General features: G+C 59.8%; 51 protein-coding genes and 1 riboswitch (2 of these 52 cut by a window edge). Of the genes, 28 read left to right on the plus strand and 23 right to left on the minus strand.

The genetic code is table 11. The features are described from left to right. The 4 genes from XMD517_RS13805 to XMD517_RS13820 form a co-directional block, all read left to right on the plus strand. Positions 1-214, plus strand: partial view of an aldehyde dehydrogenase family protein gene (locus XMD517_RS13805; protein WP_217360562.1) — the end only. Its footprint begins 1,217 nt before the window's first position; the window shows 214 of its 1,431 coding nt (coding positions 1,218-1,431); its start codon lies off the left edge, out of view; the stop codon is at positions 212-214. Positions 215-219: 5 nt separating this feature from the next. Beyond that, complete coding sequence (locus XMD517_RS13810; protein ID WP_173485160.1) at positions 220-1,095, plus strand: 3-hydroxybutyryl-CoA dehydrogenase; 876 nt, start codon at positions 220-222, stop codon at positions 1,093-1,095. Positions 1,096-1,270: 175 nt separating this feature from the next. Continuing rightward, entirely contained in the window at positions 1,271-2,344 is a 1,074-nt protein-coding gene (locus tag XMD517_RS13815) for an efflux RND transporter periplasmic adaptor subunit (RefSeq protein WP_173485161.1), read from the plus strand. Beyond that, positions 2,337-5,540, plus strand: a complete 3,204-nt coding sequence (locus XMD517_RS13820; protein WP_173487943.1) for an efflux RND transporter permease subunit — start codon at positions 2,337-2,339, stop codon at positions 5,538-5,540. Before XMD517_RS13815 ends, XMD517_RS13820 begins: the two co-directional genes overlap by 8 nt. Positions 5,541-5,582: 42 nt before the next feature. Here XMD517_RS13820 and XMD517_RS13825 read toward each other — a convergent pair whose 3' ends face one another. Beyond that, complete coding sequence (locus XMD517_RS13825; RefSeq protein ID WP_173485163.1) at positions 5,583-6,092, minus strand: DUF2478 domain-containing protein; 510 nt, start codon at positions 6,090-6,092, stop codon at positions 5,583-5,585. A 379-nt stretch (positions 6,093-6,471) separates the two neighbouring features. Between XMD517_RS13825 and XMD517_RS13830 the strand changes: the two genes are divergently transcribed. After that, positions 6,472-7,335, plus strand: coding sequence for a DUF1989 domain-containing protein (locus tag XMD517_RS13830; RefSeq protein ID WP_173485164.1), 864 nt, complete (start codon positions 6,472-6,474; stop codon positions 7,333-7,335). 135 nt (positions 7,336-7,470) lie between these two features. On the opposite strand, the gene deoD is transcribed toward XMD517_RS13830, so the two are convergent. Beyond that, entirely contained in the window at positions 7,471-8,175 is a 705-nt protein-coding gene (gene deoD / locus XMD517_RS13835; RefSeq protein ID WP_173485165.1) for a purine-nucleoside phosphorylase, read from the minus strand. A 221-nt stretch (positions 8,176-8,396) separates the two neighbouring features. Between deoD and XMD517_RS13840 the strand changes: the two genes are divergently transcribed. Further along, entirely contained in the window at positions 8,397-8,939 is a 543-nt protein-coding gene (locus tag XMD517_RS13840; protein ID WP_173485166.1) for a DUF4329 domain-containing protein, read from the plus strand. 58 nt (positions 8,940-8,997) lie between these two features. On the opposite strand, the gene XMD517_RS13845 is transcribed toward XMD517_RS13840, so the two are convergent. Together XMD517_RS13845 and XMD517_RS13850 are read right to left on the minus strand one after the other, a co-directional pair. Then, complete coding sequence (locus tag XMD517_RS13845) at positions 8,998-9,426, minus strand: hypothetical protein (RefSeq protein WP_173485167.1); 429 nt, start codon at positions 9,424-9,426, stop codon at positions 8,998-9,000. Positions 9,427-9,645: 219 nt separating this feature from the next. Then, a complete protein-coding gene (locus XMD517_RS13850) occupies positions 9,646-11,634 on the minus strand; it encodes a protein meaA (protein ID WP_173485168.1) in 1,989 nt (662 codons plus the stop codon). Positions 11,635-11,842: 208 nt separating this feature from the next. Between XMD517_RS13850 and XMD517_RS13855 the strand changes: the two genes are divergently transcribed. From XMD517_RS13855 to XMD517_RS13885, 7 genes are all read left to right on the plus strand, one after another. Continuing rightward, positions 11,843-13,270 carry a 1-acyl-sn-glycerol-3-phosphate acyltransferase gene (locus tag XMD517_RS13855; RefSeq protein ID WP_173485169.1) on the plus strand — a complete coding sequence of 476 codons (1,428 nt, stop codon included), beginning with the start codon at positions 11,843-11,845 and terminating at the stop codon, positions 13,268-13,270. A 175-nt stretch (positions 13,271-13,445) separates the two neighbouring features. Beyond that, positions 13,446-14,732: a crotonyl-CoA carboxylase/reductase gene (gene ccrA / locus XMD517_RS13860; RefSeq protein ID WP_173485170.1), complete on the plus strand. Its 1,287-nt coding sequence runs from the start codon at positions 13,446-13,448 to the stop codon at positions 14,730-14,732. 393 nt (positions 14,733-15,125) lie between these two features. Then, positions 15,126-15,341 carry a hypothetical protein gene (locus XMD517_RS13865; protein ID WP_173485171.1) on the plus strand — a complete coding sequence of 72 codons (216 nt, stop codon included), beginning with the start codon at positions 15,126-15,128 and terminating at the stop codon, positions 15,339-15,341. After that, positions 15,286-15,999, plus strand: a complete 714-nt coding sequence (locus XMD517_RS13870; RefSeq protein WP_173485172.1) for a LuxR family transcriptional regulator — start codon at positions 15,286-15,288, stop codon at positions 15,997-15,999. The genes XMD517_RS13865 and XMD517_RS13870 overlap by 56 nt, the downstream gene beginning before the upstream one ends. A gap of 88 nt (positions 16,000-16,087) precedes the next feature. Next, a complete protein-coding gene (locus XMD517_RS13875) occupies positions 16,088-16,738 on the plus strand; it encodes an acyl-homoserine-lactone synthase (RefSeq protein WP_173487944.1) in 651 nt (216 codons plus the stop codon). A 113-nt stretch (positions 16,739-16,851) separates the two neighbouring features. Further along, on the plus strand, positions 16,852-18,390 hold the full coding sequence (locus XMD517_RS13880; RefSeq protein WP_173485174.1) for an ATP-dependent RecD-like DNA helicase: 1,539 nt from the start codon (positions 16,852-16,854) through the stop codon (positions 18,388-18,390). Continuing rightward, positions 18,383-19,111, plus strand: a complete 729-nt coding sequence (locus tag XMD517_RS13885) for an SDR family oxidoreductase (RefSeq protein ID WP_173485175.1) — start codon at positions 18,383-18,385, stop codon at positions 19,109-19,111. Before XMD517_RS13880 ends, XMD517_RS13885 begins: the two co-directional genes overlap by 8 nt. 122 nt (positions 19,112-19,233) lie before the next feature. Here the strand turns inward: XMD517_RS13885 and XMD517_RS13890 are convergent, their stop codons facing one another. From XMD517_RS13890 to XMD517_RS13945, 12 genes are all read right to left on the minus strand, one after another. After that, positions 19,234-20,004: a TIGR02186 family protein gene (locus XMD517_RS13890; RefSeq protein WP_173485176.1), complete on the minus strand. Its 771-nt coding sequence runs from the start codon at positions 20,002-20,004 to the stop codon at positions 19,234-19,236. Next, positions 20,001-20,918, minus strand: a complete 918-nt coding sequence (locus XMD517_RS13895) for a sulfite exporter TauE/SafE family protein (RefSeq protein ID WP_173485177.1) — start codon at positions 20,916-20,918, stop codon at positions 20,001-20,003. Before XMD517_RS13895 ends, XMD517_RS13890 begins: the two co-directional genes overlap by 4 nt. Positions 20,919-20,958: 40 nt before the next feature. Then, a complete protein-coding gene (locus tag XMD517_RS13900) occupies positions 20,959-21,783 on the minus strand; it encodes a purine-nucleoside phosphorylase (protein WP_173485178.1) in 825 nt (274 codons plus the stop codon). Then, positions 21,767-22,732 (minus strand): ABC transporter permease, encoded by a 966-nt coding sequence (locus XMD517_RS13905; RefSeq protein ID WP_173485179.1) that lies wholly within the window; start codon positions 22,730-22,732, stop codon positions 21,767-21,769. The genes XMD517_RS13900 and XMD517_RS13905 overlap by 17 nt, the downstream gene beginning before the upstream one ends. A 3-nt stretch (positions 22,733-22,735) precedes the next feature. Further along, complete coding sequence (locus tag XMD517_RS13910) at positions 22,736-23,833, minus strand: ABC transporter permease (protein WP_173485180.1); 1,098 nt, start codon at positions 23,831-23,833, stop codon at positions 22,736-22,738. Continuing rightward, complete coding sequence (locus tag XMD517_RS13915) at positions 23,833-25,419, minus strand: ABC transporter ATP-binding protein (protein WP_173487945.1); 1,587 nt, start codon at positions 25,417-25,419, stop codon at positions 23,833-23,835. Before XMD517_RS13915 ends, XMD517_RS13910 begins: the two co-directional genes overlap by 1 nt. Positions 25,420-25,421: 2 nt before the next feature. After that, positions 25,422-26,429, minus strand: coding sequence for a BMP family protein (locus XMD517_RS13920; RefSeq protein WP_173485182.1), 1,008 nt, complete (start codon positions 26,427-26,429; stop codon positions 25,422-25,424). A 191-nt stretch (positions 26,430-26,620) separates the two neighbouring features. Next, positions 26,621-27,055, minus strand: coding sequence for a GNAT family N-acetyltransferase (locus XMD517_RS13925; protein WP_173485183.1), 435 nt, complete (start codon positions 27,053-27,055; stop codon positions 26,621-26,623). 3 nt (positions 27,056-27,058) lie between these two features. Next, a complete protein-coding gene (gene tsaB, locus XMD517_RS13930; protein ID WP_173485184.1) occupies positions 27,059-27,712 on the minus strand; it encodes a tRNA (adenosine(37)-N6)-threonylcarbamoyltransferase complex dimerization subunit type 1 TsaB in 654 nt (217 codons plus the stop codon). Then, positions 27,702-28,265: a NifU family protein gene (locus tag XMD517_RS13935; protein WP_173485185.1), complete on the minus strand. Its 564-nt coding sequence runs from the start codon at positions 28,263-28,265 to the stop codon at positions 27,702-27,704. Before XMD517_RS13935 ends, tsaB begins: the two co-directional genes overlap by 11 nt. Before the next feature lie 414 nt (positions 28,266-28,679). Continuing rightward, complete coding sequence (locus tag XMD517_RS13940) at positions 28,680-30,461, minus strand: SLC13 family permease (RefSeq protein ID WP_173485186.1); 1,782 nt, start codon at positions 30,459-30,461, stop codon at positions 28,680-28,682. Between the two features lie 73 nt (positions 30,462-30,534). Next, the gene (locus tag XMD517_RS13945) at positions 30,535-31,146 is read right to left on the minus strand and encodes a LysE family translocator (RefSeq protein ID WP_173485187.1); all 612 of its coding nucleotides are present in this window, start codon (positions 31,144-31,146) and stop codon (positions 30,535-30,537) included. A 100-nt stretch (positions 31,147-31,246) separates the two neighbouring features. Between XMD517_RS13945 and XMD517_RS13950 the strand changes: the two genes are divergently transcribed. Both XMD517_RS13950 and XMD517_RS13955 read left to right on the plus strand, forming a co-directional pair. Beyond that, entirely contained in the window at positions 31,247-31,699 is a 453-nt protein-coding gene (locus XMD517_RS13950) for an Lrp/AsnC family transcriptional regulator (RefSeq protein WP_173485188.1), read from the plus strand. A 302-nt stretch (positions 31,700-32,001) separates the two neighbouring features. After that, positions 32,002-32,742 carry a YebC/PmpR family DNA-binding transcriptional regulator gene (locus tag XMD517_RS13955; protein WP_173485189.1) on the plus strand — a complete coding sequence of 247 codons (741 nt, stop codon included), beginning with the start codon at positions 32,002-32,004 and terminating at the stop codon, positions 32,740-32,742. A gap of 251 nt (positions 32,743-32,993) precedes the next feature. Here XMD517_RS13955 and XMD517_RS13960 read toward each other — a convergent pair whose 3' ends face one another. From XMD517_RS13960 to XMD517_RS13970, 3 genes are all read right to left on the minus strand, one after another. After that, positions 32,994-34,151 carry a DUF4375 domain-containing protein gene (locus tag XMD517_RS13960; protein ID WP_173485190.1) on the minus strand — a complete coding sequence of 386 codons (1,158 nt, stop codon included), beginning with the start codon at positions 34,149-34,151 and terminating at the stop codon, positions 32,994-32,996. Between the two features lie 237 nt (positions 34,152-34,388). Further along, positions 34,389-35,183, minus strand: coding sequence for a 5,6-dimethylbenzimidazole synthase (gene bluB / locus XMD517_RS13965; RefSeq protein WP_217360436.1), 795 nt, complete (start codon positions 35,181-35,183; stop codon positions 34,389-34,391). 47 nt (positions 35,184-35,230) lie between these two features. Beyond that, positions 35,231-35,435, minus strand: a riboswitch (cobalamin riboswitch). Positions 35,436-35,533: 98 nt separating this feature from the next. Next, positions 35,534-36,142 carry a cytochrome c gene (locus XMD517_RS13970; RefSeq protein WP_173485192.1) on the minus strand — a complete coding sequence of 203 codons (609 nt, stop codon included), beginning with the start codon at positions 36,140-36,142 and terminating at the stop codon, positions 35,534-35,536. Positions 36,143-36,339: 197 nt separating this feature from the next. Between XMD517_RS13970 and XMD517_RS13975 the strand changes: the two genes are divergently transcribed. Next, complete coding sequence (locus XMD517_RS13975) at positions 36,340-37,269, plus strand: DMT family transporter (protein ID WP_254449619.1); 930 nt, start codon at positions 36,340-36,342, stop codon at positions 37,267-37,269. 300 nt (positions 37,270-37,569) lie between these two features. On the opposite strand, the gene XMD517_RS13980 is transcribed toward XMD517_RS13975, so the two are convergent. After that, positions 37,570-39,051 carry an ABC transporter substrate-binding protein gene (locus XMD517_RS13980; protein WP_173485193.1) on the minus strand — a complete coding sequence of 494 codons (1,482 nt, stop codon included), beginning with the start codon at positions 39,049-39,051 and terminating at the stop codon, positions 37,570-37,572. Between the two features lie 173 nt (positions 39,052-39,224). On the opposite strand from XMD517_RS13980, the gene panB reads away from it, so the two are divergent. Further along, positions 39,225-40,052: a 3-methyl-2-oxobutanoate hydroxymethyltransferase gene (gene panB / locus XMD517_RS13985; RefSeq protein ID WP_173485194.1), complete on the plus strand. Its 828-nt coding sequence runs from the start codon at positions 39,225-39,227 to the stop codon at positions 40,050-40,052. Further along, positions 40,049-40,909: a pantoate--beta-alanine ligase gene (gene panC, locus XMD517_RS13990; protein WP_173485195.1), complete on the plus strand. Its 861-nt coding sequence runs from the start codon at positions 40,049-40,051 to the stop codon at positions 40,907-40,909. Before panB ends, panC begins: the two co-directional genes overlap by 4 nt. A gap of 289 nt (positions 40,910-41,198) precedes the next feature. On the opposite strand, the gene XMD517_RS13995 is transcribed toward panC, so the two are convergent. Continuing rightward, entirely contained in the window at positions 41,199-42,482 is a 1,284-nt protein-coding gene (locus XMD517_RS13995) for an acetylornithine deacetylase/succinyl-diaminopimelate desuccinylase family protein (protein WP_173485196.1), read from the minus strand. 230 nt (positions 42,483-42,712) lie between these two features. On the opposite strand from XMD517_RS13995, the gene XMD517_RS14000 reads away from it, so the two are divergent. The 7 genes from XMD517_RS14000 to XMD517_RS14030 all read left to right on the plus strand — a co-directional run bounded on the left by XMD517_RS14000 (position 42,713) and on the right by XMD517_RS14030 (position 50,540). Next, positions 42,713-43,789, plus strand: a complete 1,077-nt coding sequence (locus XMD517_RS14000) for a hypothetical protein (RefSeq protein ID WP_173485197.1) — start codon at positions 42,713-42,715, stop codon at positions 43,787-43,789. Positions 43,790-43,945: 156 nt separating this feature from the next. Next, positions 43,946-45,115, plus strand: coding sequence for a hypothetical protein (locus XMD517_RS14005; protein ID WP_173485198.1), 1,170 nt, complete (start codon positions 43,946-43,948; stop codon positions 45,113-45,115). Positions 45,116-45,193: 78 nt separating this feature from the next. Beyond that, a complete protein-coding gene (locus XMD517_RS14010) occupies positions 45,194-47,131 on the plus strand; it encodes an ATP-binding protein (RefSeq protein ID WP_173485199.1) in 1,938 nt (645 codons plus the stop codon). Between the two features lie 154 nt (positions 47,132-47,285). Further along, complete coding sequence (locus tag XMD517_RS14015; protein ID WP_173487946.1) at positions 47,286-48,170, plus strand: hypothetical protein; 885 nt, start codon at positions 47,286-47,288, stop codon at positions 48,168-48,170. Next, complete coding sequence (locus tag XMD517_RS14020; RefSeq protein ID WP_173485201.1) at positions 48,167-49,588, plus strand: DUF6638 family protein; 1,422 nt, start codon at positions 48,167-48,169, stop codon at positions 49,586-49,588. The genes XMD517_RS14015 and XMD517_RS14020 overlap by 4 nt, the downstream gene beginning before the upstream one ends. Then, on the plus strand, positions 49,588-49,863 hold the full coding sequence (locus tag XMD517_RS14025) for a hypothetical protein (RefSeq protein ID WP_173485202.1): 276 nt from the start codon (positions 49,588-49,590) through the stop codon (positions 49,861-49,863). Before XMD517_RS14020 ends, XMD517_RS14025 begins: the two co-directional genes overlap by 1 nt. Positions 49,864-49,871: 8 nt before the next feature. After that, a complete protein-coding gene (locus XMD517_RS14030) occupies positions 49,872-50,540 on the plus strand; it encodes a DUF1523 family protein (protein WP_173485203.1) in 669 nt (222 codons plus the stop codon). Positions 50,541-50,650: 110 nt separating this feature from the next. Here XMD517_RS14030 and XMD517_RS14035 read toward each other — a convergent pair whose 3' ends face one another. Both XMD517_RS14035 and deoC read right to left on the minus strand, forming a co-directional pair. Continuing rightward, positions 50,651-52,993 (minus strand): aldehyde dehydrogenase family protein, encoded by a 2,343-nt coding sequence (locus XMD517_RS14035; RefSeq protein ID WP_173485204.1) that lies wholly within the window; start codon positions 52,991-52,993, stop codon positions 50,651-50,653. A 4-nt stretch (positions 52,994-52,997) separates the two neighbouring features. Then, positions 52,998-53,915, minus strand: coding sequence for a deoxyribose-phosphate aldolase (gene deoC, locus XMD517_RS14040; protein ID WP_371734350.1), 918 nt, complete (start codon positions 53,913-53,915; stop codon positions 52,998-53,000). Between the two features lie 547 nt (positions 53,916-54,462). Here deoC and XMD517_RS14045 point away from each other — a divergent pair. From XMD517_RS14045 to XMD517_RS14055, 3 genes are all read left to right on the plus strand, one after another. After that, positions 54,463-56,088: a peptide ABC transporter substrate-binding protein gene (locus XMD517_RS14045; RefSeq protein WP_173485206.1), complete on the plus strand. Its 1,626-nt coding sequence runs from the start codon at positions 54,463-54,465 to the stop codon at positions 56,086-56,088. Between the two features lie 284 nt (positions 56,089-56,372). Continuing rightward, positions 56,373-57,296, plus strand: coding sequence for an oligopeptide ABC transporter permease OppB (gene oppB, locus XMD517_RS14050; RefSeq protein WP_173485207.1), 924 nt, complete (start codon positions 56,373-56,375; stop codon positions 57,294-57,296). A gap of 10 nt (positions 57,297-57,306) precedes the next feature. Then, positions 57,307-57,671: the start of an ABC transporter permease subunit gene (locus tag XMD517_RS14055; RefSeq protein WP_173485208.1), read on the plus strand. 580 nt of this gene lie beyond the right edge of the window; 365 of the gene's 945 nt are visible here — the first part of the coding sequence; its start codon is at positions 57,307-57,309; its stop codon lies off the right edge, out of view.

Raw genomic sequence — 57,671 nt, forward strand, 5'->3', positions numbered from 1 at the left:
CGCAGGGATCTGCACCGCAAGCCTGAAACATGCCCGCAGCTTCAAACACAACGCACAGGCCGGAATGGTCATGGTCAACCTCCCAACCGCAGGCGTCGATTACCACGTCCCCTTCGGCGGTACAAAAGCCTCTAGCTATGGTGCAAGAGAACAGGGTAAATACGCCGCAGAATTCTACTCAACTGTCAAAACCAAATACTGCTGCGCGGGGTAAGGGAAATGAGCATTCAAACGGTAGGCGTTATCGGGGCAGGGCAGATGGGCAACGGGATTGCCCATGTGTTCGCAACGTCGGGATACGAAGTGGTCCTGAACGATATTTCCGCCGAGGCCCTGGCGGCGGCGCTGGCGCGGATTGAAAAGAACACGGCGCGTCAGGTCTCGAAGGGCGCGCTGAGCGAAGAGGAACGCGCAGCGGCGCTGGCGCGAATTCGCACCACCTCGGAGCTGGGAGAGCTGGGGGGCACCGATCTGGTGATTGAGGCCGCCACGGAACGGGAGGATATCAAGGACCAGATCTTTGCGGGCCTCGCGCCGTCGCTGGGGGAAAATACCATCCTCACCACCAACACCTCATCCCTGTCGATTACCCGCCTTGCGGCGAAAACGGATCGCCCGGAACGGTTCATGGGGTTTCATTTCATGAACCCGGTGCCGGTGATGCAGCTGGTGGAGCTGATCCGCGGCATTGCCACCTCGGAGGAGACCTATCAGACCCTTCTGGCCGTGGTCGAGCGTCTGGGCAAGACGGCCGCAAGTGCCGAGGATTATCCCGCGTTCATCGTGAACCGGATCCTGATCCCGATGATCAACGAAGCCTGCTATGCGCTTTACGAGGGCGTGGGATCGGTGGCGTCGATTGATGCGTCGATGAAGCTGGGGGCAAACCATCCGATGGGGCCGCTGGAGCTTGGGGATTTTATCGGTCTTGATACCTGTCTGGCGATCATGAACGTGCTGTATGACGGGTTGGCGGATACCAAATACCGCCCCTGTCCGCTGCTGGTAAAATATGTGGAAGCGGGTTGGGTCGGGCGCAAGGCCGGGCGCGGCTTTTATGATTACCGTGGCGAGGTGCCGGTGCCGACCCGCTGATGGCGTTTCATGGGTGAGATATTGCCCCACCCCGGTCCGGCCGGGGTGGGGTTTTTATTGGCATCTGCCGCCTGCGGGGTTGAATTATATTCATTTGTATGCATATGAGATTCAGCCCTGTGAATGGCCGGCCAGCCCGCCCTACACCCGGACTTGTGGATGGAAAGGAAATCTCATGTCGCGCGTCTTTGCACTCTCCCGCCTTGTGCTGTCTTTGCCCTTGCTTGTCCTGCCGACATTTGTCTGGGCCGAGCTGTCCCATACCGTGACCCCGGTCTCTGTGCCCGATTGGAAAGCGGTGTTTGGCAAGGTTGAACCGCGCGACAATGTCCCCGCCCGTTCACGTTTGGGCGGAACGGTGGTGGATCTTCGGATCACCGAAGGGGATCAGGTCGCCGAAGGGCAGGTGCTTGCCACGATCTGGGATGAGAAACTCGACCTGCGTCTGAGGGCGGTGGATGCGTCGCTGACCTCATTGAACGCACAGCTTGAAAATGCCGAGAGCGAGCTGAAACGTGCGGAAAACCTGATGGAACGGGGCGTTGTCACCACCCAGCGGCTGGATGCCCTGCGCACACAGGTTGATGTGGTGAAGGGGCAGATCGCAGCCACGCAGGCGGAGCGACAGGTGATCGAACAGCAGGCTGCCGAAGGCGCCGTGATCGCGCCGATTGCCGGGCGGGTGCTGCAGGTGCCGGTGACCCGCGGTGCGGTGGTGATGCCCGGCGAAGTGGTGGCGCAGATCGGCGGCGGTGGGGTTTACCTGCGGCTGGCCATCCCGGAACGCCACACGGCCTTTCTGACCGAAGGGGCCGAGATCCAGATTGGCACGGACAATGCAGACAAAACCGGGGCAGACAAAACCGGGGCAGACAGAACCAGCGCAGACAGAACCGGCCGGTTGGTGAAGATCTACCCGCAGATTGAAAACGGTCGGGTGATTGCCGACGTTGAGGTGGCAGAGCTTGACGCCCGTTTTGTAAATGCCCGCGTGCTGGTGCGCCTGCCGGTTGGGCAAAGTGAGAAACTTCTGGTGCCGGTTGAGGCAGCGGTGACCCGGATGGGGCTCGATTTCGTAACGATCCGGCGTGGTGACACCCCGGTGGAGCGGGCTGTGGTCCTCGGCGATCCCTTCATCGTGGAGGGGCAGCAGATGGTTGAAGTTCTGACCGGGCTGAATGTCGGGGATGTGGTCATTGATCCGATCCCCCCGGCCGCAGGTGCGGGTGCGGGAGGGAGCCATGAGTGATCAATCGCACAAGACCGCGCTTGGTATCGCCGGCGGGTTGACCAAGGCGTTTATCGGCTCGGCTCTGACCCCGCTGATGATCCTTGCAGCCCTTGCCGTGGGGCTGGTGGCGCTTGGGGCGCTGCCGCGTGAGGAAGAGCCGCAGATTTCCGTGCCGCTGGTGGATATCCACATTCAGGCGCCGGGCCTGAAGGCCGAAGATGCAATGAAGCTGGTGACCGAGCCGATGGAAACCATGGTCAAGGGCATCAACGGGGTGGACCATGTCTATTCCTCGACCCGCGATGACTATGCCATGGTCACGGCGCGGTTCCTTGTTGGCACCTCGTCTGATGCGGCCGTGTTGCGGGTGCATGACAAGGTGAATGCCAATCTTGACCGGATTCCGGTGGGGATCAATGCGCCGCTGATTGTGGGCCGTGGCATTGATGATGTGGCGATTGTCGCGCTGACGCTGACGCCCGACCCCCATGCTGGCGATGTGACCGCCGGGGACATCACCCGCGTGGCGCGTGAGCTGCAGGTCGAGATGGCCAAGATCCAGAATGTCGGGCTGACCTATTTGGTCGGTGATGCCTCCGAGGTGATCCGCATTGCCCCCGACCCGGAGCGGCTGGCGCTTTACGGCATCACGCTGCAGCAGCTGGCCGGTAAGGTCGAGGCCGCCAACCGCGCCTTCCCAACCGGGCTGGTCCGCGACCGTGGGGAACAGATCGCGCTGGTTGCAGGCCGGACCCTGCGGGCCCCTGTGGAGATTGCGAACCTGCTGCTCACCGCGCGCGATGGGCGCGCCGTTTACGTGCGTGACGTGGCAGATGTGAGCTTTGTGCCCGATGCGTCGCAAAGCATTGTGAACCAGGTCACGCGCGACGAACATGGGCTGCACCGCACCCCCGCTGTCACGCTGGCGATTGCCAAGCGGGCCGGGGCCAATGCGGTGGTGGTGGCCGAAGAGGTGCTGCACAAGGTTGAGGCCCTCAAGGGGCAGCTGATCCCGGACAGCATCCACGTTTCCATCACCCGCGATTACGGCGAAACCGCCAATGAAAAGGCAAATGAGCTGCTGTTCCATCTGGGCCTTGCCACGATCTCAATTGTCGGGCTTGTGCTGTTTGCGATTGGATGGCGGGAAAGCATCGTGGTCGCGGTGGTCATTCCGGTGACCATTTTGCTCACGCTGTTTTCGGCCTGGATCATGGGCTACACGCTCAACCGTGTGTCGCTCTTTGCGCTGATCTTTTCGATCGGGATCCTGGTGGATGACGCGATTGTGGTGATCGAAAACATCGCGCGGCACTGGGCGATGAAAGACAAGGCAGACCGGGTCACCAAGGCGATCCGCGCCGTGGCCGAAGTGGGCAACCCGACCATTGTCGCAACCCTGACCGTGGTGGCGGCCCTGTTGCCGATGCTGTTCGTCTCTGGCCTGATGGGACCTTACATGTCGCCCATCCCGGCCAATGCCTCGGCGGCGATGATTTTCTCGTTTTTTGTGGCGGTGATCATCACGCCCTGGCTGATGATCAAGATCGCAGGCAACGCCCCCGCCCATGACCACTCGGGGGAGGGGTCCCATGGCGGCCGTCTCGGTGCGCTCTACGCGGCTGTGGCCCGCCCGGTCCTGAAGACCAAGGGGCGCAGCCTTGCCTTTCTGCTTGCCGCCATTGTCCTCAGCTTCGGCTCGCTCGGGCTGCTTTATACCAAGGATGTGACGGTCAAACTTTTGCCGTTTGACAATAAATCAGAGCTTTCGGTGGTGATTGACCTGCCCGAAGGGGCGTCGGTCGAGGCCACGGATGCGGTGGCACAGGATGTGGCGCAGCTGGTGATGGATCTGCCCGAAGTGCTGTCGGTCGAAACCCATGCCGGGGCGGCAAGCCCGTTCAACTTCAACGGCCTTGTGCGCCATTACTATCTGCGCGAAGAGCCGCAGATGGGGGAGGTGGCCATCCTGCTGGCCCCGAAACATGACCGCACGCGCAGCAGCCATGAGATCGCGCTGGAGATCCGCGAGCGGATGAAGGCGCTGGATCTGCCGGCCGGGACCGCGCTGAAAACGGTAGAGCCGCCCCCCGGCCCGCCGGTGATCGCCACCCTGCTGGCCGAGGTCTATGGCCCCACGCCCCAGGCGCGTCGTGAGGCGGCCACCAAGATCCGGCAGGCTTTTGAAAGCGTGCCCTACGTGGTGGATGTGGACGATAGTTTCGGTACCCAGCCCCGCAAACTCCGCGCCGAGATTTCCACCGATGCGCTGGAATTCCATGGCGTGCAGGAAGGGGATGTGTTCCAGACGCTGGCGATGCTCAACTCTGCCAATACCGTGGGCTATTCCCATCGCGGAGAGGGGCGCAACCCGCTGCCGATTGTGATCGAGCGGGACAAATCCGACCGGGTGCTGGATGAACGGTTCCTGTCCACCCCGATCCCGGCCAACACCTTGCCCGGCGCGCGGGGTGTGGTCGAACTGGGCGATGTGATCACGGTCAGTGAGGAGCGTGCAAGCTATCCGATCTTTCGCCACAATGGTCGTGCAACCGAAATGGTGCAGGCTGAACTGGCGGGTGATTTCGAAGCTCCTCTATACGGGATGCTCGCCGTGGCGGATGCGCTTGACCAGATGGAATGGGCGCCGGGCACAAAACCTGTCATCCGCATGAACGGCCAGCCCGAAGATGAAAACGTGGTGACGCTTTTGTGGGATGGTGAGTGGGAAGTGACCTGGGTCACCTTCCGCGATATGGGCGCGGCCTTTGCGGTGGCGCTGCTGGGGATCTATATCCTGGTGGTGGCGCAGTTTGGGTCCTTTAAACTGCCCTTGGTGATCCTGACGCCGATCCCCTTGACGTTCCTTGGCATCATGGCGGGGCACTGGCTGTTTTCCGCCCCCTTCTCGGCCACGTCGATGATTGGCTTCATTGCGCTTGCCGGGATCATCGTGCGCAACTCGATCCTGTTGGTGGATTTCATCCGCCACGCCGATCCCGCGCAGGACAAGACCGAGATCCTGATCGAAGCGGGTGCGATCCGTTTCAAACCGATCCTTCTGACGGCCATTGCGGCGATGATTGGCGCGGTGGTGATCCTGGCGGATCCGATCTTTCAGGGGCTGGCGATATCGCTTCTGTTCGGGTTGTTCAGCTCCACCCTGCTGACGGTGCTGGTCATCCCGGCAATCTACAAGGTGTTCCGCACCTGATGGATGGGTGAAACGGGAAGGGGCGCCAGACGGGCGCCCTTTTCATTTTGTCTGACCGGTCGCTTCAAGTGCCCAGTTCAAGAGCGCATCCGGTTCGGGCGGCAGCTCCTCCGCGTCGCCCACATAGTCCAGAAAGGCGTTAACCGTGGTGCCTGCCACGCCGATGATGGCGGGTATGTCGCGTGAAAGTGCCTCCCCCACCGCATGGCGAAACCCGCGCCCTTCCGCTTCCTGTTTGCCAAACTTGTTCACGATCAGCAGATCGGCCCCCTTGGTGATCTGGGCCTCCGTTGCCGCGACGGCCATTTCCAACGCTTCGGGGTTCAGCTTGCAGCCCCGCGCATTGGCCCCCAGATACTGGCTGATCCGGATCTTCGGCCCATCGGGCAGCACCAACACGTCCATGTCACAGTGAAACTCTTCCGCGCGTTCGGTATCAAGCTGCACCGTGCCTGCCAGCCGCAGACCGCGTTCGCCAAGCGCATCGGCCACGCCTGCCAGAAGTTCGTTTGTTTTGCCGCGCCCCGGCGCAATGACATAAGCCAGTTTCATTTCGCGTGTCCTGTCTTGATACCGGTCCCGCATCGCATCCGTTTGGCGGCTTGTCAATTCACGGCTGGGTCAGGGACTTTTTCAGCACTCGCCCGTCCGCCCACCCGCGCGCTGCGTGGGGGCGGGGCTTGATTCAACAGCCGGCTGCCATCGTGGTTGCTTTCAACGAAATGTGCGCCTGCTCGGATCCTGCCACGACGGCACCGCGCAGCAGACGAAGACGTGCAGATCTCATTCGCACCCCCTCTTCGTGACATATGCTCCCTCCTTGCCGGGAAGGGAGGGCCGGGCCAATCAGCGCAAGTCAGGCAAGGTGAAGAAGGGCTTGATTTTTCACAAATGACCGGGCCTCTTAGGGAAAACCGCAGGGGGATTTCGTGTGAAACATGCTGTATCAGACCATGCCGCGCCCGAGGACGCGGATCAGCGCAAAGCCATTGCTCCGGTGATCTGCTATCCGGTAGAAGGATTGCCCGCGGCCCCCCTTGATCTCTACCGGGCCGCGCGCCAGACCGCCCAAAAGGTTGATGAAGTGCTTGTGCCCGCCCGGGATGCACGCTGCTTTTCGGTTCCCGCGGGCCAGTTTTTCCGCATTTCCTCCGTTGAGGGCCCGCAAGTCGGTGATCTGAACCTCTGGCAGGCCCATGACCTGCACGAACGTTTCTACTCCGGCAAAACCCGCGCCCTGCACGGCACCCACCTGTCCACCGGGGACCGGATGTGGAGCAGCTTTCCCGCCATGCGCCCGATGGCGACCATTATCGACGACACGCTGGACTGGTATGGGTTCGATGGGTTTGGGGGCGCGGTGCATGACGTGATTGGCACACGCTGTGACCCCTATACCCACAATCTCCTGTCGGGTGGGCAGTATCATCATTGCTGCCATTCGAACCTGACCCGCGCCCTGGCCGATCACCTCGGGATCCCTCCCTTTGATGCCGAACCCCATGTCCATGACGTGCTCAATGTCTTCATGTGCACGGGGTTTACCCAAGACACCGGCCAGTATTTCATGAAGGCAAGCCCGGTGCGTCCGGGCGACTATCTCGAGTTTTTCGCCGAGATTGACCTCCTTGGTGGCCTCTCCGCCTGCCCGGGCGGGGATTGCTCATCTGAACACAGCTCTGATACCGCCGCCTGTTATCCGCTGCTGGTAGAAGTTTTCCAGCCGCCGCCCGGCAGCCTCGCCAATTGGACCCCGCCACCTGAAAATGGCTACGACCGATCACACGGGCGCTGATCCCTCTTCCTCTTGCCGAAAATATCCCGGGGGGCCCGAAGGGCGGGGGCAGCGCCCCCATCCCCAAGCCTGCCGACCGTGAGGTCGCAAAGGCGCGGGCGGTGCTCGCCCGTGGCCCGGATGTTTGTTCGGTGCTCAGGCGAATGCGGCGTTCAGGGCAATTTCGACCATGTCGCCAAAGGTCTTTTCGCGCTGGTCCGAGGGCAGGGCCTCACCGGTCAGCAGGTGATCCGACACGGTCATGATTCCAAGGGCGCGCACGCCATACCGATTGGCGAGGGTGTAAAGCTCCGCCGCCTCCATTTCCACGCCCAGAATGCCGTGGCGCCGCATTTCCTTATCCAGATCCGGGCGTTCGGCATAGAATGTGTCCGAGGAATAGATCCCGCCCACATGCACACCCACATCCACCGACTTGGCCGCTTCCACCGCGGCTGCCAGCAGGGAATAATCCGCGCAGGGCGAGAAATTCATTTCGCGGAAAATGGAGGAACTGGGCGTGCTGATGGTGGTGGCCGTCATCGCAATCACCACATCGCGCACCTTGACGTGATCCTGCATTCCGCCGCAGGACCCGATGCGGATCAACGTCTTGGCACCATAATCCCGGATAAGCTCATTGGCATAGATCGACATGGACGGCATGCCCATGCCCGACCCCTGTACACTCACCCGGTTGCCGCGCCACATTCCGGTAAAGCCCAGCATGCCACGCACCTCATTGACCAGCTCAGCATCTTCCAAAAAGGTGTCGGCCACCCATTTGGCGCGATAGGGGTCGCCGGGCATCAATACGGTTTCAGCAATCTGGCCTTTTTCGGCGCCGATATGGACAGTCATGGGATCCTCGTTTCAGGAAAGTGTCAGACAGGAGGTTGCGGTTTCGGGGCCTGTTAGCGCCCTTCATCGCGCGGCACCATGCGCTTTCTTGTCCAAAAGGTCAAACCCTCTGGGCCGTGCCGGCGAAAGGACAGCTGAGCGGGCGGGCAAGAGCTCCGTCTTGACATTGTGCAACCCTGCCCGTTCTTTGAAACAGGAAAGCAACGGGTTGAGGCGAGGTCATGCGCAGTTTGAAGATTGTATCGGTCATCCTGGCCACCGCTTTGGGGGCTGGAAACCCTGCCTGGGCGCAAGACACCAGCGAACTTCAGCTGGTCAAGCGTATCTTTGAACAATTGCAGCCGATCTCAATTTCGAAGAACCGCGAATATTGCGGCTATATCGGGCGGGATGCGGCGGGCAATGTGGCCTTCACAAAGGCCCGGCGTGGACGCAAGGGAACCTGTGTTCCACGTGACCCGGATGCGCTTGCCGTGGTCACGGCCTCTTACCACACCCATGGGGCCTATTCGCCCAATTACGTGAATGAACTGCCGTCGGTTGAGGATATGGAAGGGGATGAGGCCGAGGGGATTGATGGCTGGGTGGCCACGCCCGGTGGGCGTCTTTGGTATGTGGACACGCAGGAGATGACAATCCACCTGATCTGCGATCTGGGCTGCCTGCCAGCTGATCCCGATTTTGTTGAAGGCGACACCGGAGAGATCCTTCCAAGCTATCGCTACAAGGCTTTGGTTCAGAAGATTGAGGAGGTGGGGGGATAGGCTGCCTGCCTGATTGTGCGGTGTCATCTGCGGCGGCCCCGGAGTGGCCTGCTGCGCGTCACTCTTTGACAGGGGCGGGCGTCGGGATGTCGGGGGCGTTGGTCTGAGGGGCATGTCCCCAGTCAATGTCCGGCCCGAAATAGAAAGGGCCTGATGTGATGCCGGTCTGCGCCGGAATTGGCTGCCCGTCTCGGGCGGTATTTGCCGCGGTTTGGGTCAAAAAGAGCCCCCCGCCGGAAAAGACCGCGCTATCCGGCAGGTTGATCATATGATGATGGGGGGGAAATGGGCGGTCTGGTCGCCGGGGATCCAGATTGTTTGAACCCGCCCCGCTATGGACCAGCTTGGGGGGCCTCAATTGCAGGCCAAATGAACTGTCCATCCGGTTGCCGGTGTAAAGCACCGCCAGACCAAAACCAACCGCTGGCTCCGCCCCGGTAGGAAGAGGCAGAACCAGCAGCGGGAGAAGATATAACAATCTGTTCATGCGATCTTTTCCCCCACAGGGATATGGTCACGTGGTGGTAGATCCTCAGGGTAGCCTGTCCGGCGGGTGCGGAAAATATACAGTTTGATCTAAACCCTTTCATTGGCGCCGCCGGGGTGCCGCTGGAGACAGGCAACAGCAAACCGCCCACATCAAAGATGCGGGCGGCTGAAAGGCGTCAATGCTTCGCTCAGGTGAGCGGCGAGGGCTGGGTGTGGATTACTCTGCCGCCACGGTCTGCGGCGCGACAAGGGTCACGATGTCGTTCATGATCACATTGAGCTCAAAATCCTTGGGCGTATAGACCTTGGCAACCCCCATGGCCCGCAGGCGATCCGCGTCTTCATCCGGGATGATCCCCCCGGCGACCACCGGGATATGCCCCAGACCTGCGGCTTTCATCCGTTCCATCAGCTCTTCGAGAAGCGGGATATGGCTGCCGGACAGGATCGACAGGCCCACCACATGTGCGCCGGTTTCCTGGGCTGACGCGACCAGCTCTTCGGGTGTCAGGCGGATGCCTTCATAGGTGATGTCCATACCGCAGTCGCGCGCGCGGGCGGCAATTTGCTCCGCCCCGTTTGAGTGGCCGTCGAGGCCGGGCTTACCCACCAGAAACTTGAGCTTCTCCCCCAGCTGGGCCGACACGGCGGCCACGCGGTCGCGGATTTCCTCCAGCCCTTCGGTGCGGTTCGAGGGGTTTTTGCTGACCCCGGTGGGGGCACGATACTGACCAAAGGTCTGGCGCATCACCTCACCCCATTCGCCGGTGGTCACACCGGCTTTGGCGGCCGCAATCGAAGAGGGCATGATATTGGTGCCATCCTTGGCAGCCTGACGCAGGTCGGCCAGTGCTTTTTCCACGGCGTCTGCATCGCGGGTCGTGCGCCATTTCTCAAGGCGCGCAATCTGATCGGCTTCCGCTTCGGCATCCGCCACCATGATCGCGCCGTCCCCGGCCGTCAGCGGGCTTTCAGCCGCTTCGGTCCATTTGTTCACACCCACGACGGTGGTGTCGCCCACCTCGATCTTGCCGATCCGGGCCGCGTTTGATTCGACCAGACGCGACTTCATGTATTCGATCGCAGAGATCGCGCCGCCCATGCTGTCGATCTGTGCCAGCTCGGCCCGTGCCCCTTCCTTGAGAGCCGTCACCTTGCGGTCCACGGCGGGGTTGTTGTCAAACAGGTCGTCATATTCCAGAAGGTCGGTTTCATAGGCCATGATCTGCTGCATACGCAGCGACCACTGCTGGTCCCACGGGCGCGGCAGGCCAAGCGCTTCGTTCCACGCCGGCAGCTGCACCGCGCGCGCACGGGCATTTTTCGAAAGTGTCACGGCGAGCATCTCGATCAGGATGCGGTAGACATTGTTTTCCGGCTGTTGCTCGGTCAGGCCCAGGCTGTTCACCTGCACGCCATAGCGGAACCGGCGGAATTTCGGGTCTTCAACACCGTAGCGGTCGCGGGTGATTTCGTCCCACAGTTCCACGAAGGCGCGCATCTTGCACATCTCGGTCACAAACCGGATGCCCGCGTTCACGAAGAAGCTGATCCGGCCAACCATGGCGGGAAACGCTTCTGCGGGGACCTTTTCCTTGAGGTCGTCCAGAACGGCAATGGCAGTGGCCAGCGCAAAGGCCAGTTCTTCCTCGGGTGTCGCACCGGCCTCTTGCAAATGGTAGGAACAGACGTTCATCGGGTTCCACTTGGGCAGATGTTCACGCGTATAGGCGGCCACATCGGTGATCATGCGCAGGGACGGTTTCGGCGGGCAGACATAGGTGCCGCGGCTCAGATATTCCTTGATAATGTCGTTTTGCACGGTGCCTTGCAGTTTCGACACATCCGCGCCCTGTTCTTCGGCGGCGGCGATATACAGCGACAACAACCACGGCGCGGTGGCGTTGATGGTCATCGAGGTGTTCATCTGCTCCAGCGGGATATCGGCAAACAGCGCCCGCATGTCCCCCAGATGGGCCAGCGGCACGCCCACTTTGCCCACTTCACCACGGGCGAGCACGTGATCACTGTCATAGCCGGTCTGCGTGGGCAGGTCGAACGCCACGGAAAGGCCAGTCTGACCCTTGGCCAGATTGGTGCGGTAAAGCTCGTTCGAGGCTTTGGCGGTCGAGTGGCCGGCATAGGTGCGGAACAGCCACGGACGATCTTTGGGGAGACGATCTTTGGTGCGCTCTTCAGTGGTCATGGTGTGACTCGCTTTATGTTGCAGTGCAGCATTTCTTGCAGACGCAAGAATGTTACGCAAGGGGGAATTTTGAGATTAGGAAAGTTGCGCGACCGAAAAGGCGGCAAAGCTGACTTCAGCGCAAAACGTCGCGGCAATGCGTGGCAGGACAGGGGCGGTTTCATCAATGGCTTTACCTTTTCCCAAATTCCTGTGAAGGATTTTCCCCATGACGCAGACAATCGAGCTTCCACTATGGGTTCTGGTGCTGATCCTCGGCTTCGCCGCGGTGACCTTTGCGTCCCATTTCCTGTTCCCATCCGTGCGCTGGTTTTTTCGTAAACGGCTGGAACGCGCGGTGGCGCGGCTGAATGAGCGTCTGGAGCGACCGATCGAGCCGTTCAAACTCGCGCGGCGCTATGACATGGTGCAGCGCCTGTCCTATGACCCCGAAGTGGCCAGGGCCATTGCGGAACATGCCGCTGAAGAAGGCATCCCCGAGCAGGTGGCGTTTGAAAAAGCCCAGCGCTATGCGCGCGAGATTGTCCCGCGGTTTTCGGCCACGGCCTATTTCGGCTTTGGTATCCGGCTGGCCAAACTCCTCAGCCGTGCCTTTTATCGGGTGCGTCTGGGCGCCTTTGACGAGGCGCATCTGAAAGATGTGAGCAAGGATGCAACGGTCGTTTTTGTCATGAACCACCGTTCCAACATGGATTATGTGCTGGTCACATGGCTGTCGGCAGAGCATTCGCACCTGTCTTACGCCGTGGGGGAATGGGCGCGGGTCTGGCCGCTGCGCACGCTGATCCGCTCGATGGGGGCATACTTCATCCGGCGCAAAAGCCGCAATGCGCTCTATCGCAAAGTGCTGGCGCGCTATGTGCGTATGGCCACCGACGGGGGCGTGACCCAGGCGATGTTTCCCGAAGGCGGGCTGAGCCTGACCGGTGAGGTGGGGGCGCCGAAACTGGGGCTGCTCAGCTATATCATTGACGGGTTCGACCCTGAAACCAGCCGTGATGTGGTGTTCCTGCCGGTGGCCATGAATTACGACCGCGTGCTTGAGGACCGTGTGCTGGTGGCCGCAAATGTAAAGGGCACACGCAAGTTTGGGCTCAGGTTCAAATATGTCGCGCGCCATGTGGGCAAACATATGTGGCAACGGATCACCCGCCGGTTCCATCGTTTTGGTTACGCCAGCGTGTCTTTTGGCAGCCCGCTGTCGCTGAAGGCATTTGCGGGTGAGCATCACCGCAAGATGCCCGAACAGTTGGCCCGAGAGCTGATGGGGCGGATCAGGGCCGTTGTCCCGGTTCTGCCGGTGCCGGTGGTCTCAGCCGTGATGCTGGAGAAAGAGGCGCACACCCGCGCAGAGATCACCGACCGGTTTCAGACCCTCGTGGCCGAGATGGAGCACCACGGCGCCCATATTCACATGCCGCGCAATGATTTGGATTACGCGGTAGAGGTGGGGCTGCGTCTGATGCTGATGCGCGGGCTGATTATTGAGGAAAACGGCTGTTTTCGCGTCAATCCGGCGGACCGGGTGTTGCTTGGTTTCTATGCGAATTCCATTGCGCACCTGTCTGCGGCAATCACGCCAATGCATATCTCTGACCTGACCCCGGCCGAAGTGGCGGACGCGTCGCGGCTGTAAGTTACCTGTAACGTATTGCCAAAATTGACCTTCGCGTCATATGCGACATAAAATTACAAAATGTGGTGGAATGTGGTTGCAATGTTGCTTGCTGATGCGTAATGCTGCATTAGCAGCCGCGTTTCTGCACTGCGGCAAAAATGGAATCACTGCTTGTAGCTGACAGGAGGCCAGCATGGCTTTGGACACGCAAACCGGCATCGCGGAATACGATGCGCCGAAAAAAGATCTCTATGAGATTGGTGAAATGCCCCCGATGGGCCACGTGCCTGCGCAAATGTATGCCTGGGCGATCCGCCGGGACCGTCAGGGTGAACCGGACAAGGCGATGCAGGTCGAGGTGGTCGATACCCCCACGCTGGACAGCCACGAAGTGCTGGTCATGGTGATGGCCGCCGGTGTGAACTACAACGGTATCTGGGCGGGTCTTGGCGTGCCGGTCAGCATGTTTGACGTGCACAAGCAGGACTACCACATTGCCGGGTCCGATGCCGCGGGCATCGTCTGGGCCGTGGGCGACAAGGTGAAAAGCTGGAAAGTGGGCGACGAGGTTGTTGTGCACTGTAACCAGGACGACGGCGATGATGAGGAATGCAACGGCGGCGACCCGATGTTTTCACCCAGCCAGCGGATCTGGGGTTATGAAACCCCGGACGGGTCCTTTGCCCAGTTCACCCGCGTTCAGGCCCAGCAGCTCCTGCGTCGTCCCAAGCACCTGACCTGGGAAGAAAGCGCCTGTTACACGCTGACGCTGGCCACCGCCTATCGGATGCTGTTTGGTCACCACCCGCATGAACTCAAGCCCGGCCAGAACGTGCTGGTTTGGGGGGCGTCGGGCGGTCTGGGCTCTTATGCAATCCAGCTGATCAACGCCGCCGGCGGCAATGCCATCGGGGTGATCTCGGAAGAAGATAAGCGCGAGTTTGTCATGGGTCTGGGCGCCAAAGGCGTGATCAACCGCAAGGAGTTCAGCTGCTGGGGGCAACTGCCCACCGTGAATACGCCGGAATATGATGCGTGGTTCAAAGAGGCCCGCCGGTTCGGCAAGGCGATCTGGGACATCACCGGCAAGGGCAACAACGTGGATATCGTGTTTGAACACCCGGGGGCTGCAACCTTCCCGGTGTCGAACCTGGTCTGCAAAAAAGGCGGTATGGTTGTGATCTGCGCCGGCACCACCGGCTTCAACTGCACCTTCGACGTGCGCTACACTTGGATGCACCAGAAACGTCTTCAAGGCTCGCACTTTGCCCACCTGAAACAGGCGGCTGCAGCCAACAAGCTGATGATTGAGCGTCGGATTGATCCCTATATGTCGGAAGTGTTCCCGTGGGATGAAATCCCTGCTGCACACCTGAAGATGTATCGCAACGAACATAAGCCGGGGAACATGTCGGTGCTCGTGCAATCGCCGAAAACCGGCCTGCGCACGCTGGAGGATGCCCTGGCGGCCCGCGACTGACCTGAATTGGTCTCATGCGGACCTTAAAGCGCCCCGCCTTATACCTGAAGCCGGGATAAGGCGGGGGGCTGCGCAACATACGAGCGTTTCGCGCGTTTTGCCACAACCAGCCTTTCAGGTTTTTGGCGAAACGCATCAAAGATCCCCCCGCAGCCCGCTGCGGGGGTTTCTGTTTTGTTCTTACCTTTTCTTAAGCCGAATCACCTAGGGTTTTTGGTGAAATCGAATCAAATATTTCGGGAATACCGACGTATAAGCGCAACGGATCGCAACAAAACCAAATAGTTCGAAATTCTTACCTCACTATTTTAGGGGAGTAAGAACCAGTGAATTAAGGGGATTTGTTTTACGTGCTAGGGTTGTGTTGTGATGAAGCTCGAAAGGGGACTTTACATGGCGAATGAATGGATCATTGATGTTCTTACCGACCTGATGGCCTACGCTCGCAGGAACGACCTTTCTGTGACGGCCGAGGCACTGGACGACGCCCGTCTTGTTGCCCTGACCGAAATCGCGAGCGCCGCTGATCGGAAAGCGGAGATGATGCACGCGTATGAAAGCCAGTCTGGAACAGCAGCTCACCAATCTTCAGAGCGCGACCACGCTTGAAGACCTGCAAGCCGTAACCGAAACGTTGCGGGATCATTACGCAGTGGCCCATGTCGTTTATCACTGGGTCAATTCCGTTGGTGAACGCTTCGGTGCCGGAACCTACAGCCCAGAATGGGTGGATCGCTATCTGGAAAAAGATTATCTGCGGATGGATCCGGTTATTTTTGGCTGTTTTCAAAGGTTTACTCCGGTAATCTGGAAAGATCTCGATTGGTCGTCGAAACCTGCCCGCGCCATGTTGCAGGATGCTTTGGACCATGGGTTGGGCAACCAGGGATACACAATCCCGATCCGGGGCCCCTCCGGTCAGTTCGCACTTTTTACGCTGAACAATTCGGCCGAAGACGACGGTTGGGCAGAATTCATCGACAGAAATGCCCGTGACCTGATGATCGTAGCCCATGAGCTGAACAAGAAAGCCTTGGAGTTCGAGCAATGGGGGGATGCGGCCACAACACCTGTACTGTCACCGCGTGAATTGGGGGCCATGACCTGTCTGGCGAAGGGAATGAACCGGGCCCAGGCGGCGGCAGACATGCAGATTTCGGAACATACTCTCCGGGTTTACATTGAAAGTGCACGCCACAAATTAGGGGCACTCAATACAACCCATGCGGTCGCCAGGGCGCTGTCCACCGGGGTGATTATTGTCTGATCGTTAATGACGCGCGCGACGTGCTGGGCGCTGTTAACATCCGTGGCGGCAATGTGTCCTCGATCATTCGGACACAGGAGACCCGCCCATGCTGCGCTACATCTACGCCAACGACCTTTCCCGTTTTCCGCTGCTGCGTGACACCATGTTCCGCGACCGGGCGGAACAGTTTTCCAAGCGTCTTGGCTGGGATGTGACGGTGAACGCGGCGGGCGAGGAGCGTGACCAATATGACGACCTGAACCCGCTTTACGTGATCTGGGAAATGGCGGATGGGCGGCATGGTGGATCAATGCGCTTCATGCCAACAGTCGGCCGCACGATGGTGAACGAGCATTTCAGCCATCTGACGGGTGGCGTGACCGTTGAAAGCCCTCTGATTTGGGAATGCACACGGTTCTGCCTGTCACCGAAGGCGGACCGGCGTGCCTCTGCCGCGCTTGCCCTAGGGGCGGGTGAGCTGATGTCAGCGTTTCAGTTGAAGCATTACATTGGCGTTTTTGATCCGCGTATGCAGCGTATCTATCGCCTGATGGGATTGGAGCCTGAGGTGATCGGCTCCTCCGGGGAAGGACGTGATGAGATCGGTGTGGGCCTGTGGTCGATGGATGAAACGGCGTTTGAACCGACCCTGAAGCGGGTGGGTGTGTCACGAGAGATGAGCCGTGGCTGGTTGCGCTATTCGCTGTCGGGCAAGCCGGGACCTGTTCTGACCGACAACGTGGCCCATTCGGCGTAACAGGGGCTTTGCCCCTCGCGCTGTGCGCTCACCCCAGGATATTTGAGACAAGAAAAAAGGCGAAGCGGGAGTTTCGCCTTTTCGCGTATTGATGCAGCGGATAGGGTCGCGTCATGAGCGAACAGACCCCGATCACGTTTTCCGAGGACCAGGCAGAGGCCCATGACCGCGTGGCGGATATGCTGCGGGGGGCAGGGGTCAATCTGGATGACGCGTTGCTGACGCCGATGGCGGATGGGAAAGCGCAGGTCTTTGCGGTGATGGGCAAGGCCGGGTCTGGGAAAACCATGCTGTTGGCTGAGCTTTACAAGGCGCTTGAGGCCGCCGGGGTTGAGGTCGTTTCTGGCGATTATGAGGGCAAGAAAAAGAAGGATCGCCGCACATTGGCCATTCTTGCCCCGACCAACAAGGCGGCATCCGTTTTGCGGATGCGGGGGGTGCCTGCCACCACCATTCACCGAATTCTATACACACCGGTTTATGACCCGGAATATGAGAAAATCGCCGAATGGCTGAACGGCGAGGGCGAGCGGCCCGAGATTGAGGGGCTGACAGAGGAGGCGCTGGACCGTGCTTTCGCGTTTTTTCAGACCAACAAATCGATCCCAGGGGCTTTGGCCGCAGCCGGGCTGCGCGGGTCGGACTTTATCACCGGGTGGAAACGGCGCGATGATCCGCTTGATATCGGGTTCATTGATGAAAGCTCGATGCTGGATGACAAGCAGTTCGATGACCTGCGCGAGATTTTTCCGACGCTGATCCTGTTTGGCGATCCGGCGCAGCTGGCGCCTGTTGGGCAATCGGGCACGATGGTGTTTGATAAGCTGGGTGAGATGCGGAAGATGGAGTTGCACCGCATTCATCGCCAAAAAGATGACAATCCGATCCTGGATCTTGCCCATGCGCTGGCGGATGATGGGCTGAGTTTTCATAGCTTCGAACGCATGATTGAAGAGGCAGCTGCGCGTGATGACCGGGTGCGGATGGCGCCGCGGGTGAATGCGGACTTGATGGCGCGCTCTCCGGTTCTGGTCTGGCGCAACAAGACGCGGGTGCGGTTGATTTCGGCGTTTCGCGGGGCGTTTGGCGCGCCGGCAGAGGAGCTTTTGCCCGGTGAGCCCTTGATTTGTGATGGGATCGAGTTGCCGCTGAAGCACCGCAAGAAACGCATTGATCTGGAGGCGCGTGGGCTGATCAAAGGGGCGCAATGTGTCTATCTTGGGCCGGGGAAAAAGCCGGGGTTTTCGCGCCTGCATGTGATTGGAGCAGAGGACCCGCAGGTTTCTGCCGCATCAATTGTAAAGATTGAGCTTCCGGACGAGGAAGAGCCGTTCATTCCCTTCGCAGCCCGGATGGGGGCGGCTTTTTTGCATGGGGCCGCGGTGACCATCCACAAGGCGCAGGGCAGCCAGTGGCCCGATGTGCAGGTCTTTGCTCCGGATATTTATGCGGCGGCCCAGATGGGGCGGAATGAGGCAGGTATTCCACTGTGGAAACGGCTGGCATATGTGGCAATCACGCGGGCAGAGCATCGGCTGCATTGGGTGACACGATATGCGATGGCGCGCCCGCTTGAGGGGCTGGGAACCGATGATTTGAAAGCGCCGGCGGTGGCGCTGCAGCTGCAGGGGGAAGGGGGCGAGGATGTCTAGCATCCTGATCACCGGGGCCAGCGCCGGGATTGGCCGGGCGGTGGCCGAGCTGTTTCTGGCGGAAGGCTGGACCGTTGGCCTGCTTGCCCGGCGGGCCGAATTGCTGGAGGCGCTGGCAGATGGCAGGGAAACAGCCATTGTCCTGCCGGCGGATGTTTCGGATCCGGATGCGGTGGAAGAGGCATTTCAGCAGTTTGTGTCGCGGGCGGGGCGGCTGGATGTGCTCTTTAACAATGCGGGTCTGTTTACCCGCGCCGCGCCGATTGACGAAGTGTCGCTGGAGGATTGGCAGCGGGCGTTGGATGTAAATCTGACCGGCATGTTTCTGTGTGCCCGGGCGGGGTTTGCCCAGATGCGCAGGCAGGGGCCTCAAGGGGGGCGGATCATCAATAACGGGTCAGTTTCGGCCCATGTTCCGCGTGAGGGGGCCGTGACCTACACCGTCACGAAACATGCGGTCACGGGGCTGACACGGCAGCTCAGCCTGGATGGGCGCCCCTTTGATATTGCCTGCGGGCAGATTGATATTGGCAATGCGCGCACGGATCTGTTGCAGGGGATTGTCGATGACGCGGTATCGCGTGGTGAAGTGCCGCCGCCCACCATGGATGTGGACGATGTGGCGCGCTCGGTTCTCCATATGGCCAATTTGCCGCTGGAGGCGAATGTCCAGTTCATGACGGTGATGGCAACCAAGATGCCTTATATCGGACGCGGTTAGGGCTTGTTGTCGGCTTTCGAGTCTGTCGGCAGTTTTCCTAGAAAACTAGAAAACTAGAAAACTAGAAAACTAGAAAACTAGTTTTCTGGTTTTGATTTCCCCGCAGACCCCGTTCCCGAGAGTCAGCCGCGTTGAATAAAGCGGAAGATCGACGAGGCCCCCCATCCTGCGACAATGGCGATGAACAGCGACAGCAGGCCATAGATCAGGGGCTGGTTGCGGGCAAGGTTGAAGATCCAGCGTTCAAGCCCAACCTTCTGCACATTGATCACGGTCTCATAACTCGCCGCGACATACCCGCCTCGTGTCAGCAGGATCCGCGTGCGATACTGCCCCTCGGTCAGGTTCGAGGGCAAGGCAATCCGCGTGTCAAACAACGTGTCTTCCCGAACGGTGACATTGTTTTCCAAAAGTCGGTATGTGCCCTTGTTTTCGCGAATGCGGATCAGCGCCTGGGTGAATTCCGTCGGATCGACATTGGTGAACGGGCTGTCGCTGATCTGGATTGCGCGATTGACCGACACCAGGTGGCGCAGGTCATCCAGAACGCTGATGGATCCGTCCAGTGTGGACGAGGTGGACACGGCATAAAAGCTTGGGGCGGATGCAATTTCCAGAGCATCGGTATTGACCCAGATCCCAAAGCGTTTGTCCTTCTTGCGCACGGTCACGGGGTGGTTTGGACCTTCGACCACCACCACCACTTCCAGCGGTTCATCGGTCGGTGCGGGGCTTTCACGTTTTACCGCGCCGAAGATCAGGATTTCGGATCCCACGAAGGTTGCGTTGATCGACACCATGTTCTGGCTCAGGCCAGCGACGATATCTTCTTTTGCCTGCACGGGGAGGGCGGCAAAAATCAGGGCGAAAAGCGGGGCGAGGAAACGTCTCAATGGCCCGCCCCCGCGCCGATCTCGAACAGTTCCTCCGGCTGGATCAACAGGTCCAGGGCCAGCTTGCCGCAGACGACCAGCACCATCAGCGCCAGAAGAATACGCAACTGCTCGGCCTTCAGCTTCACCCCGATCCGCGCCCCGATCTGCGCGCCCACGACCCCGCCGATCAACAGCAACACCGCCAGCGCCATATCCACCGTATAGTTGGTAGTGGCATGCAAAAGCGTGGTGAAAGCGGTGACAAAGATGATCTGGAACAGGGACGTGCCCACAACCACTTTGGTCGGCATCCCCAACAGGTAAATCATCGCGGGCACCATGATGAACCCGCCGCCGACCCCCATGATGGCGGCCAGCACACCCACCAGCACCCCCACCAAGATGGGGGGGATGACGGAAATATACAGCCCCGACGTGCGGAACTTCATTTTGAAGGGCAGGTTATGCACCCAGTAATGCTTGCGCCGGGTGGACACCACCTTGCCGCCGCGGGTCTTCACAATGGCGCTCAGGCTTTCCAGGAACATCAGCCCGCCAATGATCCCCAGAAACAGCACGTAAGAGAGCTTGACCAGAAGATCGACCTGTCCAATCGCCTTGAGCGCATTGAAAAGCTGCACCCCAAGCGCTGCGCCGATCAATCCGCCGACCAGCAGCACCAGCCCCATCCTCAGATCCACGGTCTTTCGCTTGAAATGCGCCAGCACCCCGGAAAAGGAGGAGGCCACGATCTGGTTGGCCTCGGTCGCAACCGCCACCGCCGGGGGAATGCCGATAAAGAACAGAAGCGGCGTCATCAGGAACCCCCCTCCGACACCAAACATGCCGGACAGGATCCCGACGATCCCGCCAAGCCCAAGGAGCAAAAAGGCATTCACCGAAACTTCGGCGATCGGAAGATAGATTTGCATCAGCAGACCGAGTTGTATCGAATTGGAGCGTTAACCCAATTTATTGCGCAATTTCAGCTCTCTCGTCACGGGCTAAATACCGGCGAACCAGTTTTTCCAGCTTTTTTGCTCCGAGTGGCGCCATGGCTTTGGTATGTTCGTGGCTGATCGCTTCGTCCGACAGGCCCTGTGCCATGTTGGTGATGGTTGAAATCCCCATCACACGCAGCCCCAGGAACCGGGAAAGAATCACCTCCGGCACCGTGGACATGCCCACCGCATCCGCACCCAGCGTGCGGATCGCGCGGATTTCGGCCGGGGTTTCAAACGAGGGGCCGGAATACCAGGCATAGATGCCCGGCTTCAGGGTGATGCCCTCATCATGTGCAATGCCCTCAAATGCGCGGCGCATATCCGCGTCATAGGCCCCGCCCATCGGCACGAAACGCGCGTCTGTCGGCTCGCCGATCAGCGGGTTGAGGCCGGAGAAGTTGATGTGATCCTCGATCAGCATCAGATCCCCCGGCGGGATGTCACGGCGCAGTGACCCGGCGGCGTTGGTCAGGATCAGCCGGTCAGCGCCCAGCGCCTTCAGCACCTCCAGCGGCAGGCGCATCACATCCGCCCGCCCGCTCTCATAATAATGCGCCCGCCCGCCAAAAACGGCGACGCGGGTGTCTTCGAGCTTGCCGATCACAAGGTGCGGATTGTGGCCGGACACGCCTGCATGGGGAAAACCGGGAAGCTCACTGTAAGGGATCGCCACCCCCTCAACCGCATCCGCAAGATGCCCCAGACCGGACCCCAGCACCAGGCCAAGCTCAACCGGTTCAGGGCCCGCAAGGTCGCGAATTTTCGCGGCAAGGGTGTCAGCGTTCCTTGACATAAGGTTCCCCCCCGGCTTTGGGCGGCACCGCCTTGCCGATAAAGCCTGCCAGAATGATCACGGTCAGGATATAGGGCAGGGCCTCCATGAATTGTGAGGGCAGGGTGATCGGCCCGATTTCCAGTTTTGGGTAGCGGATCGAGATTGCCTGGAGCAGGCCAAACAGCAGCGTGGCCCCCAGTGCCGGCACCGGCTTCCACTTGGCAAAGATCAGTGCGGCCAGGGCGATGAACCCGCGTCCCGCGCTCATTTCCTTGCCAAAGCCAGAGCTGAGACCGGTGGCCAGATAGATCCCGGCCAATCCGCACAGCGCCCCGGCAATCACCATCGCGATATAGCGCAGGCGGATCACCGAAACACCTGCCGTATCCACGGCCGCCGGGTTCTCTCCCACCGCGCGCAGGCGCAGGCCAAACCGGGTGCGGTAAAGCCCATACCAGGTGACCGGCACCAACAGCAGCGCCACATAGACCAGCAACGTATGGCCGGACAGCAGGTCGGAATAGATCGGCCCGAGATAAGGCACATCTTTCACCGCATCTGCAAACGGCAGGGGGATCGGGTCAAACCGCTCTGGCCCTTCAAGCGTGGGCGTACGTCCACCCAGCCCGAACCAGCTGTTGCCGACCAGCACGGTCAGGCCTGAGGCGAGGAAGTTCAGCGCGACCCCTGAGATCAGCTGATTGCCACGGAAGGTGATTGATGCCACGCCATGCACCAGCGAAAATCCGATCGAGACCATGATGCCCGCCAGCATCCCCCACCAGACCGAGTCGTAATGCGCAGCCACCGCCGCCGAGAAGAAGGCTGCCACAAGGATCTTGCCCTCAAGCCCGATGTCAAACACGCCGGACCGTTCCGAGATCAGACCCGCGAGGCAGGCCAGCAAAAGCGGGGTTGCCATGCGCAGAGCTGAATCGAGGATTTGGATGATGGTCAGAAAATCCATGACTTATGCCCCCTTTCGCTTGGCGGCGCGGATGAAGGCGCGCTCTACCGGGATGCGGATCATATTGTCGAGTGCGCCGGTGAACAGGATCACCAGACCCTGAATGACCAGAACCAGCTCACGCGGGATCGACATCCACAGGGCAAGCTCGCCGCCGCCCTGATACAGGAACCCAAAAAGAAGTGCGGCCAGCAGCACCCCAAACGGGTGGTTGCGCCCCATCAGCGCCACGGCGATGCCAATGAAGCCTGCCCCCTCGACCGAGTTCAGGATCAGCCGCTCGCTTTCGCCCATCGTGTTGTTGATCGACATCATCCCGGCCAGCCCTCCAGACAGCAGCATTGCGATCATGGTGATCTTGACCGGTGAGATCCCGGCATAGACCGATGCGCTCTGGCTTTGGCCAAAGGACCGGATCTCATACCCCAGGCGCGACCTGAACAGCAGCAGATAGACCGCCACACAGGCGATCAGGGCGATCAGGAAAGAGACGTTGACCGGGGCGGATTTGGAAAAGGCGATGCCCAAGGGCGACAGAATGTCGTGGAAAGTGGGCAGGTGGGTGGCTTCGGGGAACCGGGCGGAAGCCGGATCCATCGCGCCTTTCGGGCGCAATATGTTCACCAGAACATAGTTCAGAAGCGAGGCGGCAATGAAGTTGAACATGATCGTGGTGATCACGATATGGCTGCCGCGCTTTGCCTGCAGATAGGCCGGGATCACTGCCCAAAGCGCCCCGAACAGCGCGCCGCCCAGCATGGCAAACAGGATCGCCACCGACCAATGCGGGAAGGGGATGTAAAGGCACACCAGCGCCACGCCCAACCCGCCAAGCGCCGCTTGCCCTTCGCCGCCGATGTTGAACAGTGCGGCTTTGAAAGCAATCGACACAGCCAATCCGGTGAAGATGAAATTGGTGGCATAGTAAAGCGTATAGCCCCAGCCATAGCTTGACCCCAGCGCACCGGTGACCATCAGTTTGACGGCCTCAAACGGATCTTGCCCAATGGCGGCAATCACCGCCATGGACAGGGCAAAGGCCAGGGTCAGGTTCAGGGCAGGGATCAGGGCTACGTCCGCCCATTTCGGCATCTTGTCCATTATGCCTGCCCTCCGTTCCCGTTTTCGCCGGCCATCAGCAGGCCAAGCTCTTGTTCATTGGTCTCGGATGGCATCCGTTCCCCCATGATATGTCCATCAAACATCACGGCAATGCGGTCTGAGAGTGACAGGATTTCCTCAAGCTCCACCGACACCAGCAAGATCGCCTTGCCCTGATCGCGCAGGGCGACGATCTGTTGGTGAATGAACTCAATCGCACCAATATCCACACCGCGGGTCGGCTGACCGACCAAAAGCAGGTCCGGGTTGCGCTCGATCTCTCGTGCCACGATGATTTTTTGCTGGTTGCCGCCGGAAAAGCTCTTGGCCGCAAGGTTGGGGTGCGGCGGGCGCACGTCAAACCGGTCCATCTTGTCCTGCGTGATTTCAACCATCTTCGCATTGTCCATCAGGACCGGGTTTTTCTGGTATTCCGGGTCATCGTGATAGCCGAACACCATGTTCTGCCAGGCCGGAAACTCCATGATCAACCCGCGCGCCTGCCGGTCCTCCGGCACATGGGCAATGCCCCGCTGCCTGCGCGAGCGCGCATCGGATTTCTTGCCGGTCAGGTCCAGTTCCTGCCCGTTGAGGCGCACGGATCCGGTCGCCTGCGCATAGCCACCCAGAACTTCCATCAGCTCTGATTGGCCATTGCCGGACACACCTGCGATGCCAAGGATTTCGCCCGCGCGGATCGTCAGGTCGATGCCCTTGACGCGTTCGACCCCCTGCTCGTCCACCACGCGCAGGTTTTCGATTTCAAGGATCGGTTTGCCCGGTTGTGCGGGGATTTTATCCACTGACAACAACACCTTGCGGCCGACCATCATCTCGGCCAGCTTCTCGGGCGTGGTGTCTTTCGTTTTGACCGTATCGGTCATCTGTCCGCGCCGCATCACCGATACGGTGTCGGTATATTCCATGATTTCGCGCAGCTTGTGGGTGATCAGGATGATCGTTTTGCCCTGCGCCCGCAGCCCGTCGAGGATGCGGAACAGGTGGTCCGCCTCGGCGGGGGTCAAAACCCCGGTGGGTTCGTCCAGAATAAGAATGTCAGCCCGGCGATAGAGCGCCTTGAGGATCTCGACCCGCTGTTGTTTGCCCACGCCCAGATCTTCGATCAGAGCATCCGGGTCCACCCGCAGTTCATATTCCTCGGCCAGTGCCGTCAATTCGCGGCGGGCCTTGGCCAGTGATGGGCGCAAAAGCGGGCCATCCTCGACCCCAAGGATCACGTTTTCCAGAACCGAGAAGTTTTCGACCAGTTTGAAATGCTGAAACACCATGCCGATGCCGGCGCGAATGGCGGCCTGGCTGTCCGGGATCTGGGTTTCCTGCCCGTTGATGAATATCTGCCCCTTGTCGGCTTTGTAAAACCCGTAAAGGATGGACATCAGGGTGGATTTGCCCGCGCCGTTTTCGCCGATGATCCCGTGGATCGTGCCCGGCTGGACGGAAATCGAGATGTCCTTGTTCGCCTGCACCGGTCCGAACGCCTTGGAAATACCACGGAGTTCAATGGCCGGGGAACCTGAGGGGGCAGCAGTTGCCTGCTGCCCCGGTTCGTTTCGCTGTTCGCTCATGATCAGAAATCAAGCACCGGGCAGCTGTCATTGGTGTAGTAGCTGACCACGTCGATTTCGCCGGCGATGATCTTGGCTTTGGAGTTTTCCACCGCGTTTTTCATTTCAACACTCACCAGCGACGAGTTGTTTTCGTCCACCGAGTAGCCAACGCCGTTTTCGGCCAGACCCAGACGAATCTGAGTGCCGGTTTCAAGGTCGTCACCCGCTTTCATGGCTTCATACACAGCCACGTCCACGCGTTTCAGCATCGAGGTCAGAACCTTGCCCGGATGCAGGTGGTTCTGGTTCGAGTCAACGCCGATCGACAGAACGCCCTCAGCGTCCGCAGCCGCTTGCAGAACACCGATGCCGGTGCCACCTGCTGCGGCGTAGATGACGTCAGCGCCCTGGGCAACCTGTGCTTTCGCAAGCTCACCGCCGCGCACCGGGTCATTCCAGGCTGTCGGCGTGTTGCCGGTCATGTTGGCGACAATTTTGATGTCCGGATTGGTGGCCAGCGCGCCCTGGGCATAGCCACAGGCAAAGTGACGGATCAGCGGAACATCCATCCCACCGATAAAGCCGACAGTGCCGGATTTCGATGCCATGGCGGCCAGTTGACCGACCAGATAGCTGCCCTGATGCTCTTCAAAGGCGATCATCTGAACGTTGGCCGGAATTTCCGGCATGAACCCGTCGATATTGACGAATTTGGTGTCCGGGTAATCGGCCGCCACATTGGCAACCGGATCCGCCATGGCAAAGCCGGTGGTCACAATCGGGCTGGCACCCGCTTCGGCAAACCGGCGCAGGGCCTGTTCGCGCTGGGCTTCGGACTGCAGTTCGATTTCCAGATATTTGCCGCCGGTTTCATTCGCCCAGCGCTGGGCGCCACGGAACGCCGCTTCGTTGAAGGATTTGTCGAATTTGCCGCCCAGGTCGAAGATGACGGCCGGATCGGCCAGAGCCGCGCCAGCGGTCACGGCAACTGCGGCTGCAGCGCCTAGAAGGGTCTTCATCAGGGTCATGTGGTTCTCCCGTTATCAGTGTTGGGTCGCCCCCGGTCATTTTTTGACCAATTGGTGTGATTCCCATTTTCAGAGCGAGAAAGTCGCTGCGCAAGATCATCCGGGTTTTGGATCAGAGGGCAAGGGGAAGGCGACGGAATGACTGGGGAAAGCCGTGATTTGCGCTGTTTTTCGCGATGATTAACGTGGGGTCAATCGTTTCGCAATTGTTTCAGCATCCCGATGGCATCCTGTTTTTGACCATTTGGTCTATCGTAATAACCGACCCGGCGACCGGATTCGCGCCACCCCGCACCGCGATAAAGTGATAGCGCTGACACGTTATCAGCTGCAACTTCCAGAAACAGGTCTTGCGCCCCCCGCGCCGCACTTGCCGCCTCGAACCGGGCCAAAAGTGCGCGGCCCAGCCCCTGACCACGTGCCTCGGGCAGCACCGCGATGGTCAAAAGCTCGCTTTCGCCTGCAATTTCACGGCCAAGCGCAAACCCCTGCTCGGCCATCTCGGCAAAGACAAAAGGCGAGGCGAGCAGCTCTTCAAATTCCTGAGCGGACCAGTGTCGCATGTTGTCAAAACTGGCCGCATGGATCCGGGCAAGAACGGTGGGGTCAGGAACGATGCCGGACATCGCTCAGTCCAGAACAACCGGGGCCGGATCGCGTGGCGGGGCGGCATCGGCGGCGCGGATATAAAGCGGGGCGGGGCGGGCTTCGGGCATCTGCCAGCGCGTGGCGGCAATCCGGGCGATGGCGGATGCAGGGGAAAAGGCCGCGGGAGCATGGGGCAGGCCGGTCATCTCGGCGACTTCATCGGCCCGCTGGCCGATGCAGCAAAGGCCGGGCAGCGCCCAGTCCGATGCGTCCCCAATCGGCACCAGTTCCGGACCCCGGTTGTTGCCCGTCGCAAAACGCTGAAGATACAGGTGATCGCGCCGGGCATCGAGGCAGGCCAGAACCGGCCCCGCCGCCCCGAAGGCCAGACATTCAAGCAAGGACACCCCGATGGCCGGTTTGCCCAAAGACAGCGCAAGCCCGCGCGCGGCAGCCACGGAAATGCGAATGCCGGTGAAATTGCCGGGTCCAATGCCCACCCCAATCGCCTGCAGCTCGCGCCAGTCTGCCCCGCCGTCCTGCAGGACCTCGTCCAGCAGTGGCATCAGCCGTTCTGCCTGGCCCTTGGCCATTTCTTCATGACGGCTGGCAACAATCACGTCCCCGCGCAGCAAAGCGGCCGCGCAATGCGCGGCCGATGTGTCAAACGCAAGGATCAATGGCTCAGGCGGCAACGGGGCGCACCTCGATCACTTCCGGGATGTAATGCTTGAGCAGGTTCTCGATGCCCATTTTCAGGGTCAGGGTCGAGGAGGGGCAGCCCGCACAGGCGCCTTGCATGTGGAGATAAACAATGCCGCGCTCGAAACCGTGGAAGGTGATGTCCCCTCCATCCTGGGCCACGGCAGGACGAACACGGGTGTCCAGAAGCTCTTTGATCTGCTCCACGATCTCGGCATCTTCACCCGTGTGCTCCGCATGTCCGGACGCGGCCTGACCATCCGCCTCCATCACGGCAGCTCCGGATTGGAAATGCTCCATGATCGCCCCGAGAATGGCGGGCTTCACATGGTCCCACTCGACCGCATCCGCTTTGGTGACGGTCACGAAATCGGCTCCGAAGAAGACGCCGGTCACCCCGTTCACGGTAAAGATACGGCGCGCAAGCGGTGAGGCCTCGGCCGCTTCTTTCGATGGGAAATCAGCCGTGCCCGCACCCAGAACATCCTGTCCGGGAAGGAATTTCAGCGTGGCGGGGTTTGGTGTGGATTCGGTCTGGATAAACATGGCGCACCTTTCGGAAACGTTCCGGGCTGTACAGATCGGGCAGAGCCGGAACATAAGAGTTGCAATGGATATGCGCCTGAGGGGCAAAACTGTCAAGGTTTGGTGCTGCTACGCACTGACACGGCGCTCTCGCCACGTTGCTCCGCCGCCGCGACCGGTGGCTCACGTTGTGAGCCTGCCAGGGGCGCTGCCCCTCGCGAGACAAGCTCGCTCACCCCGGGATATTTGAGGCAAGAGGAAAAGAGCACCTACCATCTTCCTCTTGCCCCAAATATCCTGGGGGAGAGCCAAAGGCTCGGGGGCAAAGCCCCCAGCGCGGCGCGCAGCGGCGCAGGCAGGAATGAACCGAGCGCTGCGAGGCCACGCCCAAGCCTGTCGCCCGACAGGGCGTAAGGGCGCGGGAGCGCGTGGTGATCAGAGCGGCCAGAAGAGCAGGATTGCGGGGATCGAAATTGCCACCACAAGAAGTTCCAGTGGCAGACCCATGCGCCAGTAATCGCCGAAGCGATACCCTCCGGGTCCAAGGATCAGCGTGTTGTTTTTGTGACCGATCGGGGTGAGGAAGGCGCAGCTTGCGGCCACGGCCACGGCCATCAGGAACGGGTCGGGGTTCTTGCCCAGGGCGTCTGCCATTTGGATGCCGACAGGTGCGGCGACAATTGTGGTGGCTGTATTGTTCAGCACATCCGAAAGCGTCATGGTCACAACCATCAAAACGGTCAATACTGCCCAGGCGGGCAGGCCCTGCGTGATCCCCACCAATGTTCCGGCGATCAGCTCGGTCCCGCCGGATGTTTCCAGCGCGGCGCCCAGTGGGATCATGGAGCCCAGCAACACGACGACGGGCCATTCGATATGGTCATAGATATCCGCAAGGGGCAGGATTTTCATCAGCACATAGCCAATCACCACCAGCCCGAGCGCCACCGGCAGGTAAACCAGCCCGAAGCTTGCCGCTGCAACCGCACCCGCAAACAGGCCAATGGCCCACCAGACCTTTTCATCCTGCGTCACGGTCAGGCCACGTTCCGCCAGCGGCAGGCAGCCCAGCCATTCGATCACATCCGCCTCTTTGCCTGCGGGCACAAGCAGGAGCAGGATGTCGCCCGGCATGATCTCGGTCTTGCGCACCTGTTTGGTGATCTGTTTGCCCGCGCGCGAAATTCCCATCAAGACCGTGCTGCGCCGCCAGCCCAGCCCGATGGCCTGAGCGGTTTTTCTGGCAATGCGGGCGGTTTCCGGCACCACGACTTCGATTTTCGAAAGCCCCGCCCCTTCGGCGGTCAGCTTCTCTTGCCGCGCCTCCTCGGCAAAGGCCAGGCCAAGGGCGGTGCGAAATTCATCCAGCGCCTCGGGGCGGGCCTCAAGCACAAGCGCATCCCCCGCCGCCAGCATCGTGTTGCGCTGGGTGCCATAGCGGCGCTTGCCGTCCCGCACCAGGCCAAGGATGGCGACGTCGTTTTTCTCGGCCGCCTCCAGCAGCTCTTTCAGGCGTTTGCCGATATGTTTGCTGTCTTCCGGCACGGTCAGTTCCGCGACATAGTTCCCTGCGTCCGCCATTGGATCGCGGGCGGCCTCGCTGCTGGCGGGTTGTGGGATCAGGCGCCAGCCGACAAGTGCCACGAAGATCAGCCCGGCCAGCGCGGTCACGCCCCCCACCGGGGCAAAATCGAACATGTGAAATGGCTCACCCATGGCGTCGCCACGAATGGACGCGATGATGATATTTGGTGGAGTGCCGATCAGCGTGACCATGCCGCCAAGGATCGTGGCAAAGGACAAAGGCATCAAAGACAGGCCCGGCGCGCGCCCCGCCTTTCGCGCCGTCTGCATGTCCACGGGCATCAACAGCGCAAGGGCCGCCACGTTGTTCATGAACGCCGACAGCACCCCGCCAACCGCGCCCATCAGCGTGATATGCGCCCCCAGCGAGCGGCTTGCATCCACCAGCGTGCGGGTGATCAGGAACACAGCGCCCGAGCGCACCAGCCCGGCCGAAACCACAAGCACCAGCGCCACCACCAGCGTGGCCGGGTGGCCAAAGCCGGAAAAGGCATCCTTGGTGGGCACCACCCCCAGCACCACCCCCAGCATCAGGGCGGCAAAAGCCACGAGGTCATAGCGGAACCGGCCCCATAACAGCAGGGCAAAGACGGCGGCGAAAAGCGAAAAGAGAATGATCTGATCTGTGGTCATGCTTTAGGGATACTGTGCATTGACCTCGGGGGGAAGTTCTGACCACGGGGAAAATGCGCGTCGGGTCGGCAGGTTAGCCAAACAGCACCGGATAAAGCGATGCCACCAGAAGGGCTGCCATGGTCACGTTGAAGGCGGTAAGGCGGGCCGGGTTGGTCAGGACGCGGCGGATCTGCTGGCCGAGCAGGGTCCAGACCGACACGGAGGGCAGGTTCACCGCGCCGAAAATCAGCGCCACCACCAGCACCGCCTGCAAGGTCCGATCCGGCGCATAGGCTGAAATCGCCGTCAGCGCCATGGCCCAGGCCTTGGGATTGACCCACTGAAAGGCCGCAGCCTGCAGAAATGTCATCGGGGTGCCACCCGCCTGTCCCGGCCCCTGTCCCGCTCCTTTACCTGGGGCGCCAGCATGTGCGATTTTCCAGGCAAGCCACAGAAGATAGGCGACCGACAGCCCCTTCAGCACCGTGTAGCTCACCGGAACCGCGTCAAACACCTGCATCAGCCCCGCGCCCACCAGCACAATCATCACGGTGAAACCGATGCCAATGCCCAGCATATGCGGGATGGTGCGGTGAAAGCCGAAATTCGCCCCGGAGGACATCAGCATCAGGTTGTTCGGCCCCGGCGTGATCGAGGACACGAAGGCAAAGGCGAGGAAGGCAGTGAAGAGGTCAAGTGTCATGGAGCTAACCCGTGGGCATCCTGTTGTCCTCTCAAGTGTTGGGCAATTCAGGCGCTTTGGAATTGCAAAATTGTGCATTTTACCGCTATCTTCACAATCAATGACGAGTTTTGACCAGATCAACCGCAAGATATTGCGCGAACTATCCCGCGACGGGCGCCTGCCCAATACCGAGCTTGCCGATCGCGTGGGCCTGTCGCCCTCGGCCTGCCTGCGCCGGGTGCAGGAACTGGAACGGGCAGGGGTGATCAAGGGCTATCGCGCCGTGCTGGACCCGGCGGCGATGGGCCACGGATTTGCCGCCTATGTGACCGTGGGGCTGAACACCCATACCAAGGCAGCACAGGATGCGTTTGAACGGGCCATGACCCGGTATGACGAGGTGCGCGAGTGTCACAATATCACCGGCACTGTGGAATATCTGCTCAGGGTCGAGACCGAGGATCTTGCGAGCTACAAGCTCTTTCACACCGAAAAGCTGGGCACGCTGCCACAGGTGCAGCAGATCGTGACCCATGTGGTGATGGGCTCCCCCAAGGATGAGCGGGCGTGACTGGCGGCTCTCCACCGTCGCGCCCTTCAGTTGACAGGCTCGTGAGTGGCTCAAACCTTCAAATCATCCTGTGCCTCCGGCGGGGATATTTGGAACAAGAAAAAAGCCGTAATTTCATTTTCTGGTCAGAAATATCCCGGGGTGAGGACGCAGTCCGAGGGGCAGCGCCCCTGACCCGAGCATCGCGAGGCCACCGATAGCGGGCTTGAGTGTGAGCGAAAGCCCCCCTTGCCCCTTCTCACCCCGATAGGGTATTGAACGCGTCAACTGATACACGCATGCAATGATTTACGGAGATCACCATGGCTGGCCACTCAAAATGGGCAAATATCCAACACCGCAAAGGTCGCCAGGACGCCGCCCGCTCGAAACTCTTTTCCAAGCTTGCCAAGGAAATCACCGTGGCCGCCAAGATGGGCGACCCGGACCCGGACAAGAACCCGCGCCTGCGCATGGCCGTCAAGGAAGCCAAGTCGCAATCGGTGCCGAAGGATGTAATTGACCGCGCGATCAAGAAGGCGATCGGTGGCGAGGCCGAGAATTACGACGAAATCCGCTATGAAGGCTATGGGCCCAACGGTGTGGCGGTGATTGTCGAGGCGATGACCGACAACAAGAACCGCACCGCGTCGACCGTGCGCTCGACCTTTTCGAAAAACGGCGGCAACCTGGGCGAAACCGGCTCGGTCGGTTTCATGTTCGACCGCAAGGGCGAAGTGATCTATCCCGCCTCGGTGGGGGACGCTGACACCGTGATGGAAGCGGCGATTGAAGCCGGGGCCGAGGATTGCGAAAGCGATGAGGAAAACCACCGCATCACCTGCGCCGATACCGACCTGAACGAAGTGGCCACCGCGCTGGAGGCCGCGCTGGGCGAGACGGAATCGACCAAGCTGATCTGGCAGCCGAACATCACCACCGAGCTGGATCTGGAGAGCATGCAGAAGCTGATGAAACTGGTGGACGCGCTTGAAGATGACGATGACGTGCAGCGCGTCACCACCAATTTCGAAGCCTCGGACGAGGTGCTGGCGCAGCTCTAAGCCGCCTCAGATCAAAGATGAAAACCCCGGCCATTGGTCGGGGTTTTTTTGTTTTGGGGCAGTATCCTTGCAGGAAGCGGGTATGGCGTTGTTAAGCGCACCGCACATACCTGTCCTTCATGCCTATTGTGCGAAGGTTCTGAAAGAACCCAATTTAATGGATGCTGCATGTCTTACAAATGACAGCTTTTAATCACCCGCGTGTCCTGGCGCCCGTTTCCAGCGTTGATCGGCCTTCGTCGGCAATCAAGTTAGCGGGCACCAGTTCGGGCGTCGAATTGCCGAAGAGCTTTTTTTAGACCACGATTGGACATTCGGACTACAATAGACTGTTCAGTAACGTTTAATATCCGCGCCTGGGAGCGATCAATAAGTATGACGAAATGCCCGCGATCACCTCGATTGTGGACCACAATATTGTGCCCGTTATTCGAAGACACATTGTCAAGAAGAAGGTGGAGTGCAGTGACCTCTTGAGGAGAAAAGTCAGGTACCCTTTCGAGCAAAAGCGCTGCGATCACCCCCAGACGTTCATTATGTGCTTGGCGGCAGCTCTCTTCTATCGTTTCTTTCGTTTCTTTGCTCAACCCGTAGCCGGACTTAATCAATGCAATGAGCTGCTCCTCTGTCTCAATTGACCTATTCTTTATTTCCGGGGCGACGAGGAGCCGGTTGGCCACTTCCATTCCGTTTAGGATAGCTTCCTTCCCCTGCTCTGTTCGCACCGCAATTCCCCAGATCACGGTCTGTAGGCCGAGAATACTTGCGAAATGGCCCGGCCGCACACCAATGAGTTGCTGTCCCGTCATGGACAGTATGGCGTGGGCAAAACCCGCCAGTTGAGTGTTCTCGATCAGGGCCTGCAAGCGGAGTGCTTCACGATCTCGAACACGTTGACTGCGGACGCTATCTGGTTTCAGGAATTGTTCCAACTTTGCAGTGTACACCGCATCCGGCACCACCCGCACACGAGGCAGAAGCCATGCGTTGATCATTGAGTGATAGTTAGCATGCGCTGCGAAAAACCGAGCATCAAGTGCGTCCAACGCAGACTTTTCCATCTCTGGCGCTTTAACCAGCGCGGCAAGACATTCGGCCAACTCCGTCAAGCCTGCACTCTTCAACCCGTTCTGCGCATGAGCCAGCGTCATCGGGTCCATCTTGGAGTTGTGCCGGAACTGAGAATGACCTCCATTGCATACTTGAGAGTAATAGTAGTCGGCATTGTAAACCTGCGGAGCTTCCTTTGCGATCTCATCTGCGGTGTAGGCACCTCGATTGCGGGCGGCGTTTACCCAGCTGACCACTGATCCAACGAGGGCATAGTCCTTTGCATCTTGGGCAACCACAGAGGCAGGAACAAAAATATCGTGTCTGCGGTGGAAGAATTTAGAAAAATAGCGAAACATCTGATTGCTATCCTAAATGAAGTGATGAATTAGAAAATTAAGATGAAATGCTAACGTGCAAGACGTGTTGATGGTAGAAATAAACTGACGCTGCCGCGAAGAAATCGGGGATATTTGGGAACCAATACCCCCTTTGGCATAACACACGCCCGCAATGCGTATTTGATCTGAGGCATGAAGTGGCGCCAAAAGACGCCACTTCAACAGTTTGCGTGCATTCCGGGCAAAGCCAGAGCGTCAGGTTTCTGGTGAGGCGTCACAGGTGGCCTGTGCGAAATCCCCTGAATACCCGCCGTCTTCAAGCCTGTGCTGGGTCTGCCTGATCTGCTCCAGAAGCGCGACCGCGTCGGGATCTTCCGACCCCTGCCCGAAACGCTCGAAATTCACCAGCTCCTCCAGCGGCAGACGCGGACGCCAGCCCGCGGATTGCAGCTCGGGCCGGTCAAAGAAATGTGACACATAGCCAAGGCACAGATAGGCCACGGGGACCACGCGGTCGGGAATATTGAGCACCTCACGCAGGCGGGTGTGGTCCAGAATACTGACCCAGCCAAGCCCCAGCCCTTCGGCGCGCGCTGCCAGCCACAGGTTCTGCACCGCGCAGACGCTGCTATAGACATCCATAACCGGTTCATGGGTGCGCCCGATCACCACAGGCCCGGCGCGGTCCTTGTCGCAGGTGATGCAGATATTGACCGGGCTTTCCAGGATCCCTTCCAGTTTCAACCAGCGATAGGTGTCGCGGTTGGCGCCTTCGAACATCTCTGCCGCTTCCCCATGGGCGGTTTCGAACAAATCATGGACCTTGCGCTTGGTGTCGTCCTCACGGATCACGACAAAATTCCAAGGCTGCATGAACCCCACCGAAGGCGCGTAATGCGCGGCCATCAGCACGCGGGTCAGCACGTCATCCGGGATCGGATCGGGGCGGAACTGTCCGCGCACATCGCGCCGGGTAAAGATGGTCTTGTAAAGCGCCTCGCGCTCTGCCGTGTCAAAACAATTGTCAAAAGATGTTTGTGGGTTGGCCATATCCATATCATTCCCCTTGATGGATGCCCTTGCCCCGTTGTCCACACGGCGCAGTATGATTTTCAGGCCGGTCTTCTGACTCAGGTTCCTCCCGACCGCGTCCTTCCCAGAGCAAGCTCCAGTGGATCGTTGCGGCCAGTCCCCTTTACAGCGTTGGGCACGTGGCAGGGTTGCACTGCCTTCCCGATTCTCCGCTTCAGTCGCCAACCCCTTGCGCGGTCGGCCGCATCAGCAGCACCTGAAAATGATGTGTGCCGGGGCCACCCCGGCGGGTCAGTTGTAGGAAGCCCGCGCTCCGCAGGCAATCCGTTTTTCGACCAGATGTGCCGCGAAAACGCCGTGGCGGCGGATCACTCCTCGACCAGACCACTGACATAAAGCGCAACCGCGTTGATCTCCAGCTCGGTCAGGTTCTTGGCCACCGAATGCATGATCGCGCTGTCATTTGTGCGCGAGCGATCCTCAAACGCCATCAGCTGTTCCACCACGTAATGGCGGTGCTGGCCGGCCAGCCGTGGCAGGGAGGCATCGCCTGCTGCAAATTCCCCGTGGCAATCGGCGCAGGGCGGGATTTTGGTATACTCATTGCCCTCGTGATAGATGTAATAGCCCACCGCCTCCAGCGCCTGTTTCGACGAGCGCACCCGGTGTTTGAGCGGCGGCTGCGCCGAGTAATATTGCGCCAGTGCCGTGATCTGCGCATCTGACAGGTTTTCGGCCATGCCGTTCATGATGTCGCTTTCCCGCGTGCCGTCGCGGAAATTGCGCAGCTGTTTCTCGATATAGTCGCGGTTCTGCGCGGCGAGGCGCGGATACATCCGGCTCGACGCCTCACCCTCTGCACCATGGCAATGCGAACAGACATCATTGCGCAGCTCGGTGATATCCGTGGTGTCCTCGGCCCAGAGTGGCGATGTGGCGAGCGTGAACGCGGTCAAGAGGAAAGGCATCAGACGCATGGTGGCTCCTGTTGGCAGGTTTTGCGCGCAGGCGGCGCGGGGTGATGCAAACATAGCGCCCGGACCGGCCGGGGGCAGGTCGCAAATTGCCACACCAATGCACAGGGCGCGCGGGAAGGGGCACGGGAGGGGTGGCGGCGAAGGTGGCCGCGCGGGTTTCCCTTGCCAAGCCGGGTGCAATCCGATCATGTCCCCCCATGACGCGCAGCAGCCCCACCCCCAACCCGGCGCCAAACCGACCGCCAAACAGGGCCCTGTCCGGCATCCTGTGGATGCTGGCCGCGGGGCTGATGTTTGTGGCGATGAATGCAATGGTGAAACATGTGGGGCAGAGCCTGCCCTCGACCCAGGCTGCGTTTTTGCGCTTTCTGTTTGGGCTGATCTTCGTGGCCCCCGCGCTGGGGCGCATCGCGCAGACGCGGTTTGACCGGCGCAGCTGGACGCTGTTTCTGGCGCGGGCGGTGGTGCATACGATGGCGGTGCTGTGCTGGTTTTACGCCATGACCCAGATCACCGTGGCCGAGGTGACGGCGATGAACTACCTCAACCCGATCTACGTCATGCTGGGGGCGGCCCTCTTTTTGGGGGAGAGTGTTTCGTGGCGACGGATGAGTGCGGTGGGGGTGGCCTTCCTCGGCGTTCTGGTGATCCTGCGCCCGGGGGTACGAGAGCTTGGCCCGGGGCATCTTGCGATGATCTTTACCGCAATCGGACTGGGAGGGTCCTACCTGATTGCAAAGCGGCTGTCGTCGATTACCTCGGCGGCGGTGGTGGTGGCGATGATGTCGCTGACCGTGACCGTGGCCCTGGCGCCCTTTGCCTGGATGGTCTGGGTCACGCCCAGCGGGATACAGCTGGCCTGGCTGGTGGCGGTGGCGGGTTTTGCCACCGGCGGTCACTATGCCATGTCGCGCGCCTTTGCCGAGGCCCCTGTATCAGTCACCCAACCGGTGGCATTTCTGCAGATCATCTGGGCGGTGATCATGGGATATGCGCTTTTTGACGAACCGGTGGATGGATGGGTGATCGCCGGTGCCGCGATGATCATGTCCGCGGTCAGCTATATCACCTGGCGTGAAGCAATGCTGAAACGGCGCAGCTCTCAGGCGGGCGTCACGCCTTCCTGACCTCGGCGTTTTTCCCCCGGCCCGACCAGAAGGGCACCTGCGGTGCGCTTGATGCCTCGCCACCGGCTGCGCCGCTGGCTCAGGCAAAAGGGGCGCTGCCCCTCGCGAGGCAAGCTCGCTCACCCCGGGATATTTTCGGCAAGAGGAAAAGAACACCTGCCATCTTCCTCTTGCCAAAAATATCTTGGGGGAGAGCCGAAGGCTCGGGGGCAAAGCCCCCGGCGTCCGTCTGAATGGAAAACGGGGCCGCCCTTGCTGCCCCGTCAGTTTGAATATGGTCAGTTTGAATATGGCCTGCGATCACTCGGTCCAGCTGACCCCGGTCAGGTCATTGGCCTGGGTCGGCGCGTTTTCCCACAGGCCCTGGATCTTGGCGTTTGCCACCCCGGTTTTGGCCAGTTGGAACAGGTATCCGTTCACGTAATCCTCGGCGATGATCTGTTGCATTTCGGCAAGCAGCCCTGCCCGTTGATCCGGGTCTGAGGTCAGGTCGAGTTTGGTGTTCAGCTCCTGGAACTCCGGGCGATCATACTGGAAGTAATAGTCCGGCCGCGCATAGATGCCGATATCGGCGGGTTCGGTATGGCTGACGATGGTCAGGTCGAAATCCTTGCCCTTGAACACCTGTTCGATCCATTGCGCCCATTCGAGATTGGTGATCTCGGTTTCGATCCCCACCGCGCGCAGCTGGGCGGCGATGATTTCACCGCCGCGCCGTGCATAGGTCGGCGGGGGCAGCATCAGGCGCAGTTTCACCCCGTCGGGGGCCGCTTCGGCCAGCAATTGTCTGGACAGGTCCGGGTCGAAGGATGAGTTTGCGGTCAGGTCCACATAGGCGGGCTGATGTGGGGCGTAGTGGGTTCCGATCGGGGTGCCATAGCCGAACATCGCGCCGTCGATGATGTCTTGCCGGTTGATGGCATGGGCAATGGCCTTGCGGATGCGGATGTCATCCAGCAGGGGCGCCTTGTTGTTGGTCGACAGGATCGTCTCGCCCTCGGTTGATCCGACGATCACGGTGAACCGTGGGTCTGCCTCGAACTGTGCGAGGGTTTCCGGGGCCGGGAAGTTGGGAAACGCGTCCACATCCCCTGCCATCATCGCGGCAAAGGCGGCGTTCGGGTCCGAGATGAATTTGAACGTGGCTTTGGCCAGCGCGGGTTGCGTGCCCCAGTAATCCGGGTTGCGTTCAAGCGTCACGTGATCGCCCTTGGCCCAGTTGCCAAAGGTGAACGGGCCGGTGCCGACCGGGTGGGTGGCGGCCTGTCCGATGCTTTCCGGCGCCACGATGACCGCATCCCCCCAGGCCATGTTGAAGGGAAAGTTGCCATTGGGTTTGGCCAGCGTCACCTGAACCGTCAGCGGATCCAGCGCCGCCACGCTTTCAATGCCGGCAAACAGGGCCTTCTGCGCGTTGGTGCTGTCTTCGGCGCGGGCGCGATCCAGCGTGAAAACCACGTCATCCGCGTTCATCTCACTGCCATCGTGAAAGCGCACATCGGGCCGGAGTTTGAACGTATAGACCGTGCCGTCTTCGCTCACCTCCCAGCTTTCGGCCAGGCCGGGGCGCACCGACCCATCCGGGCCAAACCGTGTCAGCCCTTCGAACAGATTGGCATAGACCACCTCGTCAATGGCCGCGGCCGCACCGCTGGTCGGGTCGAGGTTGGGGGGCTCCAGCACCATGCCGAGACTGATCGTGTCATTGCCCGCAAGCGCCGTGCCCGCCATCAGGGCCAGGGCGCAGGGGGCGGCGAAAAGGGTGGATTTGAGAAAACTCATGGCTGTCCTCCTTTGTGGACTGTCACTGTTGCCCCCATGAAACGCGAAGGGGTGGGGGCATGGCAAGGGGGAGTTGTGCGCAAACCAGACCTTTGATTTTCTGCGATGCAGCATGTATATTGCGCCGAATGTGGGGCGATGACCCCACGTGTCTTGTTCCGGGGAGGGAATACATGTCCGCCAGCAGCCACCAACCGGCCCTGACGCCGTCTGATATTCGCGCCATGAAAGGTGGTGCGCCCATTGTCACTCTGACGGCTTACACCACGCCGATGGCGCAGATGATGAACGACCATGTGGATGTGGTTTTGGTTGGGGACAGCCTGGGCATGGTGCTGCACGGGCTGCCTGATACGCTGGGTGTCACGATGGAGATGATGTGCCTGCATGGCGCTGCCGTGCGCCGGGGGCTCACCCGCCCGATGCTGGTGATCGACATGCCGTTTGGGTCTTATGAAGAAAGCCCTGAACAGGCGTTTCGAAACGCGGCCCGGATCATGCGCGAAACTGGTGCGGATGCGGTGAAGCTCGAGGGTGGCGTGACCATGGCCGAAACCATTGCCTTCCTCACCTCGCGGTCCATTCCGGTGATGGCCCATATCGGCCTCACACCGCAGGCGATCAACACGCTGGGCGGCTATAAGGTGCAGGGCCGCGGCGAAGACCGTGACCGCGTCATGGCGGATGCGCGCGCGGTGGAAAAGGCGGGTGCTTTTTCCGTGGTGCTGGAAAAGACCCCAAAGGGCCTGTCGGATGAGATCACGGAGGCGTTGTCGATCCCGACCATCGGTATCGGTGCCTCTGCCAGGTGCGACGGGCAGGTGCTTGTCGTGGACGACATGCTGGGGCTGTTCACCGCCTTCAAACCCAAATTCGTCAAGCGTTTCGGCACTTTGGGCGTTGACGGGGAAGAGGCGATCAAGGCATACGCCGCCGAAGTGCGCGCGCGGAGCTTCCCCGCGCCGGAACATGTCTTTGCTGACGAGGTGCCGCAGAAATGAACGCTGATATGATTGCCGGTGTAAAGCTGGTGCGTCGCAAGGATGAGCTGCGCGCCCTGCGTCGCAAGTGGATTTTTGCCGGGGAAAAAGTGGCGGTGGTGCCGACCATGGGCGCGCTTCATGCGGGGCATTTGTCGCTGGTTGAGGCCGCCAAAAAAGGCGCCGACCGGGTGATCGTGACGATCTTCGTGAACCCGAAACAGTTCAACAATCCCGATGATCTGGACAAGTACCCGCGCACCGAAATGGAAGACGCGGCCAAGCTTGCCCCCTACGGGATAGACGCACTTTATGTGCCCACGCCGGACCAGATCTATCCCGACGGGTTTGCGACCAATGTGCGGGTTTCCGGCCTGACCGAAGATCTGGAAGGCGCCCATCGCCCCGGCCATTTCGACGGTGTGGCGACCGTGGTGTCAAAACTGTTTTTGCAATCGCGCGCGGATGTCGCCTATTTCGGGCAGAAGGATTATCAACAGCTTCTTCTGGTTACCCGCCTGTCGCAGGATCTGGATATCGAAACCGAGGTGGTGGGCTGTCCGACGGTGCGTGAAGAGGATGGGCTGGCCATGTCGTCACGCAACGTGCGGCTCACCCCCGAGGAGCGTGCGATTGCCCCCGCGATGAAACGTGAGATGGACCGGGCGGCGCAAGCGATTCGCAACGGGGCCGAGATCCGCGTGGTGCTCGATAGCGCAAAACAGCAGATCGAAAACGCGGGCTACGGCGCGGTGGAATATCTGGAACTGCGTGATGCCGAAACGCTGGCGCCGGTCACCGACCTCAGCCGTCCCACCCGCCTGCTGGTGGCGGCGATGTTGGGGGATGTTCGGCTGATTGATAACATCGCGGTGTGATGGGATTGGCGGGGCAGGGGCCTCGCCTGTGGCTCGGTGCTTCTGGTGGCCTCGCGTTGCTCGGACATTGTGGTTTGCGCCGCTGTGCGTCGCGATGAGGGGCGCTGCCCCTCGCGAGGCAAGCTCGCTCACCCCGGGATATTTTTGACCAGAAAAAATGAAGCCGGAGAGTGGCGGATCTTGGCGGCGTGGGGGGCAGGAATTGTGGGCTGTAAAACTTTAAACTTTTACTTTTCGGGCGCGTGAAAGTTTAAACTTTCGATTTTCCGAGGGTGAAAACTTTAAACTTTCACAACAGCAGCTCCGCGAGCACCAGTGCCATGACGCCTGCACTGTCCACCATGTCATCGACCCCCACCCATTCATCTGGCTGGTGCGCCAGATCGAGGATCCCTGGCCCGTAGGCGATGCAGTTTTTCAGCCGGCCGATGCGGTCGATATGTTTCTGATCATAGGTGCCGGGGCTGACCACGTAGGCGGGGTGCTGACCCAGCACTTTTTCGATCGCGGCGGCGGTGGATTTGACCACTGGCGCGTCCTGATCGGTCATGGTCGGGATCACCTCATGCATGTCGGTGAGCGTGTATTCAAACGCGGGGCGTTCCGCTTTGATTTTGTCGAGCATCCGGTGGATTTCGGCTTTTACCTCGGTGATATCCTCTTCGATCAGGAAGCGGCGGTCAATCACGATACGGCAGCGGTCGGCCACGCAAGGTGCTGGAAATCCTGTGAAATCCTGGTCCTGCTCCGGTTCGCCCCCATGGATCGAATTGATGTTCAGCGTGGATTGTTTGGCCCCTTCGGGCAACACCGGCATGTCGGTGCGTTTGCTGGCCAAAAGCGGGAAGAGGTGGCGTTCCATCTCTTCCAGAACGGCCCCCATATGGCGGATTGCACTGTCGCCTAAGAAAGGCATCGAGCCATGGGCAATGCGGCCTTTGGTTTCAATCTCGGCCCACCAGACACCGCGATGGCCCAGGCAGATCCGGTCCTTGTTCAGGGGTTCCGGGATGATCACATGCTGGACCCGATCCGGGTCGAAATAGCCCAGTTCGGCCAGGTGCGCGACCCCGCCATAGCCGCCGCTTTCCTCATCCGCCGTGGCCGAGATTTCGACAGCGCCCGCGTGGTCGGGATAGAGGTCTACAAACACCTCTGCTGCGATGATGGAGGCCGCCAATCCGCCCTTCATATCGCAGGCGCCGCGGCCATAGATCCGTCCGTTTTCGAGTTCCCCGCCAAACGGGCCTTTGGTCCAGCCATGCCCCACCTCAACCACGTCGTGATGTGAGTTGAAATGAACGCAGTCACCGGGCGCCCCCCCCTCGTGTCGGGCAATCACATTCCAGCGCGGATAGGCGGTGCTGTCACCGGGGGCACCTTCTGCCCGGATCATCTCGATCTTGAAGCCCCGTTTGCCCAGTCTTTCCGCCAAGTAACTGCAAATGCGGCGATAATCGCGCCCGGGAGGGTTCAGGGTCGGGATGCGGATCAGGTCCTGGGTCAGGGAAATCAGCTCTTCCCGTCGGGCTGAGATTTCTTGCAGGAGCGGGGTGTCAGCGGGGTTGGTCATGACAAGACGTTAGGGGGGATCTTCGGGACACACAATGATTTTACGCGGATTTTGGCCGGGTTGCACGCGGGGGGGCGGAACGCCGGAATTTCCCCCTAAAGATGTGCGTTTTGCCTAGGTCCGATCTTGAAATCGCGCTACACTCGACCCAACTGAATGTTATGCTGATTAACTTCGCTTCACGCAATTTTAAAAGGGGCGACAGATGGGAAAGATTGACGGGAGGGTTCATGTCCAAATTTGAAACGCAGCTCAAGGAAAGCCAGGCGCAGGTGGCTGAGGCGCAATCAAAGATTTCCGAGCTGACCACGCGGATCGAAGCCGCGCGCGCCAAGATGAAATCGGGTGAGGACGTGTCGATTGATATCGAGAACGCGACGCTGGATGACGTGCATGCGCATACCGAGGCAATGAATGCGAATATTGCTGAGCTGATCATGGGGCTGGATGATGTGACCGCCGGATTTAGCTCGGAATTTGAACAGCTTAGATCCAAGACGGCCTGGGAAGGTTTTATCGGGATTTTCGCCAAGGGAAAATCCGAGGCGATGCGGCAGGAACGTCTGCGCTCGGCCTCTATTGATGACAAGCTGCAGGAGCTGATTGGCCAGTCCGACACGATTGTGCGCCTGCTGGAAGGGCAGCTGAATGTGCTCAATGAGCAGAAGGAAAAGGTGGAAGGCAACCTGACCGAGACGCTGGATGAGCGTGAGTTTACGGTGGGGGAACTGGAAACCGTGCGCGCTGAGATCCTCGGTATGGATCCGAAAATCATCGAACTGGAAAACAAGATCGCCAATGAGGTCGACGCTGCCGCGCGCACCGCGCTGGAAACAGAACTTGCCGATTTGAACAAGCAATACAATGCCTTGGTTCAGGATGAGCAGGTGAAGCTGGCGAAGTCGCAGACGCTGGAGCGTTATATCGAGAAGGGCAAGACCTGGGTGGACAGCCTGCAAAATCAGGCGGCCACACAGATGGTTCTGATCAACAAGCTGCAGACAGACACCAAACAGCGGGTGGTGCTTTATGATGCGCTGACCAAGTCGCTCAAGACCGCGCAGCAGCAGGACATTGCGCACAGGATCAACGAAATCGGGGTCGAGACTGACAAGGAAGCGCAGGCGGCGATGGCGGCAATTGGCACCGCAACCAACCAGCGGATGGCTGACATGATGGAAGCGCATGAAGACCAGATGGTGTTTGCGCGTGAGGTGCTCGAGGCCAAGGCCAAGGCGGATGAACGTTTTGCCCGCCGGTTTGCGGCGATTGTCGAGAAGCATGACAAGAACGCCTATGGTGGGTGAGGGCATGCCGCGTGTGTGTCTTTATGCCTTTTGAGTTGATTGCACCGCCTGCCGAACGGCAGGCAGCGCCCGACCGCCCCCCTGACCGCCACCGAGGGCGGGCGCTTTGCTCCCACCCTCGGTTGGTCGCTGCCCTTAGCGCCTTGCAGGAGCCACATGTCTGACGAAATCAAATCCACCGAACAGGCCAGCGCGGGCTTTGCACCGCGTGACCACGCCGAACTGACCGATACGCAGATCACCCGCCGTTACTTTGCGAAATTCGACGCCATTACCGGCCATCTTGCCCGCGTCGCAGGTCAGATGGAGGCCGAGGGGCGGATGGGGCGTGATGAGGTCACGGTTCTGGCGGAATATCTTGTCAAGCTGGGCTTCACCTTTCGCGCACTTGCGAACAAATATCATTTCTCGGGCGGGACCTCGGGGATGAGCGCGCAGGCGCTTACCTTTGATCGGGTTGAAAGCGGGTTTCCGGTCGCGGCGGAACTTATGCAGATGGCGGCGGATGCAGCGCAGGCATCCGGGCATCTGGCGGGACTGCCCTCCACCGACAAGCTGAAATCCGAAATGGTGAGCCAGATTGTGGGGGATCTGACCAAGCCCGTTAAGCTGCAATACAGCCTGTCTCAGCGGCTTTATTACGAAGAACTGGCCAAAGGGCAGCTTTTCTGGCCGCAGATGCACCCGGATGTGATCTGGCGCCGCAACGAAGGTGAGGGGCGGCACACACGGCGCCATTACCTGATGCATTGGGCGGTTTATGACAGCGAGGTGAACCTGCCGACCATCTATCTGATGGAGGTGGAGGATACCGGCAAATATGCGCTGCCCAAGGATGATGAACGCTGGCCGCAGGTGGGGGCGCATCTGATGGCGCAGTCGATGGCGGGGCTGAAGCTGGTGACAATCGCCACCGGGTTTGACCGCGACTTTGACAACCTGCACCCGAAACGCCTGCGCCGGTTTCACATTGGCCCGATGTATAGCCACACGTTCACGCGTCAGTCCGGGCCGCTGCGCGAGGTGCTGGAGGAGGCCAAGTCGCCCCTCGGTGAGGATTGGGCAATGGCCTGGACGTTGGAAGAACTGGAAAGCCGCGAGGTGAAGGAAGAGCGGTCCGGCTGGTTTGGCACCGTGGAGCGCGAGGTGTTTCAGCTTGATCCCTTTGCCGGGCGCGGGGCCGACCTTGGGGCCACCGGGATGGAACGCGCGATTATCCTGCCGGAGCGCCCGTTTCAGGTGCTGGCGGAAAAGGCTCCGCCCGGGTTTCGCGATGTGCGGAAATTTGTGGTGCGCCCGGGTGGGCAGGTTTTGAGTTACCGATGATTGATCAAGCTGGGGGCGCTGCCCCCAGACCCCCGGAGTATTTCTGCCAAGAAGAGGGGAGTGTGAGAGGAGAGAGTTATGTCGATGCCAGCAGATTTGATGGAGCTTCGCGAGGAAGAGATCCGGGCGCATTACGGGGCAGCAGCCGGGCTGCTTGACGGGTTTGATCACACGCCGCGCATTGCCCGGCCGAAAGAAGTGCCATCGGCACCAGAGCGATCCAGCGGGATTGGCTCAAGGCGGCGGTTTCGATCCACCACCCCGGGTTTGGTGACCCGGTCGACGGTGCGGCCTGAAGGGGTGCATCTGGTGGCGCGGATCGAGGGCGCGGATGGGGACGACCCGTTGGTGTCCCCGAAGCAAGCCACGGTGTTGCACGCGTTGCGCCGGGCGATTGCGATTGCTCTGGCAGTGGGGGAAGGATTTGCCGAGGCGACCGAGCTTGCCGCTTTGAAACGGGCCAATCTGCAGGGGGCGTTGGGGGCGGACAAGAAGGCCGCGTTTGCCGAGCTTTTGGCGGCGGAAAGCCTTGCTGTGTTGCATGTCTTTGCCAATGCCACGGCGTTTTTGCTGGCGCCGCACAGTTCCGAGGCTTCGGTGGAAATTGGTGCGGTGGAGGAGGTGCTGACGGACAACGCTCCGCTGGCCTTGAACGGCGCGTTGTGGGAGCTGGATCAGGATCTGGCGGCTTTTTCAGACAGTGACGAAAAGCTGGTGGCAACGGTTCTGGCCTTTGCCGAGCAGCTGATGGAGAAGGTCGCGTTGCGGGCGCAAAACGCCGGGCAGCTGGCGGCGTTTACCGGTGTGAATTACCGGGTTGAGGCGGATGATCTGACGATTTCCGGCTTCACGCCTGCGCGCGCGGCCAAGGGCAGCACGCTCACCATGGCGTTCAAGAAACCCAATGAGGTGGTGGGCAACCATATCGCCAAATATCAGGCGATGAAGCTATCGAAAATGCTGATGGCTTATGATTTCGAGCGCAAACTGAACCCCTTTGCTGAATTGGGCGGGTTCATCTTCACCTTCATGGGCGATGGTGCGCCGGGGACGGGCAAGACCACTCTGATCCAGATGATGGCGGGGCTGGTGAATGACTATTGCCAGGTGGCGGGCTATCCGTTCCGCTATCAGAATTTCGGCATCGACAATATCGACAGTTATCAGGGCAAGTCGGGGCAGAATGCCAAGGCGTTTATCCAGAATGTGCTCGACCCGCAGGTGATTGGGTTTGGCACGATTGATGACATTGATCAGATCGCGGGCAAGCGCGGCGACCGGCAGTCGTCAGCGGGCCAGCAGGAAGTGACCGCCGTGTTCATGGAGGCCTTTGCGGGTGCCAACACAGTCGTGCGCGGCAACTGCACCTTTGGCATGTTTTCGAACTATCCCGAGAATGTGGATGACGCTTTGCGCCAGCGGGCGGGGGCGCGGTTTCTGGTGGACGGACCGCAGACGCGCGAGGATTATATCGACATCCTCAACCTGCTGATGGGCAAGAACCACTCGATCCCGCTGGGCGAGCATGAGGCCTTTGCCGCACAGGAAATCAAACGCGCTGTGGCGGCGAGTTTCGAGGCGCATAACCGTCCGAAAGAGGCCGGTTTGCTGGACGTGTTTGACCGGGTGCATGGGCAGGTTGGTGAGCTGGACACCATTGCCAAGATGGGGACATACCTCAAGGCCATTCAGGAGGCGGATGCCCGCTTTACCGGCCGCGCGATCAAGAACATCACCGACGCGGTGAAGGTGCGCGCGATGGATTTTGAACTGCCGGACGAATGGATGGAAAACCCCGACCTGTTCCTGTTCAAATCCTACGATGAGAAGAAGGCGATGATTGCCGAGTTGCGGGTGCCGATCACCACGGAGATGGTCATTCAGGAAATCAACCGCTACGCCGACAGCGAGTTCCGCTACGCCGACAAATCGGACGAGGTGGCGATTGAAAACATGGTGCGCGACTTTGGCCGACAGGAAGAGGCGAAGCGGCGGTATTTGGAGGGGAAAGGGTGAGCAACTTGCGCTGCCCTTCCGGGTCGCAGACCCGGTTCACGCCCGATCCCGCCCCCGTTTCGCCGGAGGCGAACCTGCGGTTCGACGGTGGGCGTGAAATTGCATCGCCCTCGGGGTCGGGCGTGAACCTTTGTGATGCTTATCGGAGGCTCGCGTGATGGAAAGGCTGTCAAAACCCAAAGATTGGCTTTGCCGCCACTGGAAAGACGTGCAAGCCAACTGGCGGAACACGGACGATCCGATGAAGCTGGGACTGGCATGGTCCAAGGGTTTTGTGGCTTTGTTGTTTGTCTTGGCTTTTATTCCCTATTCCTCCGGCAGCGCAGGTTGGGAGTTGAAGGTCTGGACACTCATCAAATCGCGGCCCAATGAGATTGGGGATACGCTGGCCGGCATCGCTGGGGCGCTCGCATTTCTTTGGATCATTGTAACGGTGCAATTGCAAAGCAAAGAGTTGAGAGCGCAGCGGCAGGAACTCGAATTAGCGCGCAACGAATATGCGAAGATGGCTGAGGCGCAGGGAAAGCAAGTTGAGTTGATGGCTCAGCAAGCCGAAACTTACCGAACTGAGCAAAAGCAAAATCAAGAAAAGCAAACTGAGCAATTACTGGACCAAGTATTGGAGATACTCGCAAATTTCTATTCTGAACACAGTTTATTGAAATGGAGGTCTAATTACGGGAAAGATCCTGACGGTATGGTGTTTATTATGGACCATGAACTTTCGCTTTTCGATGAGAAACTCGTGCGGGGAGAAAAAACAGTAGATGAATTGTTGATCCATCAAACAAAGCACATGCACGAAATTTCCGATCAATTAAGATCATTATCGAGCCGGGGGGAGTTGTCATCCGAATTCCCGCAAAGAAGCGATGCTCGTGCTGTGTTGTGGCAAATTCAACAAGCTTTGAGGCTACATGATCAACTCTCTGAAGCCCAGCGCGCGCGATTGGACAAAGTCGGATTGTATGAAACCCAATCAGAGATTGAAGAGCTGATGTTGTTACCGTTTTGGTGTGAAGAGGAACCTCAGAAATGAAACGCCTCATCAACCTTGGCCTCATGTTTGGCAATTTGATCCGGGTGGACAGTCCGGCGCTGATTGCGCGTTACAATCGCGCGCTTTTGAAGCTCACCGGGCGCACCACCGATCTGACCGAGTTTCACATCGACATTTCCGGGTTTTCGCCCGAGATCGGCGAGGAATTCCAGGACGACGCTTACCTCAACCCCGGTGGTTGCAATCGGCAGTTCATCATCCTCACCGTCGACCAGAAAAAGGCGCCGCTTCTCAATGCGTCTTTCTCCACCTCACGGGGGATATTGAAACAGTTCATGGCGGAAAATGAGGCCAAGCTCTTTGCGCTCACCGCACATGATGCGGTGGCGGGGGAGCTCGACAATTCGGTTTATACGGTGGGGGACATGCGCGACCTGCTGGCGATCCGCAAGATTTCCATCAATGCGGATACGACGCAAAGCCATGTGGCCAACGCGCGCAAACTCGCTGAAAAGATTGATCATTTCCAGACGGTTGAGGGCGCGTGGTATGATGATCAGCTGATTGACGAGATGATTGATCTTGCCCGCGAAACCGGGGACGTGACCCGCGTGCCATTGGATCTGGGCGCGCCCACATACGAGCAGGGCAATTTCTGGACCAGCCATTTTGGCGGGGTCTATGTATTTCGTGACACCCAGACGCCCGCGATCATCACGGCGGGGGATCGTGCGGCCCTGAAAGGGGCCATGATTGACCGGGTTTATGATCTGACCGATGTGAATGGCATTGCTTCGTTCCTCAAGCACAATGATCTGGTTGAGCCGGTGGTCAAGGCGCGGGGCGTGGATGGGGCGCGGATCCTGCATCAGAAAATGCAATTCATGCTGGTGGATGCGGCCACCAGTGCCGGGATGGATCTAGGTGATATGTCAGAGCGCGCCCTGCGTCGGGTGGCAACCCGGCTGGGCGACCGCTTGCCAGAGGCGTTTCGCGGGCTTGCGGCCATGGTGCGCTGGGCCGAAGCCGGGGGCAAATGGCCGCGGATCGACAGCCGCCATCCGTCCTATTTCTATACGTTGCGGGCCCGCCCGGATCACCCGGATCGCGACTTGATCAACCAGTTGTTGTCAGAACTTGCCCCGCTGGATGTGCGCCAGCTCTTTATCTGTCACAAGCAGGCCTTCTATGACGCCTATGCCACATGGCCCGACGAAAAGCGTGAATTTGTGGCAGAGTTCCTGCATCGTGATTATATGGCCAATAAGGCGGGTGCGCGGGAGCGACTGTTTGGCGGTGAGGATCGCATGGTGGAGGAGCGCCCGACCCCATGGGGCCCTGCGCAAAACCCCTGGAGCCGCGCAAAAGCAGGCGGGGCAGAGAAACCTGCGGGGGTGGACAGGCGGATCGATCGGGTTGGTCCCTGGGGAAGCATCGTCAAAGGCGGGAGGAGATAATGGGATTTCTGCGATTTATCATATTCGGCTATCTTGGTCTGACCGTGATCTATTGGCTGATCTCACTCTATTCCCGTTCCGTTCGGTTGGAGAGGCTGGAAAACGAATGGGCCGAGGGGCATCCCGATGATGCGGACAGCCCGGAGCGGCAAAGTTTTCTGGATGCCGGGATGGCCGCCTATCACAGCTCATTCCGGCCCAAGCTGATCGGGCTGGTCTATATCATTCCGACCGTTCTGGTCATTATCGCGCTTGTTGTGCGCAACTCGAATTGAGGGATCCGATGGAGAATGTGAAACGTGTGTTTCGAACTGTCGTGCTGGTCATGCTTGGCCTGCTTTTCTGGTATGTGCTGCCGCAGCATGACGTGGTGCGGGTGACCGGAACCGAGATCATCCGGATGGATTTCTCCTCGGTCAACCGGCCGTTTTTTGCGCAATCAGATAGTGGCACAAATGAGCTGGTCACACGGGACATCCGGTTGATCAACACCGTCAAGCGCAAGACCTTTCTGATGGGGTTCATTCCGCGCGAGGCGGAAAAGGTGATGGTGTATCGCAACGAGGATACGGGCTGGATCTGGCCGCCTTATTTCAAGTTTGACAGCTCTGACCTGCAGGCGCAGGCCTCGGCCATTGCGCAGAAAGCGGATGGGGCGAACTGGGCGATCATGACCCATTATGGCTGGCGCAACCGGTTCTTCTCGATCTATCCGAATGCGGTGGGGTTGGAGCCGATTGACGGGCCGGATGTGCGGATCATTCCCTGGTTCAACATCTTCTTCTTTTCGTTCCTGATCATTGCGTGGCTGTTTCTGTGCGCGCTGTGGCGGCAGTTTCGCCAGCGCTCGATTGATCCCGCGCTGGAGGATGTCTCCGAGACATGGGATCTGATTGATGACAAGGCGGATGAGGCGCGAGGACGGGTGCGGCGCTGGTTTGGCCGGAAGTGATCCTTTTGCTGGACGCAAAGGAAAAAGCCCCGCGATTGCGGGGCTTTTGTTTTTGCCTTCGGCGAGAGTATTTTTTCCAAGAAGAAGGGGGCGGAGGTTTCGCCCTCCTGTCACTCGCCGTAGGGCACCCAGATGGTTTTGACCTCGGTCGCATGGGCGAGGAACTCTTTGCCCTCGGCCTGCATCCAGTCACGGGCGCGGGCGTTGTTGACCCAGGTCCGTTTCAGGTTGCCCGCGCTTTCCATCTCGACGACGGCCGAGATATCCGCCCCGGATTGGGCCCAGACCGCATCCAGGTTCAGGTGGCCCGCCATCGGGGCGGCGAGGTCGGCATGGGAGCCGGTCAGGATATTCACCACACCTGCGGGCAGGTCGGATGTTTCCAGCACCTGATAGAAATCGGTGGCGGCAAGCGGGTAGGGTTCGGATGCCACCAGAACCACGCGGTTGCCCATGGCAATGGCCGGGGCCATCAGAGAGACGAGCCCCAGCAGCGGGGTTTCGTCCGGGCAGAAGCCACCGATCACGCCAATGGGTTCGTGCATCGCCAGGGCCACACCCCGCATCGGCACCGGCTTGGCGGCCCCGTCATACTTGTCAGCCCAGGCGGCATAGGTGAAGAGGCGGCTCACCGCGGCCTCAACTTCTTTTGCGCCGGATTTCCCACCTGTCATGGCGTCGATCCTGGCCGCGAATTCTTCGGCACGGGCCGAGAGGTTTTCGCCGATATAGTAAAGGATCTGGGTGCGCAGATGGGCGGTGGATTTGGCCCAGCCCTTGGCCGCATGGGCGGCTTCGACCGCGTTGCGCACGTCCTTGCGGTTGGCGATGCCCACATGGCCCAGAAGCACGCCTTTGGGTGACCAGACAGCTTGGGAATATCCGCCATCCGGGCGGGCTTGTTTGCCGCCCACATAGAATTTTGCGGTGCGGTCCAGCGTGTCTACCTTCGCGTCTTTCGGCGCCGCCTCTGCGGCAATGGGTTTCAGCGCTTTCGCGTCCCATTTGGGCTTGGTATAGGCCAACAGCCCTTCCCAACCACCTTCGCGCCCAAACCCGCTTTCGCGCACGCCCCCGAAACCGGCGGCTGCGTCGAACATATTGGTGCCATTGACCCAGACCACACCGGCGACCAGTTTGGGTGCAATGTCCAGAGCAAGGTTCACGTTTTCGGTCCAGACGGTGGCCGCGAGGCCATAGCGGGTGTTGTTTGCCACCTCCACCGCCTCGGCAGGGGTGCGGAAGGTGGTGGCGACCAGAACCGGGCCGAAGATTTCTTCCTGCATCAGGGTTGCGGCGGGTGACATGCCGGTGATCAGCGTGGGCGGGTAGTAACAGCCATTTGCGGGCAGATCACAGGGGGCGTGATAGACCTCGCCCTCGTGCTTGCCGGCTTCTACCAGCGTGGTCACTGTCTGCAGCTGCACCGGATCGACCACGGCCCCCACATCGATCGATTTGTCCATCGGGTCGCCCACGCGCAGCTTGGCCATGCGCGCTTTCAGCTTGGTATAGAACCTGTCCGCAATGCCTTCCTGCACCAACAGGCGCGAGCCTGCACAGCAGACCTGGCCCTGGTTGAACCAGATCGCATCGACCAGCCCTTCGATGGCGCTGTCAATATCGGCATCGTCAAACACGATGTAAGGTGATTTGCCGCCCAGTTCGAGTGTGAGCGACTTGCCGGTGCCTGCGGTGGCGCGGCGGATCACGCGGCCGACATCGGTGGAGCCGGTGAAGGCGATCTTGTCGATATCGTCATGTGAGGTGATGGCCTCGCCCACGCGCCCGTCGCCGGTCACGATGTTCACAACCCCTTTGGGCAGGCCAGCCTCATCACAGACCTGCGCAAACAAAAGCGCGGTCAGCGAGGTGTATTCGGCTGGTTTCAACACCACCGTGTTGCCCATCGCAATTGCCGGAGCCACTTTCCAGGCCAGCATCAAAAGCGGGAAGTTCCAGGGGATGATCTGACCGCAGACGCCAAGGGCCTCGCGGTCAGGCAGTTCGGCACCCTGCAGCTGTGCCATGCCTGCGTGGTAATAGAAATGGCGCGCGACAAGGGGGATATCGACGTCCCGCGATTCCCGGATCGGTTTGCCATTGTCGAGCGTTTCCAGAACGGCAAATAACCGCGCATGTTTTTGCACAAGGCGGGCCAGCGCGTAGAGGTATTTGGCGCGGGCATGGCCGGGCAGGGCAGCCCATTTCGCTTGTGCTTTGCGCGCGGCGGTCACGGCTGCGTCCACGTCATCGGCGCTGGCCTGGGTGATCTGCGCCAGTTCTTCGCCATTGGCAGGGTTGTTGGAGGCAAACCTGTTGCCAGCGGTGGTCATCTTGCCGTTGATATAGAGGCCAAAGGGGGCGTTTTCCGCGATCCAGCTGTGGGCTTCCTTGGCGCTTTCAGGGGCGAGGCCATAGTCCATGGTTTCGAAAATTTCTTTCACGGTCATGATCTTATCCAATCGGATGACGATATCCGGCGGAGTAGTGGCCGGTCAGATGGTGTTCAAGCTGGCGTTCGATGTCGCCCAGCAGAGAGGAGGCCCCGAAGCGGAACAGATGCGGGGTGAGCCACGCGTCGCCCAGCTCTTCCTTGATCAGCGCGAGATAGGTGATCGCGTCCTTGGCCTTGGAAATCCCGCCCGCAGGTTTGTATCCGACAAGATATCCGGTGCGATCATAATAATCCCGGATCGCGCGAATCATCACCAGAGAGACGGGCAGGGTGGCGTTCACGCTTTCCTTGCCGGTGGAGGTCTTGATGAAGTCGGCCCCGGCCATCATGCACACGAGGGAGGCGCGGGCGACATTGCGCAACGAACCCAGCTCTCCGGTGGCAAGGATGGCTTTCACATGGGCCTCGCCACAAGCGTCGCGGAAGGCCTTCATCTCGTCATACAAGGCTTGCCAGTCGCCGGTCAGAACATGCCTGCGCGAGATCACGATGTCGATCTCGGTTGCACCTGCGCGCACGCTTTCGCGGATCTCTTCCAGACGCAGATGGAAAGGGGACAGCCCCGCAGGAAAGCCGGTGGATACCGCGGCGATCGGCAAGGTGGCCCCCAGCTGGTCGAGCGTCGCCACAGCCGGTTCGATCATGTCGTGATAGACACAGACGGCACCGGTGGTCAGCCCTTCCATATCAAGGGCTTGCAACAAATCCGGGCGCACGGGCTGGACCGCTTTTGCCACCAGGCGTCGCACGCGGCCGGGGGTGTCATCACCCGATAATGTGGTCAGGTCGATCATGCTGATCGCCTTCAAAAGCCATGCGGCCTGATGGTCCTTTTTCACCGACCGCCGTGCGGGCAAGGTGGCGCAGCGACGCTCAATGGCCGAAGTGTTGGCCTGGGCGCCGCGCACCCAGTCCATGTCCAGGGGAATTCCCGGGTTTCGAATGTCGGCGATTTGGGGCAGCTGAGCTGGCGCCTGACCCTGGGGCACAGAATGGCCCCGCTTTTGGTCGTTCCGTTGTTCACTAAGCACGGTTGATCCCTTTGTGTGATCTGTCGGTGTCATCTGTGGTGTCGTGGTTCCTGCGGGGCGGAGATCCGGGGGAAATCCTGCCGAAAATCCCGCCGAAATTCCTGCGGGCCAAGGGTGGCATGGGGGATTGGAAATGGCAAGATTTACCGAATGGTAAAAAAATATCACGATCAAGGCAGATAGTTGTGCCGAACCAGGCGTCAGTTTGACTTGGATCATGGAGCAATTCGCGCGAATTGACCGAACAAGATGGCAGATAGCTTGTCGTTCGGGAAAGAGTTGTTTCCGGTAACATTGTCCGCTTAGGATGCCCCATCTGCATGTTCTTCCGAGACGCGAGTCTCGGGTGGCGGGAGGAAGGCGCAACCGGTGCGAGACGCCCTGTGCAACACCGACCACGAGCTGCATCGAAACTGATATTGGGAGACACCACATGACCTTTACCATCAAAGCTGCACTGCTTGGCTCGGCCTTTGCGCTGGCCAGCCCGGCATTGGCTGCAGGCACCCATCCGGTGACCGGCGAGAAGCTGGCTGATGACCAGACCTTCACCTATCGCGTGCTGGACGAGCACACCTCGGTTGATCCGCAGATCGTGGAAGACGTGACCGGGTCCGAGATCGTGCGCGATCTGTTTGAAGGCCTTTATAATCAGGACAAAGATGGCAACCTGGTGCCCGGAGTGGCCACGGGGTTCACCACGAACGAAGACAAGACCGTCTACACCTTTACCCTGCGTGACAATGCCAAATGGTCTGATGGCACCCCGGTCACTGCCGGTGATTTCGTCTATGCCTGGCGCCGTCTGGCCGACCCGGCCACCGCGTCCGAGTACCAGTGGTATGTTGAGGTGATGAACCTGAAAAACGCGGGTCCCGTGATGGCAGGTGAGGCGCCGCTGGAAGATCTGGGCGTGAAGGCGATTGATGACCACACGCTGGAAGTGACGCTGGAAAGCTCGCTGCCCTATTTCGCGCTGACCACCACCCACACCTCGACCTTCCCGGCGCCGAAATGGGCAATCGAGAAGCACGGTGCCGACTGGATCAAGCCGGAAAATATCGTGGTGAACGGTGCTTACAAGCTGACCGAACATGTCGCCAATGAACGCTCGGTGCGTGAGCGCAACGAGATGTATTGGGACAATGAAAACACCATCATCGACAAGACTGTTGCCCTGGTGATCAATGATGAAAACGTGGCCCTGACCCGCTATATGGCAGGTGAGCTGGACCGCACCGAGATCCCGGCCGGCCAATATCCGTCCCTGAAGGAATCGAACCCCGATGAGGCCACGGCCTTCCCGCGCCTGTGTTCCTATTATTACACGATCAACGTGTCGGATAACGCGCCGGAATTCCTGAAAGACCAGCGCGTGCGTCAGGCCCTGTCTTACGCGATCAACCGTGACATCATCGTTGATAAGGTGCTGCAAGGTGGCCAGACCCCGGCCTATACCTTCACCCCGGGTGCCACCGCGAAATTCCAGGTGCCTTCGGTGGAATACGCCACCTGGACCCAGTCCGAGCGTAACGCAAAAGCGGCAGAGCTGATGGCCGAAGCTGGCTATGACAAGTCGAACCCGCTGGAACTGACCCTGATCTACAACACCTCGGAAGCCCACAAGAAAGTGGCGATTGCGGTGTCGCAGATGTGGAAACAGGCGCTGGGCGTGAAAGTGTCGCTGGAAAACCAGGAGTGGAAAACCTTCCTGAACACCCGTGGCGAACAGAACTATGAAATCGCTCGTGCCGGCTGGTGTGGGGATTATAACGAAGCCTCGACCTTCCTGGATCTGGTGCAGTCAGGCTCGGGTTACAACGACGCAAAATACAACAACGCCGAGGTGGACGCGTTGTTGAAAGATGCAAAAACCATGGATGATCCGCAGGCCAACTATTCCAAGGTGGAAGAGATCATCGCCGCCGACATGCCGCTGATCCCGATCTATCACTATGCGGGCAGCTTCATGATCAAGCCGGACGTCATTGGCAGCTGGCCGGTGAAGAACGTGGAACAGAACTGGTACTCGAAAGACCTTTACAAGGTGGCCGAGTAACGCTCTGACCAAACGGGGGCATTGCCCGGGGTGATCCCGGGCAGTGCCCCCTCCCTTTGCGGATCAGAGCTTGAACAACCCTTGAGAATCTGACACATGCCCGCGATCTGATGCGCCGGCCCTTTGTAAAACTGCAAAGGAACGCCGTGGCAGGGCGGCAAATCCGCAAATTTCTGGTGAGGCTCCGGGGTGGGACAGCCCTGTGTAATCACTTTTGGGGACAGTTGAGGCCGCGCTTGACCTTCATCAAGGCACGCTGCGCGCCGCTGTTACATGGGGACAGGATGTTTAACTTCATCTTACGCAGGGTCGCCGTCGCGATCCCGACACTGATCATTCTCTTGATCGCCAGTTTCTGGCTGATGCAGACCGCACCGGGCGGCCCGTTCACGTCCGAACGGCCCTTGCCTGCGCAGGTGCTCGCCAATATCGAGGCCAAATATGGGCTCGACCAACCAATCTATGTTCAGCTTTGGGATTATGTCGTGGGCATCGTGACCCAGTTCGACTTTGGCCCGAGCTATAAATACAAGGACCGTTCGGTCAATGATATCATCGCACAGGGGTTCCCGGTCACGCTGACCTACGGGGTGATCTCGTTTGTGCTGGCGATCATTGTCGGCGGCATCCTGGGCATGGCGGCCGCCATTCGGCAAAACAGCTGGCTTGATTATTTCGCCGTGGGGGTGACCATCGGTGCGCAGGTGCTGCCGAACTTCGTGATGGCGCCGATCCTCATTCTGATTTTCACACTCTGGCTGGGATGGCTGCCCGGGGGCGGCTGGAATGGCGGCCAGTGGGAAAACATCATCATGCCGGTGATTGCACTGTCGACCTCATATATGGCGTCGATTGCCCGTCTGACCCGCTCGTCGATGCTTGAGGTGCTGCGGTCGAACTTCATCCGCACCGCCCGTGCCAAGGGGCTGCCGGATCGCACCATCATCTTCCGTCACGCGCTGAAACCGGCGCTGCTTCCGGTGATTTCCTATCTCGGGCCGGCCTTTGTCGGCATGGTCACCGGGTCGTTCATCATTGATGCGATCTTCGGGACCGGCGGCATTGGCTATTTCTACGTCAACTCGGCCTTCAACCGCGATTATGCGGTGATGATGGGCCTGACGATCCTTCTGGGCTCGATGACGATCCTGTTCAACATGGTGGTCGACATCCTCTACGCCTGGATCGACCCGAAAATCCGGCTGTGAGGGTGGAGATATGACAGACAAGCTCGCTCAACCCTTTACGCAGGCCAAGACCGCAGAAATGGCCGAACGGATGGCGCAAGAAGACGTGCAGGGCCGCTCGCCCTGGACCGATGCGCGCCGCCGCTTCATGGCGAACAAGGCGGCGATGACCTCGGTCCTTGTGCTTCTGCTGGTGTTTCTCTTTTCGGTCTTCGGCCATTCGATCAGCGCATTTGACATCGAAACCATCGATTGGGATGTGCTGGGGAATGTGAAAGAGGCCGGACGGCCGTCACTGGAAAACGGCCACTTCTTCGGCTTTGATGAGAACGGTCGTGACCTTTACAACCGCGTGGTCCAAGGCTCGCGCATCTCGCTGGCCGTGGGGGTCGTTGG

Source organism: Aliiroseovarius sp. xm-d-517, assembly GCF_013283135.1.
GTDB classification, from domain to species: Bacteria; Pseudomonadota; Alphaproteobacteria; order Rhodobacterales; family Rhodobacteraceae; genus Aliiroseovarius; species Aliiroseovarius crassostreae.

Coding starts and splice junctions, on each gene's coding strand:
- XMD517_RS13810 (WP_173485160.1), top strand. CDS start 220: ATGAGCATTCAAACGGTAGGCGTTATCGGGGCAGGGCAGATGGGCAAC.
- XMD517_RS13815 (WP_173485161.1), top strand. CDS start 1,271: ATGTCGCGCGTCTTTGCACTCTCCCGCCTTGTGCTGTCTTTGCCCTTG.
- XMD517_RS13820 (WP_173487943.1), top strand. CDS start 2,337: ATGAGTGATCAATCGCACAAGACCGCGCTTGGTATCGCCGGCGGGTTG.
- XMD517_RS13825 (WP_173485163.1), bottom strand. CDS start 6,092: ATGAAACTGGCTTATGTCATTGCGCCGGGGCGCGGCAAAACAAACGAA.
- deoD (WP_173485165.1), bottom strand. CDS start 8,175: ATGACTGTCCATATCGGCGCCGAAAAAGGCCAGATTGCTGAAACCGTA.
- XMD517_RS13840 (WP_173485166.1), top strand. CDS start 8,397: ATGCGCAGTTTGAAGATTGTATCGGTCATCCTGGCCACCGCTTTGGGG.
- XMD517_RS13845 (WP_173485167.1), bottom strand. CDS start 9,426: ATGAACAGATTGTTATATCTTCTCCCGCTGCTGGTTCTGCCTCTTCCT.
- XMD517_RS13850 (WP_173485168.1), bottom strand. CDS start 11,634: ATGACCACTGAAGAGCGCACCAAAGATCGTCTCCCCAAAGATCGTCCG.
- XMD517_RS13855 (WP_173485169.1), top strand. CDS start 11,843: ATGACGCAGACAATCGAGCTTCCACTATGGGTTCTGGTGCTGATCCTC.
- ccrA (WP_173485170.1), top strand. CDS start 13,446: ATGGCTTTGGACACGCAAACCGGCATCGCGGAATACGATGCGCCGAAA.
- XMD517_RS13865 (WP_173485171.1), top strand. CDS start 15,126: ATGGCGAATGAATGGATCATTGATGTTCTTACCGACCTGATGGCCTAC.
- XMD517_RS13870 (WP_173485172.1), top strand. CDS start 15,286: ATGAAAGCCAGTCTGGAACAGCAGCTCACCAATCTTCAGAGCGCGACC.
- XMD517_RS13875 (WP_173487944.1), top strand. CDS start 16,088: ATGCTGCGCTACATCTACGCCAACGACCTTTCCCGTTTTCCGCTGCTG.
- XMD517_RS13880 (WP_173485174.1), top strand. CDS start 16,852: ATGAGCGAACAGACCCCGATCACGTTTTCCGAGGACCAGGCAGAGGCC.
- XMD517_RS13885 (WP_173485175.1), top strand. CDS start 18,383: ATGTCTAGCATCCTGATCACCGGGGCCAGCGCCGGGATTGGCCGGGCG.
- XMD517_RS13895 (WP_173485177.1), bottom strand. CDS start 20,918: ATGCAAATCTATCTTCCGATCGCCGAAGTTTCGGTGAATGCCTTTTTG.
- XMD517_RS13900 (WP_173485178.1), bottom strand. CDS start 21,783: ATGTCAAGGAACGCTGACACCCTTGCCGCGAAAATTCGCGACCTTGCG.
- XMD517_RS13905 (WP_173485179.1), bottom strand. CDS start 22,732: ATGGATTTTCTGACCATCATCCAAATCCTCGATTCAGCTCTGCGCATG.
- XMD517_RS13910 (WP_173485180.1), bottom strand. CDS start 23,833: ATGGACAAGATGCCGAAATGGGCGGACGTAGCCCTGATCCCTGCCCTG.
- XMD517_RS13915 (WP_173487945.1), bottom strand. CDS start 25,419: ATGAGCGAACAGCGAAACGAACCGGGGCAGCAGGCAACTGCTGCCCCC.
- XMD517_RS13920 (WP_173485182.1), bottom strand. CDS start 26,429: ATGACCCTGATGAAGACCCTTCTAGGCGCTGCAGCCGCAGTTGCCGTG.
- XMD517_RS13925 (WP_173485183.1), bottom strand. CDS start 27,055: ATGTCCGGCATCGTTCCTGACCCCACCGTTCTTGCCCGGATCCATGCG.
- XMD517_RS13935 (WP_173485185.1), bottom strand. CDS start 28,265: ATGTTTATCCAGACCGAATCCACACCAAACCCCGCCACGCTGAAATTC.
- XMD517_RS13940 (WP_173485186.1), bottom strand. CDS start 30,461: ATGACCACAGATCAGATCATTCTCTTTTCGCTTTTCGCCGCCGTCTTT.
- XMD517_RS13945 (WP_173485187.1), bottom strand. CDS start 31,146: ATGACACTTGACCTCTTCACTGCCTTCCTCGCCTTTGCCTTCGTGTCC.
- XMD517_RS13950 (WP_173485188.1), top strand. CDS start 31,247: ATGACGAGTTTTGACCAGATCAACCGCAAGATATTGCGCGAACTATCC.
- XMD517_RS13955 (WP_173485189.1), top strand. CDS start 32,002: ATGGCTGGCCACTCAAAATGGGCAAATATCCAACACCGCAAAGGTCGC.
- XMD517_RS13960 (WP_173485190.1), bottom strand. CDS start 34,151: ATGTTTCGCTATTTTTCTAAATTCTTCCACCGCAGACACGATATTTTT.
- bluB (WP_217360436.1), bottom strand. CDS start 35,183: ATGGCCAACCCACAAACATCTTTTGACAATTGTTTTGACACGGCAGAG.
- XMD517_RS13970 (WP_173485192.1), bottom strand. CDS start 36,142: ATGCGTCTGATGCCTTTCCTCTTGACCGCGTTCACGCTCGCCACATCG.
- XMD517_RS13975 (WP_254449619.1), top strand. CDS start 36,340: ATGACGCGCAGCAGCCCCACCCCCAACCCGGCGCCAAACCGACCGCCA.
- XMD517_RS13980 (WP_173485193.1), bottom strand. CDS start 39,051: ATGAGTTTTCTCAAATCCACCCTTTTCGCCGCCCCCTGCGCCCTGGCC.
- panB (WP_173485194.1), top strand. CDS start 39,225: ATGTCCGCCAGCAGCCACCAACCGGCCCTGACGCCGTCTGATATTCGC.
- panC (WP_173485195.1), top strand. CDS start 40,049: ATGAACGCTGATATGATTGCCGGTGTAAAGCTGGTGCGTCGCAAGGAT.
- XMD517_RS13995 (WP_173485196.1), bottom strand. CDS start 42,482: ATGACCAACCCCGCTGACACCCCGCTCCTGCAAGAAATCTCAGCCCGA.
- XMD517_RS14000 (WP_173485197.1), top strand. CDS start 42,713: ATGTCCAAATTTGAAACGCAGCTCAAGGAAAGCCAGGCGCAGGTGGCT.
- XMD517_RS14005 (WP_173485198.1), top strand. CDS start 43,946: ATGTCTGACGAAATCAAATCCACCGAACAGGCCAGCGCGGGCTTTGCA.
- XMD517_RS14010 (WP_173485199.1), top strand. CDS start 45,194: ATGTCGATGCCAGCAGATTTGATGGAGCTTCGCGAGGAAGAGATCCGG.
- XMD517_RS14020 (WP_173485201.1), top strand. CDS start 48,167: ATGAAACGCCTCATCAACCTTGGCCTCATGTTTGGCAATTTGATCCGG.
- XMD517_RS14025 (WP_173485202.1), top strand. CDS start 49,588: ATGGGATTTCTGCGATTTATCATATTCGGCTATCTTGGTCTGACCGTG.
- XMD517_RS14030 (WP_173485203.1), top strand. CDS start 49,872: ATGGAGAATGTGAAACGTGTGTTTCGAACTGTCGTGCTGGTCATGCTT.
- XMD517_RS14035 (WP_173485204.1), bottom strand. CDS start 52,993: ATGACCGTGAAAGAAATTTTCGAAACCATGGACTATGGCCTCGCCCCT.
- deoC (WP_371734350.1), bottom strand. CDS start 53,915: ATGGACTGGGTGCGCGGCGCCCAGGCCAACACTTCGGCCATTGAGCGT.
- XMD517_RS14045 (WP_173485206.1), top strand. CDS start 54,463: ATGACCTTTACCATCAAAGCTGCACTGCTTGGCTCGGCCTTTGCGCTG.
- oppB (WP_173485207.1), top strand. CDS start 56,373: ATGTTTAACTTCATCTTACGCAGGGTCGCCGTCGCGATCCCGACACTG.